Genomic DNA, 57,671 nt, shown 5'->3' on the forward strand with positions numbered 1-57,671 from the left:
AAAATACACAGGAGGTAAGCATAATGGAAGAAGCTAGACAGGAAAAACTCAAGATTAGCAACGACTTGCTCGATGCCATGCTCGTAGGGGTCAAAACTCAAGACGATTTATGGGGCAAAGAGGGCATCATCACTCAGATAAACAAGGCTCTGTTAGAACGAATCCTTAACGCCGAGATGGATTTCCACCTCAATAACACAGACGAAGGACGCGCAGCGGGCAACACAAGGAACGGATACGGCAAGAAAGACACTTTCGGGAAACGGTCTGCGTATCTCTCATAGAAGTGACTTAATGCTTTTGACCAGTTGCTTATCGGCATTGTCCACTTCTGGGATGCTTTTTCTATCGTTACCCATTTTCCGCGCCCTTCCAAACGTGAAATTATCGGCAACATGAAATCCTCCCCGCTCCATCGGCAAAGGACTTCCGGCGTTTTTGCGTTCGTGATCACTATCGTCTGTAAATTCTCACTGTCGCGGTAAATTTATAATTTTATTTTTATCCCATTTGAGTTATCTACCATCCCTTTCCTAAAATCAGTGGCATGTTAGCGTAAGGATTAAGGAAAAGTACCCCATCTTCGCTGGGATATATGTTACAGACAGGAACAGGAGAAAGTGTTTCGGAGAAGCGATTAGTAATCAGGAATCATGACATTGTATATAATTTACAGCAAAGGGCAGGAGTTTGGTATTCGGTTAAGCACATTGAAGGCAGTACAGCCTATCTTCATCAGATAACCCCGCGGCTTAACTATTACAAGGCAAAAAAAATTTCCCCCGCCGTTATGACAGGGGAAAATCTTTCTGCTAGGCTTCTGTGAACTTCCTGCGCTCTTTGATTCTCGCGGCCTTCCCGCTGAGTTTCCGCAGGTAGTACAGCTTAGCGCGTCTGACTTTTCCTTTGCGCTGTACTTCCACTTTGTCGATTGACGGGCAGTGTACCGGGAATATCCTCTCAACGCCGACACCGTTCGATATTTTCCTGACCGTGAATGTCTCATCGAGGCCGCCGTGCTGCTTTGCTATGACGATACCCTCAAAGACCTGTATGCGCTCTCTTGTGCCTTCTTTGATTTTTACATGCACCCTCAGAGTATCACCCGGCCTGAAATCAGGCAGAGGCTCGGCTCTGTAGTATTTCTTCTGCACTAATTCTACTGCGTTCAACTCTGTAATTCCTCCTTCTTTTAACGTTTGCCCAAAAACCTGTCTAACGCTGTTCCGACTCTCACGTTCAGCGGCAAATCTGCTCCCTCAGCGAAAAGATACCCCGAAATCCCGCCGATGTCATCGGGAAATTCATCATCCTGCGCGAATATGAACAGTATATTTCCGTCATGCTCCAAGCATCTGCGCTTCACCTCAAGGCTGTGAAGAGAATTTTTCCTCGCGCCCTCCGAAACTTTCACCGCAAGCGTATCACCGTCAACAATTTTCTTCACACTGCCGATGATTTTCGCGCCCGGGTACATTTCCTTCATGGCCGCCCGTAACTCTCTGCTTTCTGCGGATATGTACGGCCTTCCCGCAACGTATGCCCGGCAGATCTCAGCAAGCCCCGAAAGATTCACGCCCTCATTTTTCACGGTTACTGCTACATTCACGCCCGAAAGATATTCCCTCACCGATGCCCGCGAAACTAAATCCGGCCTTCTCGTCAATGTCCGCCTGACTGCCTCGCGCCGCCTCCGCCGGGATATTTCTCCCGCGTTCCCTCCCGTCAAAACTTCAGGAACAGCAAGCCCCTCCCACATTGCCGGACGGGTGTAATTCGGGTTGTCAAGCATTCCGCGGTAAAATGAGTCCTCGATTACTGCCCTGCTTTTTCCCACAACACCAGGAACAAGCCGCGACATTGCGTCAGCTATAAGCATCGCCGGGATCTCTCCGCCCGTCAAAACACAGTCCCCTATGCTGATTTCTAGGTCAACATACCGTTCAACAAAGCGTTCGTCTATTCCCTCATAATGTCCGCAGATTATCGCTACATTGTCCTGAAGCGCGAGAGTCTCTATTATCTCCTGGCTGATTAACACCCCCTGCGGGGAAGGGTACACAACAAACGGCCTTTTTCCGCCTGATTCAGACGTTACGGAGTCTAATGCGTCCTTCAGCTGAGGAGCCGCCAATACCATCCCGCCCGAACCGAATGCGTAATCATCAATCTGTCTGTAATTTCCCCTGCCAAAATCACGCAGGTTAACCAGCTTAACGCCGACAAGCCCTCCTGAAACAGCACGGCCCGGAATACTTGTATGTAGAAATTCCGCGAATAGCTCCGGGAATGCCGTCAATATGCTTACGTTAATGGCTAGTCCTCGATGATGTCAACATCAACCCTCTCTCCGGCCTTGACTGCTGCCGCTTTGGCCAACAGCCGGATAGCGTTGATCGTTGCACCCCTCTTCCCGATTACGCGCCCCACGTCCTCATGGGCAACCCGGATGAGGATTTTGCTTCCGCCGTCTTCCTCGCCGTTCTCTACTTCAACTGAGTCAGGCTGTGTAACAAGGTGTTTGACGATAAACTCTACAAGCTCTTTGTAATTGACCATTAAAGTGGCACCTCCTGTTTTATTCGCGGTCTACGATGAAATTATTTTTTTGATGCTGTTTCCTGCTGAAAGAAAGCCTGCTGTTTATGCTTCCTTTGTCTTGAACTTCTCCCAGATTCCCTGCTTCTTTAAAAGCCCGCGCGCCGTGTCTGAAGGCAATGCGCCGTTCTTCAGCCAGTATAGAGCACGCTCCTCGTTGATATTCACTGTGGCCGGGTCTGTCATCGGGTTGTATGTTCCGATAAGCTCGATGAATTTTCCGTCCCTCGGTGAACGCTCATCTGCTACAACAAGCCTGTAAAAGGGAGCTTTCTTTCTGCCCTGACGCGACAAACGAATCTTTACCGCCATTCTTGTTTTCGCACCTCCTGTAGTTTTACGCTGTATTATCTTCCGAAACCGAACAACGATTTCAGCCGTCTGCTTCCCCCTGAGCCGGTGAATGACTTGAACATTTTTCTCATCTGCTCATACTGGGCAAGCAGCTGGTTCACGCTTTGGACTGAAGTCCCGGAACCCTGTGCAATTCTCCGCCGTCTTGAGCCTTTTATTATTCTCGGATTGCGTCTCTCTTCGCGGGTCATTGACTGGATTATTGCCTTGCTGCGCCTCAATGCTGATTCGTCAGCGTCCTCAGCCCGTAAACCTTTTATCTTGTCCATCCCCGGAATCATGCCCATGACCTTTTGAAGTGGCCCCATCTTTTCGAGTGCCTCAAACTGTTTCAATAACATTTCTAGGTCAAAAGACTTTGCGATTTTTCCGGGGGACTTGATTTCTGTATCTGCTATTCCTGCCGCCCTGACTTTTTCCGCCAAGCCCTGAATGTCGCCCATTCCCATAATGCGCCCGGCCATTCTCTCAGGGCTGAACACCTCTAGAGCGTCCGTGTTCTCGCCGACACCCGCGAATTTCACCGGGATTCCTGTTACTGCTCTGACAGACAGCGCGCTTCCTCCGCGTGCATCGCCGTCAAGTTTTGTGAGAATGAGTCCCGTCAGCGACAATAATTCGTGGAATGCCTTTGCCGCGTTCACTGCCTCCTGCCCTGTCATAGCGTCGACAACAAGAATCTTCTCATGAGGCGGGAGAATGTCAGCAATGCTCTTCAGCTCCGTCATCAATTCGTCATCAATGTGAAGCCTTCCGGCTGTGTCGAGGATTATAACGTCATTCATGTGGCCTTCCGCGTATTTCACCGCGCCCCGAACAACCGCGAGAACGTCAGGCGAGTTTTCCATACCCCTCTTCCGCTCGCGCTCCTTCCCCCCTAACGTAGGGGGGACAACAGGGGGGTTAGGCCCGAAAAACGCGACTTTAGCCCCTTCAGCGAGGACTCTCAGCTGCTCGACAGCAGCGGGGCGGCGCAAATCACACGCCACAACAAGCGGATTATGCGAACCCTTCAGGAGCCGGGCAAGTTTGACGGTGCTTGTAGTTTTCCCCGAACCCTGAAGGCCGACCATCAATATTACTGTGGGCGGTTTGGGCGAAATTATGAGGGGGGCAGGCTTTCCCATGAGCGATATTAATTCCTCGTAGACAATTGCCGAGATTCGCTCACTGGGTGTGATTGACTGCAGCACTTCCGCGCCGGAAGCCCTTTCACGTATGCGGGCTATGAAGTCTTTTGCCGTCCTGAAATCAACATCAGCCTCAAGCAATGACCGCCTGAGTTCCCTCATGGCCGCGTCAATGTCTTCCGGGGACAGTTTTCCTTTCCCGCCAAGTTTTGAGAATAAGGCCGATAATTTTTCCTTCAGAGCGTCAAACATGATTGATTTTCCTCCTTCGCCCCTGACTTTACGCGCAGTGCTTCATTCTCCGACTCAAGCTCCCGTATTTTTTCCTCAAGATGACGGGTATTAGCCGCAAAATGTAAATCACGCTCAAGGCCGTCAAGTTTTCCCATGACATTCCGCGCAAGTGTATACACTGCCTGCCTGCTGATTCCGAGTACGTCGGCCGCCTCCGATAATGTCAGGTCAGAAAAGCATAATGTCTCGTAAACTTTCCTCTGTCTTTCTGTCAGCAATGGTGAATAGAAATCGTACAGCAAATTGAAATGTACCCTGCGTTTCAGTATGTCATTGTCGTCCTTTGCGCTGTCAGTCATGATGAGGATTATATCAACCTGTTTCAGGCTGTCAAGTGTTTTTGCTTTACAGAAATCAATCATGTGAACTACTCCGCCTATAGAGGCTGGAGCTTCCTAATTCTACGAGGCTGCAACACAAATCTTGCGACTCATGTTGTCTTACGTCCTCTCCAAAGGCGTGGATTCCCTGCGTCCCACAGGTATTTTTCTTCGCAAGCAATATCATATTTCGCGCCGCGTGAATGTCTCGGTCTTCTCTATATCCGCAGGAACATTCATATACCCTGTCTGCTAACGTTATATCTTTCTTGAGTTTCCCACATACTGGGCAATATTTCGTGGTTGGCTCTCTTGAGGACAGCACTGTTACCCGCTCATTATTCATCAGTTTTGCTTTCACTAGTCCTAATACTGAGTGTTGCACTGTCCTTCCGAACATGCCTTTATGCCATCCGGAAAGATTTTTATCCTGCATATATACATGTTCATGCTCTAACAGCTTATGCACGATTTTATTCGCTGTGTCTTTTTTACGGCTCGTTAATTTCTGATATGCTTTCTGTAACAATTTCCTAGCTTTGTCCGACCCTGGAACGGGTGCGCCCGCGCAATTGTTTGAACCCTTCTTACGCCGAGCTATTAAACGCTGGCACTTCTTTATCCGTTCACTTTCTCCAATCAGCACTTTATATTTTTCCCCGTCAGATGTCGTTATTGTCGTTTTTATTCCCATATCTATCCCGATTTCAGACTTGTACTTTCTCTTTTCACCTCCTTTATTCTGGTAGGTCGTTATCACAAGATAATAGCCATCTGGCAAACTAAGTAAATTCGCATTCGCAAACTCTATATCAGGGATATTCCAGAACTGATTTGCTCCTTTTATACGTATGCGTTCCTTGAAGCCTTGAATACCGATATGACATTCATCATAGAACCTGTATGTTATTCTGTGTTGCTTGAGATTAATTGACACATAATCAGACTTGTAGCGCAAAGAACCTATCTTGCGCTTATGCTCACGAAGAGTTGCAAGAGCCTTCAAGCTGTCTTTCAAGCCTTGGATTACAGACTGTCTCATTTGCGATGAAATATATTGCAGTTCGTGTGTTACAGGCTGGCGGTCTTTGTCTAATCCATGCACTGTGAGAGTTTTGCTGTCGTAGTCGTTGATGTCAGGGTCATTCATGAAGGTTAGAGTATCGTTATAGAGCCATTTAGCTTCAACAAAAAGCATTTTGAGGCGAGTTTTCTGCTGTTCATTAAGGTGAGAGATGTCGATTTTCACGCGATAGACTCGGCAAACCTGAGACTTGCGCTTCTGTTTTGTCTGTTTGCTTTGCTCTTTTATTCGTTCATTTTTCGCTAATCTCTCATTTTCTGTCATGTGGATATTATATCCTAATGGCGCAATTCATCTCTCACCTAAAGAGGTTGGAGCCTTCTTGCGCGAAAAGGTAAAATTCATTCACGCAAAAATTTTTTGAGGAGGCATCAGCGAATGAAGCTGGCGAAATATTTTCTTGCGGTTTCTGTTACGGCGGTGATATGCGTTTTCGGAATGCGATGGCACTACACAGGGTCATTTATTCAGAGACAGAGAGCAGAGACCGACATACTCAATGATACGTACTACAAGATTCACATCAGTATCTACGAGAGAATGCCGAGCAGTGAAGGCGGGATTGTGTTTCTTGGAGACAGTATTACGGATTACGCTCCGTTCAGCGAGATATTTTTTTCCTCCGGCCTGCCCGTAATCAACAGGGGAATCGCTGGGGACAATACATCCGGAGCATTGGCGCGGGTCGATGAGGTAATCAGCCTGAAGCCGTCAAAGCTGTTTATACTTCTCGGCACGAATGATATTGTCTACAACATGACAGCGGAGAGGACAGCGGAAAATCTCACCGAGATAATACGCAGGGTGCAGAAAGAATCCCCGTCAACAAAAATTTACGTTCAGACTCTCATGCCGACAAACCCGGATTTGCACACTCAGAGGCCGAACAGCGAAATAAATTCCCGCAACGAGAAAATCATAGCCGTAGCGCGTGAGACAGGCTGCAATCTCATCGACACGAACAAGCACATGGCCGAGAACGGAATACTGCCGCGAAAATATACGGTTGACGGGCTTCACCTGAGCGGGGAAGGCGTTTTGAGGTGGATGGAAATTCTTGCGCCTCATGTGAAGGAGTAAGAGTCAGGGAGTCAGGAAAATCCCGCGCCTGAAATTTTGCGGTTCACTTGAAGAATTTTGACGTGGGATATTTTGCCCGGCCTGCGTTGATGGCCTTTACGAGATTCCTGCGTATGTCGTCCGGCTTTGTCATTCCGTCAATAGTTCCTGCGACAAAATGATTCCCGATGTATAACGCTCCCCGCTCAACGTGAATTTCATACGGGGCAAGCTCAAGCTGAAGATATTTGTCGAGAGACTCCCGGATTGACGGCATAAGGGCGCGGGACTCAGCAGACTTTTTCCCGATTACAGCAGGAAGGCCGTCAACAGTCAGCACAATGTCATTATCCCCCTCGCGTATATTAGTCCGGAGAAGCCCAAGCGAATATTTCCGCTCAATCGGGATTTTACGTTCATGAAGGATTTTGACGGCGGCGGCCAGTCGTTTGGGTGTCTCAGGGTGATTCAGGTATATTCCGTATTCTACAATAGGCTGCCTGTACTCCTCTGCCATGAAGTGTTCAAACAGCGTAATCATTCCCGTAGGCGAGTACCCCGACTGAATGAGCGCGTCAAGTCCGAGACGGTCAGCTTCCGCTTCAAGCTCAAGTGTATACGCGCTTGTTACGGCAATCTGTGCGACCTGTGCGAGAATAACCGGGGCGGCGGCTCCCCCTGAGAGTATCATTACGGCCAATGCTCCCAGCGTAACTTTGTCGGCATCAGCGGCCATCAGTAAAGAGTGCTTGCGGTCTGCGTGAATCATTTCATGAGCCATGACAGCAGCCAGTTCCGAGTCAGTCTTGAGAGCGTCAACAATTCCCGTTGTGAAAAATATAAATCCTCCCGGAATGCAGAAGGCGTTGAGCGCGTCAGTTTTCACAAGCCGTATTTCCCAGTCAAGACGGCGGGACATATGCGGCTCAAGTCTGCGTAATATCACCTCAAGTTTTGAGATTATTGCGGGGTCTGAGGTAAGCGGCCACTGCTCTTCTATCTGCTTCACGGCGCGGCGGCCTATTTCGACTTCTTTGGCTAAATCGGGGTCAGGCTCTGCGGAATATGATATAACTGGGGAAAATATAAGCGCAAATAACAGTATTAACTTCTTCATTCCGGCTAATAGTATCCCCCTCCCATTTTGGCATAGCTTGCGGCGGCGTTTTTTGCGTGGGCGCGTGATAACATCTGAGAGCGGAGACCTGCGGAATGTTTCTCAAGCTCCGAAATCGCGTCATCCTCAGCGCGTATTATGCTCCCGGCAATTTCGCGGCTTTCCTCAATCAGCGCGGGAAGCTCCGTGTCATCGGGGTACAATTCAAGCAGGCGCATTCCGAATCCCTCCGCCCCCTGAATATTTCCGCCAAGCCCGGACTCCTCAAGAATGTCGCGCCATCCGTCAGCAAGCAATTGAAGCTGTGAAATAATTTCGTCCTTCTGCGCGAGAATGTCGGACAATTCGTCCATATCACCATTAAGGACAATGGCTTCAAGTTCCCTCGAAATCATTGCCCTTAACGTTCGGCAGTATTTTATCTCGCGCTGAATGAGATCTTTTGCCTGCTCTAATATTTTATCCTGCGAGGGTGAATTTTCCGGCCTTTGCATTTTTCGCGGGTGCTGGGTTTACGTATGAGACTGCTGTCTTTGTCTCAGGCTTCTTCCCTTCAAGCTCATCCATTGCGCTCTGAAGGTCTTTGTCATCGGGATGTTCTTCCTGATACTTCTGAAGGAGCTGAATCAAAGCACTCTCCCATGTCTGTTTAAGCTCCTCAAGCATTCCGCGCACTGTCCTGATGTTGTCCGGCTCTTTCTTCATGTTCGCGTCAACAAGCCGCTGATACATATACTCGTAAAGCTGCATGAGCTTGTCTGCCATTTCCCCGCCGCGCTCTTTGTTCAGCGTAACCATAAGCTCGCGGATAACTTCCTGCGCCCGGATAATTTCCCTGTTGGCCGTGTCATAGTCGGGTGATTTGGCGGTCATTGCGTTCTCGGCTGTCCTGCACGCCTTTATTCCGATGTCGTAGGTGATGAGGAGCAGCTGTTCTTTCGTGGCGGTTGAAATCCTCGTTGCCTGATAGGTGTACTGTGCGTTATTGGTGGCTGCCATTGAAATTTTCCCCCTGAATTGTTTTATTGGATTCTGGACAAATTATCGGTGAGGAATCATATGACTTTTAGCACAGTCCGGGCTAAACGTCAAGATTCTTCACGTCCGCCGAATTTGCGATGATAAACTGCCGCCGGGGTTCTACCTTTTCGCCCATGAGAATGTCGAAATACTCATCAGCGAGGAAATTATCATCAAGCTGTACCTGCTTCAGGATTCTGTTTGCGGGATTCATTGTGGTATCCCATAATTGTTCGGGATTCATTTCGCCGAGTCCCTTGTATCGCTGTACGCTGACTTTTGACGGGTCAGACGCTCCGGCGGTGTGCCTGCGTAGTTCGCTGTCCGTGTAGCAGTAATGAACCTCTTTGCCGTACTGCACCCGGTAAAGCGGAGGCTGTGCCAGGTACAAATATCCCTGCGCTAAAAGCTCCGGCATATGTCGGTAAAAGAACGTAAGCAGCAATGTTGAAATGTGCGCTCCGTCAACATCGGCATCCGTCATGATGATTATTTTGTGGTAGCGTAGCTTCTCTGCGTCAAACTCATTCCCGATTCCGCAGCCGAGTGCCGTTATTATCGTCTGAATTTCGCGGTTGGCTAACATTCTGTCCATGTGGGCTTTCTCTACGTTGAGGATTTTCCCGCGCAGGGGCAATATCGCCTGAAATTTTCTGTCGCGTCCCTGTTTTGCGGATCCGCCTGCTGAGTCTCCCTCGACAATGTACAGCTCTGTGTTCTCGGCTTTCTTTGAGGAACAGTCAGCCAATTTTCCCGGAAGGCTCATTCCTGACATTGCGCCTTTGCGGACAAGCTCGCGGGCTTTCTTTGCGGCTTCACGTGCACGGCGGGCGCGTATGGCTTTCTCTGCAATCGGCCTGACGATTTCGGGGCGGTCTTCAAATGCTGAGATTAACCCCTCGTAAATGAATGAGTCGACAGCTCCGCGCACCTCGCTGTTTCCGAGCTTTGTTTTCGTCTGGCCCTCGAACTGAGGCTCCGAGAGTCTCACGGACAATACGCAGGTTAATCCCTCTTTGAGGTCATCGCCGGATAAATTCTCCTCCTTGTCGCGCAGAATCTTCCCTGCCCGGGCTAACTCGTTCAGGGCGCGAGTCATGGCCGACCTTAGTCCGGCAAGGTGAGTCCCGCCTTCTATCGTGTGAATCAAATTGGCGTATGTGTACATGTGTTCCTGATAGCCGTCGTTGTACTCAAAGCCGACATCAATCGCAATGTTGTCGCGCACTCCCGACAAAACTACAGGCTCAGGGAAAAGGGGAATCCTGTCGCGGTCAATGTATTTCACGAACGCGCCTATACCGCCCTTGAAGAAATATTCCCGCGTCTCGTTCGTGCGTTCGTCAAGCACAGAGATCTTCAGCCCCGGATTCAGGAAGGCCAGCTCCTTGAAGCGGCTCTTGAGGGTGTCAAGAGAGTGCTTCACTTCCTCGAATATTTCGCTGTCGGGACGGTAATCTATTCTCGTTCCGCGCCAGTTTGCCGGGACTCCCTCGGACAATTCTGTTACAGGGACTCCGCGCTCGAAACGCTGAGTCTTCTCTACGCCGTTGCGGGCAATAGTAACAACAAGCCATTCTGACAGGGCATTGACGACAGAGACTCCGACTCCGTGCAAGCCTCCTGAGACTTTGTACGCTCCCTCGCCGAATTTCCCGCCCGCGTGTAGCACCGTCAAAACGACTTCACTTGTTGGCCGCCCGTTGTAGGGGTGAGGGTCTGTAGGGATTCCGCGCCCGTTGTCCTGGACGGTAATGCTTTCGTCAGGGTGAATCGTTATGTCTATCTTGTCGCAGAACCCGGCCATGGCCTCGTCTACTGCGTTGTCTACAACTTCATACACAAGATGATGAAGGCCGCGCGATGATGTGTCGCCGATGTACATTCCCGGGCGTTTGCGAACCGCTTCGAGTCCTTCAAGTACTTTTATGCTTTCCGCTCCGTATTCCTGTGTCGGTGATGTGTTTGTGATTTCCATGTGTGAAAGTTTTAGCCTCCTGTTGAAGTTTCACGGGTGATTATAGCAGAATGAAACAGGGCGGAAATTCCTGCGGTCTAATCTTTCTTGTACGCTATAAGCTGATGGGATATTCTTTTGCCCGGCGGGGGAGGTGTCATATAGTCCCCGTAAAGACCTCTGAGCCATTCATCATAGCCTGCGGGAACTTTGTACATCTTGCCTTCAAATTCAAGCTCGGTGAGATTCTCAAGGAGTTCCCTTCTGCACACAAGGCAATGCCATCCGACAAAATCACCGACTCTTGCTGTTTTCTTGTCGGCATATCGCTTTGAGTTCTCAGCTATTTTCCTGATGTAATCAAACCTTGCGGACTTTGGCGGGAAAAAGTGTACTATCTTCCACGCAATCCGGCACGCCGCCACGCATATCCGTCTCTTAATGCTCATTATGCTCCACCTTGCCGGGAATATCCCCTCCCTTATGCATCTCACCGCCCTGATATATGCGATCCGCTTCCTGAACATGTCCCGCACTATTCTGTCATCATCGGGGGCATTGTCCATCACAAATATATCAACGTTCAATGCCATGCCCGTTATATTTGTGAGAGGCTCATCAACCACTGTTGTATTGTCAAAGACTTTCCCGAACGCAAACTCGCATTCCGGGTCATTCTCTATGCTGCGGAACTCGTAGCGGGGGTTATATCCGTTGAACTCGGCCATGAACCTGTCATAGTCCGGGCGGAGCATACCCAAGTCAATATCATCGTCCCAAGGAATATAGCCCTTGTGCCTAACCGCACCCAGCAGTGTCCCGCCGTTGAGCCAGCAATTTATTCCCCTTTCCGCGCAAAAATCCATAACAGTGTCAAGAATCTCAAGCTGTATTTTCCTAATCTCGTCAAGCGTAAGCCGCCTCACCGCACAAGCCTCCTCACATATTGATGTCCGCTATTCTATCACAGCCGGAAATAAATAATTATATCTGCCGTGTGATAATATTGACGCGGAATTTTCACGGGAGGGGTCATTCAATGTCAGAAGCAAAATGTATCACGCGAACGCGAGTCCGTTACGGCGAGACAGATAAAATGGGAGTAGCATATCACGCGCACTATCTGAACTGGTTCGAGATGGGAAGAAGCGACTTATGCAGGGAAAACGGGAAGAGCTTTGCGATATGGGAGTCTGAAGGCGTATTGCTGCCTGTAGTAGAGGCTCACTGTCGGTACAAGTCGCCGCTGTTCTACGAGGACGAAATTATGATTGAGACGACAATAACAAAGCTCACGAAAGTAAGCGTAACATTCTCATGCAGGGTTCTTCACGCCGACACGGGGAGAGTCGCCGCGGAAGGGTACACAAAGCACGCATTCACATCCCCGGACGGGAAATTACTGCGGAACGGGAATGCGCTGTATGAATGGCTGAAGGATTTTTCTGCGGACTGACGAAAATCCCCCCGGCTTTTGACCGAGGGGACATTGATATTCCTGCTCACTATCTCACAGGCTCTATGAGGCCGTAGCTGTTTTCCCCGCGCTTGTACACTACATTAATTTCCCCTGTCGCGGCATTCTGGAACACGTAGAACTCATGCCCGACAAGCTCCATCTGCATAACGGCTTCTGCGGCTTCCATCGGGTGAACTTCTACCTTCTTCACCTTGTCGATAGCCGGAGCGTTTGTGTCTTCTTCCTCGTCAACGCTGAACGTGAAATCCTCGCCCGCTCCAAGCTGCGCCCTGTCTTTGAGGTAGGAATTGTACTTCTTTATTCTCCGCTCAAGATTCTTCAATGACTGGTCGAAAGCCTTGCGGGGTTCTAATGCGTCCTCTTCTGCCCTGAGAATTACACCGTTTGCATTGGCTGTAGTCTCAACGTTGAAGCTGCCTTTGTGGTGCGTGATTACTATCTGGCAGTTCATGATACGGCGGAAGAATTTTTCCAGCTTGGATATTTTCTTCTCCATGTAGTCCCTGAGCTTGTCATCAATTTCGCACCCGCGCTGCACAAAACGAATGTCCATTCTTGTGGCACCTCCTGAAAAGTTATTGCTGAATTGTATTTATTATATTACATTTCCTCACTCCATGCCCGATGAAATTACCGCTTCAAGCTCCCCCGCCGGAACATTCACCGCCGCGCACCCGCCAATTTCAGCAGGAACAACTAAATCAAAGCCGCTCCCCGGAATTTTGCGCCCGCTCAATAACGCCTGTGATATTTCGCCCGCCGTGAAACTCCTGCATTCTGACGGAAGATTGTTCCGCGTGAGGGCGTTAATGATTCTTGCTGACGTGTTTTCGCCGCACCAGCCCTGCTTGACGGATGCCCGCGCCGTTATCCCTATGCCCTGAGACAATGCGAGGCCGTGATGAATCCCGTAGCCGCTGAGACTTTCTATCGCGTTCCCAAGAGCATAGCCGAGACATTTCGACTTCATTTCACGCGTAAGGCCAGCCCGGTATTTTATGCAGCCTTCTATGATTTTCTCTATACTGTCCCGGACGTTTCCCCGCTCGAATATCCTGAATAATTCCTCGCCTGACATTATTGCAGTTTTGAGGGCTTCTGCGATTCCTGAGCGGTATTCCTCCTGTGAGAGTGTTGACAAGCAGTCAGTATCACATACAACAAGGGAAGGACGGCACCGCATTCCGGCGAGATTTTTGCCCGCTGTCAGGTTGATGAACGCACTATCCCACGCTGAAGCCTCAATCATGGCCGCCAGTGTCGTGGGAACAAGGACGAGCCTTACCCCGCCCATGTAGCACCCCGCGGCGAATCCGGCTGTCTCGCACAGAACACCGCCCCCGATGGCTACGACTATACATTTTGCGGAGAGTCCAAGCTCGGCCATGTCATCGAGGAGCTTTGAGACCGTCTGAAAGTTTTTCGCGCGCTCATGGGAGTCTATTATGAGTTCGCATATTCTCAGCTTCATTCCGTCAGGCTTCGGGCATTCCTGGAAGTTCATTATCACCTTGTGCAGGTATAGTCCTGAGACTTTCTCATCCGTAACGATTAATATTTCGGTGTATAAATCTTCCGTGAGCCTGAGAATTTCGAGGCCGAGGCGGGATATTATTCCCCGGCGTATTCTTATGCTGTGGCCGTCATTGGCTGTTACGTTTGCGGGCATGTGTATTGATTCATTCCTTCCTGCATAAAAAAACGCCCCCTGAAATCCTTTGACTGATTCAGAAGGCGTTGTGTTCTCCGTGTATGTGATGTGCTGTGAATTTCTCCCTACGTCAGCCAAAGCAAAACAGACTCCCGGCGAAAATACCAGAAGTAAATGTTAAACATGAAATAGCTGGCTGATGTAAGATTAATTCTGTTCACTGTGATAAATTGTCTCCGCGTAAAAATTTGAACCGTCAGAATAATTGCACAATGCCCGGAAAATGTCAAGCCGTCAAAGTCTCATTCATGCTCCCAGTTCTGTAACCCTTCATATCGAGAGCGACATATGAAAATCCGTACCCTTTGAGAGCGTCATAAATCTTTGCGCGTGTATCGGGCTGAATTATGCGGGTGAAGTCGTCCGGCAGAATCTCAATCCTTGCGATGTTCCCATGAACGCGGACTCTTGCCTGACGGAATCCCATTGTCCTCAAAAGCTCCTCAGACTGTTCGACCATGTGCAATTTCTCCGGGGTAATCATTTCGCCGTAAACGAATCTTGACGCGAGGCAGGCGGATGAAGGTTTGTCCCATGAGGGGAGATTCAGACGGCGGGAAATTTCTCGGATGTCGGATTTTGTGAGGCCGCATTCGCGGAGGGGGCTTATGACTCCAAACTCACGCAATGCCCTCATGCCGGGGCGGTAGTCGCCAGAGTCATCGATATTTGAGCCGTCAACGACGTGTGAGAGTCCATTTTCGCGGGCGGCTGTGATGATTCGGGTGAAGATTTCGCGCTTGCAGATGTAGCACCTGTCCGGGGGATTATTGCTGAAGCCGTCGATTTCGGCCATGTCGATATGAATCCTGATGTGCTGAATGTGATTGTCCCGGCAGAAATTTTCGGCCTCTGAGATTTCCCGGCCTGCTGTGAATGACGCTGAGACTGTTACGGCTATTGCCCTGTCGGCTAATGTGTCGTGCGCGACTTTAAGCAGCAATGTAGAGTCGACTCCTCCTGAGAAAGCAACGGCAACGCTTCCGAGTGATGATAAATACTGCTGAAGTGATTTGAGTTTGTCCACGTGAAAATTCCCCCCATCAATATACGAAAAAACCCCGTACAAGTTGTACAGGGTCATAATCTGAGCGGAGAATGGAGGATTCGAACCCCCGGAGGCTTGCACCTCAATTGATTTCAAGTCAACCGCCATCGACCACTCGGCCAATTCTCCTCAAAACGCGCAAGATTATAGCACATAGGGTAGAATTTTGCACAAGACAGAAAATTACAGGGAGGCGGGAAAATGTCAGAGTATGAGGTCTCGAAAGTATATCCGTCCGACAAGCGGGGAAATTTGCAGGTTGAGCGGCTATTACAGGATGAGGGGATAAGGCGCGACAGGAATCTTGATTACACGTGCGCGGTGTATGATGACGACTATAACATTATCGCTACGGGAAGCTGTTTCGGCAACACACTGCGCTGTATGGCCGTGAGTCATCTGCATCAGGGCGAGGGGCTAATGAATCAGGTTGTGAGTCATCTAGTGCAGTACGAATATCAGCGGGGGATTAATCATTTGTTCCTGTACACAAAGTGCGACTCGGCCAAATTTTTCGGGGACTTAGGATTCTATGAGATTGTGAGAATCGCCGGGCAGGTTGTCTTCATGGAGAACAGAAAAAACGGCTTCAGCGATTACTTGTCGGCATTGTCGCAAACAAAGCGGGACGGGAAAAATGTTGCTGCCCTTGTCCTTAACGCCAACCCTTTCACGCTCGGCCATCAGTTTTTGGCTGAGAAGGCAGCGGGCGAGAATGACATTCTTCACGTGTTCATAGTGAGCGAGGATGCGTCCCTAGTTCCGTTTGACGTTAGGAAGCGGCTTGTCATGGCCGGGACATCACATCTGCGGAACATCGTGTATCACGACACAGGGCCGTACATCATCAGTGCCGCGACATTTCCCAGCTATTTCCAGAGAGATGACGAGGCTGTTATAGAGAGCCACGCGAATTTAGACCTCGAAATTTTCGTGAGGATCGCAAAATCTCTTGGGATTACTGCGCGTTATGTCGGTGAGGAGCCGAAAAGCCTTGTTACGGGAATCTACAACCGCATAATGTCGGAGAAACTCCCGGAGCACGGAATAAAGTGCGTGATTGTCCCGCGAAAAACAGAGAGCGGAAGAGTCATAAGTGCCTCAGACGTAAGGCAGGCCATAAAGGAAGGAAGGCTTGACGAGATACGCGGGCTTGTGCCTGAGTCAACGTATGAATATTTTGCGGGGGCTGAAGGCGAAAAGGTAACAGCAAGAATCCGGGGGGCCGACAATGTGATTCACTACTGAGAGGAAAATTGCCGGGCTGAAATATTGTCCGGCGATTGAATTTCTTGTGAGGCACTCTTGACGCTGACATGCTCATATTATGATGAGACTCTGATTGTCATTCACCGTGAGGCACTCGCACCCGTCTTCCGTTATGAGATAGTCATCCTCAATTCGGAGTCCTCCAAAGCCCTCGATATATATTCCAGGCTCAACCGTAACAACATCCCCGGCCATGAGTGTATCTTCTGACGTTCGCGAAAGTCTCGGCGACTCGTGAACCTCAAGCCCTAATCCATGTCCGAGTCCGTGAACGAACTTGTCCCCGTAGCCGGAGTCAGCAATCACTTTCCGGGCCACCGCGTCAACATCAGCACCCTTCACGCCCGGACGCAGAGCCTTCACAGCCTCATGATGTGCGCGGAGTAATATTGCGTTGATTTCCCGCGCCTTGTCGCTTGCATGGCCGAGCGCAAAATTCCGCGTTATGTCGCTCATATATCCCTCATACATCGCGCCATAGTCCACCGTAACAGACTCGCCGTCAGCAAAAATTTTCCCCGTTGCAGGAGCGTGGCACATTGCGGAGCGTTCGCCGGAAGCCACAATAAAATCATCATGCGCCCAGCCTTTTTCCGCGCCCAATCTCTTTATCTCAGCATTAAGCAGAATGTCGAACTCCGTCTCAGTCATTCCCGCATGGACAGACTTCAGCGCGTTCCCGAAAGCCTCACGCCCGATCCGCCCGGCCTCCCGGATTAGCGCGATTTCGTGAGCGTCCTTAGTCCGGCGCAATTTCGGTATCATCTCGGAAGCGTCAATCCATTCACATTTTACCGGGGCAAAATATTTCGTGTACGTTGCGTGTGAAATTTTCCCGGCCTCGAATCCAGCCCGCGAATATCCCCCGTCAGCAATCATTTTCGTGATGTATTCCGGGACTGGCTTTTCTGACTGTATCACTATCTTGAACGGGGTCTGCGCTTTCGACTGGGTAATATATCTTCCGTCTGTGATGAGGGTTGAGTCGTTCATTGTGATGATGAGTCCGGCGGAGCTTCCCCGGAAACCGGAAATGTAATGACAGCTTTCGGAGTTCGCTCTCTCGTCAACAACAAGCGCGAAAACGTCAAGCCCCTTTTCCGACATTAACGCCCGTAATTTTTCGACTCTCTGTGTGATAATCTCTGTGTTCATTCTTTATACTCCTTTACGTATTTTCCGAACACGGCGCGAATATTCAGGACTGATGACATAATCCACTCGAACTGATCCGGCCATGATGATTTGTCGGTGAGGCTTGCGGGTGATTTCCTTGCGCGGATTCTGTATCCCTTTCCGCCGGGAAGCTCAAGCCAGTCGAATATCATTCCCGACTCGGACTCTATGTCGTCTCTTCTTTCTGACAGGTGCGAAAATAATTCCCTGTCGTCTGAAATGTTGAGTCCGGCTTCAATGTCGTCCCTGTTCTTTGCGATGATTATGCTAACACCGGGGCGGCCTGTCCCGAAAACAACGCCGTAATTTGAGGATGTCTGCCAGCGTCTGTAGCTTGCGGCGAATTTCGGGTTGCTTCCCCCGTCAAAGGCGTAATCCTGAAATGCGTTCCAGTAATCGAACCTTAGCGCGTCAATGTCAGCGGCTTCCCCGGAATTTTCGCGGGTATTCTGGGCGGACATGTCCGGGCGCGATATGACCTCGAATTTCACGCCGGGTACTGAGTCGCCTATGCGGAATAATCTCAACTCGCAGAGAAATATACCCGTATTGCCGTCCGTCCGGGAATTGAGCCATTCTGCCGCGGCTTTATGCTCCGGGCTTGCGTGTCTCACAATCCATATGAGTATGTCGGAGCTGTACATGGCCGCAAGAGTGATGAGCCGTCCGAGTCGTGATTCGCCTGTCCGGGAGAAATCGCCGGTGATGATTATCCGTCTGCCTGTGCCTGATTCGGAGGCCGCGACACAGCCGGGTGAATGAGATTCCTCCGCTGACATTTGGAGTCCGATGGCCTGTGCGAGGATGTCAATATTAGCGTCCTGCGCGAGCCATTCGGAGAAATCATCAGAGCCTTCACGCCACACTGTATTGATGTCGTCAATCTCCTGAAGTGTTCCGAGCGTAACCAAAATTTATATCCCCCCTTAAAGTTCGTCCGAGAAAAAATCACTGTCTACCCTCTTGATTTCGTATGTATGCTCAACTGAGACGCCTACATTGTGCTTTATCATCAGGCGAGTCAGAGTCGCTCCGTCAACTGCTCGGCACTAACTCGGATATGTCAGCGTCAGAGAGATTCATTTTCCGCGCTATTACTTCTTTCACTTCTTTTGCTGAATGTATTTCGCCGTCCTTCAGAGCCTCAAGCAATACCACGAAGAACTCAAAGAATTTCGGCACGGCCATGAATTAATCCTCCTCCCCTCTGTCATTTCACCATCACAGCAACCGTTTCAACATGTGCCGTCTGCGGAAACATGTCAAACGCTCTCACGCTCTCAAGCTCATAGCCATGACCCGCCAGAATCTTGCAGTCCCTCGCCAGCGTCGCAGGATTGCACGAGACGTAAACGACTCTCTTCACGCCGAAATCATTTACAGCCTCAATCACCGCCCTGTCGCACCCATCGCGGGGAGGGTCAAGAACGACAGCATCATATGAGTCTCTCATGTCAGCGATAACATCCTCAGACCGCCCGCAAAATGTACGGACATTCCTGAAATTGTTGGCCTCAAGATTTTTCACGGCCATTTTCACCGCAGGTTTGTATTCCTCAACACTTGCGACATTCTCCGCGTTCCCCGCAAGAAAGCACGTCAAAGCACCCGCACCGCTGTATAGCTCAAGAATATTCCGCGAGCCTTCCGCCATATTCGCCGCGTACGTGAACAATTTTTCCGCCTGCCCAGTGTTGACCTGAAAGAATGAGCCTGTACCGAACGTAAGCAGAAATTTTCCGAGACGCTCAGAGATTACGCCGCTTCCCGTCAATGTCTCCGTGTAATTTCCGAGAATGACATTACCCGGCTTTGAGTTGTGGTTGACGGTGAGCGTGTCGGGCCGGGCAAGATTTCCCAATGACGCGAGAGCCTTCACGCTTTTTGCTGACATTTTCCCGTTTATTACGAACGACAAGAGAGACTCGCCCGTGTTGATTCCAGTCCGTGCGATAATGTGGCGCAATTTTCCCGTGTGATTAGATTCGTTATAGCCGTCAAAGGGATAATGATTCTGTGTGAGGCCGTCAAGAATCCGGCTGTAAATTTCGCTGATCCTCTTTGCGTTGACGGGGCAATTTCTGATGAGTTCGAGACGGTGAGTCCCGGCGCGGTAAAATCCCGTGATGATTCTGCCGTTCGAGTCGTTCGAGTCTTGGACGGGGAAAGCGGCCTTGTTCCTGTAGTGCCAAATTTCCGGGGACGGCTCGCACTTGAGTCCGGCGAAAATCTCCGGGCTGAATCCGCCTATGCGTGTCATTGCGTCCCGGACTATTCCGGCTTTAAGCTGTAACTGTAATCCGTAATCCGCGTGCTGTAACTGACATCCCCCGCAGCGCCCGTAATATTTGCACCGGGGAATCACGCGCCCGGCTGAAGCCTCAATCACCGACACTGTATCAGCGACCGCAAAATCTTTCTTACGCGCAACAATTTTCCCCCTGACTTTCTCACCCGGCAAAGCTTCGTGAACAAAAACGACTCCCGACTCTGTCCGTGATATTCCGTCCCCGCTGCTGTTTATGCCTGAGACTGTGAGAGTCAGAATTTCGCCGTTATCCCTGCTGTGATTGTTCGTGATGATGGTGCGCTCCTTCCCACTCGAAATTCTCGCCGAGATAGAATTTCCGGGCAAGCTCGTTGTCTGCTACGTCTTCAGGAGACCCGGAGAGGAATATTTTTCCGTCATGTATAAGATATGTGCGGTCAGTGATTGAGAGAGTCTCGCGCACATTGTGATCTGTAATCAATATCCCGTAGCCCTGCGCTTTAAGCTCGTGAATCATCGACTGAATATCGGCAACCGCAATAGGGTCAATTCCGCTGAAAGGCTCATCAAGAAGAATGAATTTCGGCTTGAGGGTCAATGCCCTTGCAATTTCGACACGCCTACGTTCACCGCCTGAGAGCGCGTAGCCTTTTGTGTCAGCAATGTGCGTAATCTTGAACTGTTCGAGAAGGGAGTCGGTTAATTCTTTGGCCTTTTTCCGCTTCCCGGTCTCCTCCCAAACGAGATTGATATTTTCCCTGACAGTGAGATTCCGAAACACTGACGCTTCCTGCGGGAGATAGCCAATTCCGCGCCTCGCCCGCTCGTAGACAGGAAGCCCGGTAATATCCTCGCCGTCAATCATCACGAACCCCGAATCAGGCCGGATGAGTCCCACAATCATGTAGAATGATGTAGTTTTTCCCGCGCCGTTCGGGCCGAGGAGTCCGACAACCTCGCCCGCGTCAACATTAATGCTTACTCCTCCGACAACAAGCCGCCCGCTGTAGCCCTTGCGGAGATCTTTTGCTGTGAGTCCGTTAATCCCGCTCATTTCCCGCGTGTCTTCCTCGTTCTTGATGATGATGATTTTTTCTTGGGCTGTGATTTTTCCGGCTGTGATTTCTTGGGTGCTGTGTCAATTTTGACTTCCTTGGAGGCATCCTGCTTTTTCCTTTCGCGGGTGATGTCTATTGTGATTTCGGCTCTGTCTGAGGCAGGCTTTCCGCCTTCAGTTTTCCGTGTCAGTCCTCCGAGAGCCTCGACTCTGTTCTGATCCGGGAAATAGACTACCGAGTCAGACTTCAGCGTCCTTCCTCCCTGAACGGCTACAACATGGCCGCTGACTACAACGCTTCCCCTTGCGAGTGAGTACAGCGCATTGTCCCCTTTGAGGCTGACGGGTTCCTCTTGGGATGTTGGACGACCTTTGAGCCAGACGCTTTTTTTTGCGGTGAGTTCGTGAAGATCCCCGGCCCGCAGTAATCCTTCAACAGAGTCAGCCCCGAACCTGAGTCCCCGTGAGCCGTCCTCGATGTTTCGGGCGTTAGTGAGCCAAAATTTTGTCTGAGTGTCATTGCCCGACGGCCTGTCAAGTCCTCCCGCGCCTGTTATCCTGAGCCTGTCTGCGTCAAGTTTCATTGTTCCCATGCTGCCTTTGACACCGCCGAGAAAGTTACAGCTTGGTATGTCGGCGAATGATAGCGAGACTTTTCCGGCTCTGAGGTCAACTTTGTCGCCGTACCATTTTCCCGAAGCCACTATGCCTTTGTCGAAATTGACGATTCTTTTGTCGACGTTGCCGGAGCCTTCCGGGGCTGTTAGTCTGAGGTCGCCCGCAGTGATTATGACGTTGCCGTCCGCGAGAAAGTCGCCCGTCTCAGCGTCAAATCGCATTCTGTTTGCTGACAATGTAGCCTGATCGGGCATTGATGAGCCGTCAATCGCATAACATTCAGCCGCGAGAATCAGGCATGATATTACGGCGATGAGGGCAAAAATTTTCCGTGTCATTAATTAATGCTCCTTCCATGAAAATTGGGTGAGGAAAATATATCACAAAGGTATTCAGCTATACCATATCCCGCGGATTAATGTAGCTGTCGTATTCTTCCGCCGTGAGAATCCCAAGAGAGACCGCCGACTCTTTGAGCGTGATATTTTTCTCGTGGGCATTCTTTGCGATTAGCGCGGCTTTGTCGTACCCCGTGTGAGGATTCAGAGCCGTAACAAGCATCAATGACTTCTCTACATTCTCCTGCATTCTGTCTATGTTCGGGCGGATTCCGGCTAGGCATTTGCGCGTGAAGAACGTGAACACTTCCGCAAGAATATTTACCGACTGCAAAAAGTTATACGCTATCACCGGCATGAAGACATTGAGCTGAAAATTTCCCTGCGAGGCCGCGAATCCTATTGCCGAATCATTTCCCATGACCTGAACCGCCGCCATTGTGAGCGACTCGCACTGTGTCGGGTTGACTTTGCCCGGCATTATGGAGCTTCCCGGCTCATTCTCAGGGATAAATATTTCTCCCAGTCCGCAGCGGGGGCCGGACGAAAGCCAGCGTATATCGTTAGCGATCTTCATCATGTCAGACGCGAGAGCCTTCAATGCTCCGTGGACGTAAGCGAATGCCGCCTTTGACGTTAGCGCGTGAAACTTGTTATGACTCGTAACAAACGGAAGCCCGGTTAGCTGTGATATTTCGTGCGCTGACTCCTCCGCGAATCCTTTCGGAGCGTTCAGCCCTGTGCCGACCGCCGTCCCTCCGAGCGCAAGCGGATATAGTGTAGTCATGGCCTGCGTGATAGATTCTTTTCCCTGCGAAATCATTTCGAGCCACGCGGAAATCTCCTGCCCGAACGTTATCGGAACAGCGTCCTGAAGGTGAGTTCGCCCCGTCTTGATGACGTTCATATTTTCGTCTGTTAATCGCTGAAGGACTCTTATTCCCTCGTCAAGAGCGGGGAACAAATGCCCGGTGATTTCTGTTACGGCTGATATATTCATGGCCGCGGGGAAAGTGTCATTTGAGCTTTGCGACATGTTGACGTGATCATTCGGGTGCAATAATTTTTCCCCGGCTAATTCGTTGCCCCGGTTGGCGATTACCTCGTTGACGTTCATATTAGTCTGAGTGCCTGAGCCTGTCTGCCACACCGTGAGGGGGAAATGTGAGTCCAGTTTTCCCGATAAAATCTCATCGCATACGGCTGTGATTAAGTCCCTGCGTTTTGTGTCGAGGCGTGAAGATTTTGCGTTTGCGATTGCTGAGGCTTTCTTGATTATTGCGAGGGCGTGTATTATCGGCATGGGCATTTTTTCGGCTGACTGTGTGAAATTTTCGAGGCTTCTTTGAGTCTGCGCGGCCCAGTAGGCTTTTGACGGCACTAAAATTTCTCCCATTGAGTCGCGCTCTTTCCTGTAGTCCATGTGAATATCTCCTTGTTGTGTGAATGCTCAGGATTATACAGCAATAAAAAAATCCCCCCGGCAAATTCCGTCAAGGGGACTCGAACGTCATACAGGCGTGAAAAATTTTGTCAGTTCCCTAACATTTCAATGAACGCTCCGACTCTTGTCCGTAACTGCTCTGTATCCTGGTCGGTGTAATCGGTCTCAATTCCGAGAACGGGAATCCCCTCTTTCTTGAGTTCGCGCTCGACAAAGAAGCCCTCAATGTCATAGATGTTGCAGAATTTGAGATTGAGATCTATAACGCCGTCAGCTTTGTATTCCTTCACGAGGCGTTTAATGTCGTCGATTCTTTCGCTGTTCGGGGTGAAGCACGCGCAGTGAATCCCGCCCATGTATCTTTGTGCGAGGTTGTGAATCATCTCATCGATTGTTGAGCCGGACTCGTCCGTGCATTTCTCGTAGTACCGTATTCCCGTGCACATTTCCTCACAGACGACAGCACCGCCGGAAGTCTCGATTATGTGATGAAGTTTCCAGTTCGGAATCGACAGCGGAGTCCCCGTAAGCAGGATTCTCTTTGTGCCTTTCGGGAACGCTGAGACATTATTCTTTGCACGGTCTTCCATCTCATCGCACAATTTGTTGATTTGCTCCGTGATTCGTGCCGGGTCATCATAAAATGCAATCTGCGTAACAAGAAGTACATCTTTCCCGGTAATCGGAATGTTGTCGAGCTTTCGGAAATTTGCGAGCCTCTGAAGGGCTTTGCGTTTTTTGTTGACGAGGATAATTGCCTCACGCAGTTTTGCGGGTGTAACCTTGTTCCCGGTAAGCTCCTCGCATTTCTTGAGGTAGCCCTTCAATTCGTTCTCCCAGTGCGCGTAATCCTCCGGGCGTTTCATCTGCGGAATGTCCATGACGTGAACGGGCGCATCCTCCGCGAGAATCTCCCAGGCTTTCTTTTTGCCGTCGCAAGTATTCTCACCCACGAACATATCAGCGAGCCTGAAGAATGGACATGTACGGTCAAATCTTGCGCCTAAGCTGGCCTTTATGAGCGGGCATGTTGCGACAGGGAGCTTCTTTTCGCCGCCGGGAACCCAGAACTGAGAGCCGGAGCAAAGTCCCGTAGCGATTGCCCCCGCCGCTATCGGAATTTCGTCAGGGACGTGAATGCAGAATATCCCTACAACTTTTCCGCCGTTCTTTTTGTGTTCGACTAACTCAGCCGGGCGGAGTCCGTGAATCGCTGCCACAACGGAATAAAAGTAGTCCATTCCCTCCGGCCTGTTTTTCTGCGAAAGATAGACGCTCCCGAACATTCCCGGCAGAGCCTCGCACAGTAAATCGTGAGTCTTTACGTCCATCCCAAGAGACTCCCACATAGCGCGGTAATCCATGATAAATTTTTCCCCCTCCGATAAATTATTTTCCCAGCAATGCCGCCCCTATCGCGCCTGCAAATCTCGCGTCAGGGCATGTTCTCACTTCAGCATTGAGAGTTTGCGACAATTTCCCGACAAGGAACGGAGACTCACAGAATCCCCCCGTCAGGAAATATATTCCCGATGTACTTTTGCGGCTTACGAGTGTGGAGACTTTCGCGGCGACAGATCCGACAGCACCGCAGGCAATATCATCGCGAGGAGTCCCAAGTCCCATAAGGCTGACGATTTCGGACTCGGCGAAAACGGTACACATGCTCGAAATTTTGACCTCCTGGCCATGTTCAGCGAGCGCGAAAAATTCCGGCAGTGTCAAACCCATACGGTTGGCCATGACCTCAAGAAATTTCCCGGTGCCTGCCGAGCATTTGTCATTCATCACAAAATCGATGACCCGCCCGCCCTGAAGCACTATAACTTTTGTGTCCTGCCCGCCGATGTCTATCACCGTCAAATCATTTCCGCCCAAGAACGCCGCGCCTTTCCCGTGGCATGTTATCTCCGTGAGAGTTGAGTCAGCGTAGGGGACTGAGACTCGCCCGTAGCCCGTTGCAGTAATCCGCAAATCTTCCCGCGAATATCCCTGCGACAAGAGCCACGCTAGAATCTCGTCTGCTGTCTGTCTGCTGTTCCATCCTGACGGCATTAATTTTCGGGCGATTACGGCGTATTTGTCCCCGCTGAGAATTACGGCCTTTGCCGCGGTTGACCCTATATCGATTCCCGCATATATCATCAGAATATGAGCGTATTGTCCGCGCCCGTAATCATCTCCATAATCTCGAACATGTTGGAGATTGTCCCGGCTTTAACTTTGTCGGTTATGCCGAAATGAGTCGTGCATGTTCCGCAGACAAGTATCTTTGTGCCGAGCTTCTCCAATTCCTGAATGTATCCCAATGCTGACGACTCCGGCAGTACGAGCTTCACTCCCTCATTCATGAACGCCATTACAGCGGGGCGGCGGGACAATTTCGAGATACAGCCGAGAAACGCCTTCATGAGGACTTCGCCAAGCTCCTTGTCGTTTCCTCCGAGAACGTCATGAGCCACAAGAATCGCGAGAAGCTCATCGCGGGGGGCTTCCGGGGCGACCTCGCATGAATCTGCGCGTGTAGCTGTGAGCCTGCGTTCCTGCGAGTCCGGGATTCTGTCGAGGGTTACCGTGTAGCCTTTGCTGTTAAGGAGGCGCGTTACGTTTGAGACGGCTATATCGTTGTCGACTGATACGGTGATGTCCCGTGTGCCTTTCTCGATTTCGGCCTTTGTCATTATGACGGGTTCGGGGCATAACTTGCCCATTGCGTTTATGTGTGTCATGTGAAATATGACTCCTTTTGTGTGAAATGGAATGTCATGGATTGTAGCATTGCCGCGGGGAATGGGATATAGCGAAAAAAATTACCCCCTCCATTTTGGGAAGGGGCATTGTGATTTACCGTCTTGATTTTCTGAAGGGTATTATTGCCGCGAGGATTAATGCGAATGCGGGAAGTGAGTCACAGCCTCCTCCGCCGCCGCTCCCTGTGCCTGAAGAGCTGCCGTACACTGTAACCGTAAACTGTTTTGACGCTCCTGCGTATGAGTTATGCGCGTAAACCGTGAATGTATACTCGCCTGCCTCCGTCAATGTCCCCGAAAGCAAGCCGCTTGACGCATTGAGCGTGAGTCCCGGAGGAAGATTGCCGCCGCTGACAGTCCATGAAAGCCCCGTGCCGTTTGAGCTAAGAGTCTGGCTGTATGATTCTGAGACTGTGCCGCCGGGAAGCGCGGAGGTTGTTATTTCTAGCGGGCTGATTTTTACTGACAGGGTTCGGGATGCTCTTGCTGATCCATATACAGCTGTTGCAGTAAAGCTGAAATTTCCCGAATTTGTCGGAGTACCTGAAATTCTGCCGGATGAATCCATAGCAAGCCCTGCCGGAAGATTCCCTGAAAGTGTCCAAGACGCACCCGAAGGATTTGACAATAACACCGCGCTGTAGGACATTCCCGCAATGCCTTCAGGAAGAGCGGTTGTTGTGATTGTGATTGTTGACGTTCCTGCGTTCACGGTAATGCTGAGTGCTTTTTCCGCACTGTTTGAGCCTGATACAGCCCTGATCGTGAATGATGATGTCCCTGCCGCTGTCGGTGTTCCTGTGATTGCTCCCGTTGAAGAGTTCAGCGACAGTCCCTGCGGAAGACTCCCTGCTGAAACTGACCATGTAACATTTGAGGCACTCGCGGAAAGTACAGCATTGTATGAGGTGTTCACAGTGCCGGAAGGAAGGCTAGTTGTTGTGATTGTGATTGAGGATGTCCCCTGCGCCTGAATCCTGAGCGTGAACCCTTTTGTGGCTGGCGCGCCTGTTTCGGGGCTGGCCTTCACCGTGAAAGTGTAATCCCCTGCTGTTGAAGGAGTCCCTGAGATTGTGCCTGCTGTCCTGTCGAGAGTGAGTCCTTCAGGGAGGCTTGTGCTGTTCGTGAGAGTCCATACGACTGCGGAGGCTGAGTCAGTCGCAAGCACTGCGGTATATGCGCTTCCTGCGACTCCGTCCGGCAATGAAGCTGTAGTGATTGCTATGCTCGGCCCGAACTTAATGCAGCCTTCCTCGCTTGGCACTCCCTGTGCGTTATTGCCTATTCCGTGTTCGGCTGTGCTGTAAAGGTTGCTGCTGATGGTGTAGCTTGCCGCGTCAAGTTTTCCGACAACGCCGCCCATGTTCACGATGTCGCCTGAGATTGTCGCGTATGACTGGTTATTGCGGACTGTCGAGGCGTTCATTAGGCCGACGATTCCGCCGATGCCCTCGGCTGTATTCTCTCCTGCAACTGTTACCAGGGATGAGACATCGCAACTTTCGAGGAGTGTTGACACGCCGATTCTCCCTGCTATTCCACCTGAGGCGTAACGGCCTGTTATGATACTTATTGCGTTTGAGTTAGCCGTTATATTGTTGCTTTGAAGGTTGCCCCCTTCAATATAGCCGACAATGCCGCCCGCATATTGAGTACCTGTTACTGTTCCCGAAAATGTGCAACCCTTTATTGCCTCGAAATTTGCAATATTGGCATAAGCAACTATTCCTCCCGCGTAAGCTGGCTGTATGCCTGAGGCGTAATTACGGGAATAGGCGTATATGCCATCTGAAGCCGCTGTAACAGTGCAGTTTTCTACAGTTCCGCCAGTCATATCAGCGACAATGCCGCCTGCATACCCGGCTTGGTCTGAATTGCCTGATATACCGCTTTTAATTGCACCGTTAAAATTGCAGTTACTGATCAGGCCGTTAGACATATTTCTGACTATACCGCCAGCATATGTGCGAATATCGCTATACCAAAGATAATACCTGCTTTCAATCGTTCCCGTGAAAGTACAATCTTTGACAGAGGCTAAAGAATTAAGGGTATCAGCAACTCCGGCCGCATACTTTCCGTTAAGAGAGCCGCTTACCGTAAGACCTTGCACAGCATAGCCGCCTGGCGTGGCAATTGTCCCGAACAGTGCCGCAATGTTGCTTCCTTCCCTGTCTATATTGACATGGATTGATTTCCCGTTGCCGTCAAAGTGTCCCGTGAACGGATTATCATCAGTACCAATCGACTCCCAGTCAGTTATAGACGAGATATTGAGATTCTGAGTCAGCCTGTAATACATATCCCCCGACTCTGTTCCCGCGTTCACCCTGTCCCGCATAGCAGACAAATCCGCGTTCGTGTCAATCACATACGGATCTGCCTCCGTCCCTGAATGTCCCTCGTTCCAGTAGTCCGCCCACGCGCAAGGGCAGAAAGACACAAGGCACACGACCATGAACAGCGCAATGTATTTCTTCATGAAAAACCCTCCTGCAATGAGTTGACCCGCGAATCAATACCACACATGACCGCGCCCCCCTGCATTACGCAACACAAAACAAGGGAAGCCGTATTTCCCGCCTCATGTAATATTGTATTCTGGATAAAAAAATTATAACACACGTTTTTTTTTCAAGAACAAGTGCAGAATCACCGCGCACAAAAAAACCTCCCCGCTATTTCACAGGGAGGCCGCAAAGTTTCATCTGTTACTCTTCGTTCATCACATGGGCGCAGCGATGGCAGAGTCCGTTAGCGTTCGGATGCTCTTCATACTTCCAGCACCGCGGGCATTTCTCACCGGGCGCAAATCCTCCCGCAATCTTGAACCCCGTATCAGCGTCATCAAAGACATTCGGCAGGGTAAGCTCATCAGCCCACTCAAATTTTGACACTATCACGATGTCGGCAAGCTCTTCCGCCGTGAACGCCCCCTCAAGTTTTGCGAGTCCCTCAGCGCGTTTCACCTGCACAGACGCTTCTAGCGATGTCCCAATTGTCTTGGCCGCCCTCATCGTCTCAAGCATTCGGCTCACAGCTCCCTTCAGCGTTACAGCCTCAGCCCATAACGAATTGAGCGAGTCATTCAGCCGTGAAGAGTCCTGCTCCGGGAAGTCCGCAAGAAACACACTCTCAGGAAGTGAGGCATCAGTCTTCCTCATTTCCTGCCAGATTTCCTCAGCCGTGAAGCTCAGTATAGGCGCAATCATCCGCGTTAAGCACGACAAAATTTCGTACATGGCCGTCTGCGCGCTCCGTCTCGTCAGAGAGTCTTTTGCCTCAACGTATAATCTATCTTTGCTTATGTCGAGGTAGAACGCTGACAGCTCATTGACGCAGAAAGAGTGAATCAGCGACACAGGCACGTGAAATTCATACTCATCAAGCGCATTGCGTACGCGGGCTATTATCCTGTGGAGGCGGTCGAGAATCCATTTGTCCATCGACAGAAGGGACTCATACGGCAGTGATTTACCCGGCGTGAAGTCGTGAAGGTTGCCGAGAAGGAAGCGGGCTGTATTTCGGATTCTCCTGTAAGTCTCGGATAATGTCTTGAGGATGTCATTCGAGATTTTGACATCGTTCCTGTAATCCGTTGACGCTACCCACAAACGCAGAATATCCGCGCCGAACTGATTGCAGACATCGCCGGGTGCTACGGTGTTTCCGAGTGATTTCGACATCTTCCGGCCTTTTCCGTCAAGCGTGAAGCCGTGAGTCAGCACTTCAGAATACGGAGCGCGCCCCTTTATCGCGACTGAGGTCAATAATGACGACTGGAACCACCCGCGGTGCTGGTCGCTGCCCTCAAGATACATATCACACGGCCATGATAACCCGAATTTCTCATTAAGCACCGAAATGTGAGATACTCCCGAATCAAACCAGACATCAAGAATGTTGCTGTCCTTCTCGACGTTGTGAGAGCCGCATTTGTCGCAGCAGGCTTTTTCTCCGAACAATGACTCTAAATCCTCGCGCCACCATATAGATGTCCCGTCCGGGGAAGTTTTCACTTTCTCCGCAAGCATTCTGATACGGTCGGGAGTAAGCGTGAAAGATCCGCAGTCCCTGCACCTTATCGCCGGAACAGGGATTCCCCATACCCTTTGGCGGGAAATGCACCAGTCCGAGCGCGAGCTTACCATGTTATATATCCTGTCGCGCCCCCAGTCGGGAATCCATTTCACTCCCTCGTCGATTACCTTCAATGCCTCGTCCCTGAACTGAGTCACGTTGATGAACCATTGATCTGTGGCGCGGAATATTACCGGGCGTTTGCACCTCCAGCAGTGCGGGTAGCTGTGCGAGATTTTCCCGAACCCTAAGAGTCTTCCTTTGTCGCGTATGAGGTCAATTGCTTTCTTTCCGCCCTCGTCTAATGTCATTCCGCCTACAATAGGTAATTCCTTCTCGAATCTTCCGGCGTGGTCAACTGAGCTGTACACTTTGAGGCCGTATTTGACTCCCGTCTCGTAGTCTTCAACGCCGTGCCCCGGTGAAGTGTGAACGCAGCCTGTTCCCGTCTCAAGCTCTACATAGTCGGCAAGCACTACAAGTATTTCATGCTCGTAGAACGGGTGAAGGGGCTTCATTCTCTCAAGCTCCGCGCCTTTTACTGTCAATATTGCCTCGCCGAAAGTCATTCCCGTGTTGGCCTCGATGGATTTCTTCAGCTCACAGGCGAATGCGTAGACTTTCCCGCCCGACTCGTAGAATCCGTAATCATATTTCGGATGGACTGCAACGCCCGCGCTTGATGGCAGAGTCCACGGAGTCGTCGTCCATATCACTATGTATACATCACGCCCGGAAAGCTCCGGGAATTTCTCGCCCGCTCCGGGTAACGGATACGCGACATAAACGGACGGCGAGTCCTCGTCCCAGTACTCAATTTCCCCGGCGGCTAGGGCTGTCTGGCAGTCAGTGCACCAAAATACCGGCTTCAATCCGCGGTATATGAGTCCTTTCTCTACCATGTCGGCGAATGCGTGAAGCTCTAAGTGTTCATATTCGGGGTCAAGCGTGATATAGGGATGTTCCCATTCACCGAGAACGCCAAGACGCTTGAACTCTTCCCGCTGAACATCGAGATAGTGTAACGCGGTCTGCTTGCACTTTGCGCGGAGTTCTACGGGGTCGACTCCTGTGCCGAGCTTAGAGAGTCCGCCGTCTTTGAGGGATCGCAATTCTATCGGGAGTCCGTGAGTGTCCCAGCCGGGTACGTATGGCGTGTAATGGCCGGTCATAGTCTTTGCTTTGACGATAAAGTCCTTCAATATTTTGTTGAACGCGGTGCCGATGTGAATATCTCCGTTTGCATAGGGCGGGCCGTCGTGGAGCTGGAATTTGTTGGGTGAATGCTCATGTGCGTGAAGTGCTTTGTGATAGATGTCATGAGAGTCCCAGAATTGCAGGAATGACGGCTCACGCTTGGCGAGGTTTGCCCGCATTGGGAAATCTGTTACGGGTAAATTCAGGGTGTCCTTATAGTCTTTTGCCTCCATAAAATTTTGTGCCTCCTTAGTTTTTGGGTGAACAATTCGCAAATATTATCACAAAAATTTTTACCGCAAAAAAAATCCCCCCGGCACAAAACCGAGGGGATAAATTTCTGCCTTTTACTCCCTGTTTTCCACCACGAAAATCACCCCCCTGTTTCCCCCCTTGGCAGGGGGGACGAGGTTCGCCGTGACTCATGCCTCCCCTGCGTAAGGGGAGGGCAGGGTGGGGTCGCAAACCCTGCACAAGGGGAGGTGGTACTTGTGCAGGAGGGGTCATAGGGGGTTGCCTGCTACTTCAGCGCACCCAGTGCCGCATGAGCCGCCGCGACTCTCGCAACAGGCACACGGAACGGCGAGCATGATACGTAGCTCAGTCCTACGCTGTGGCAGAACGCTATACTCTCCGGGTTTCCGCCGTGTTCACCGCAGATTCCTACGGACATTCCCGGGTTGACGGAGCGGCCTTTTTCGACAGCCATTTTCACGAGCTGGCCGGGACCGTCCCTGTCGAGAACAGCAAACGGATTTTCCTTGAACACTCCCTTGTCCACGTACTGGAACAGGAACTTGTTTTCCGCGTCATCGCGTGAGTAGCCTAATGTCGTCTGCGTCAAGTCGTTAGTCCCGCATGAGAAAAACTGCGCGTACTCGGCTAACTGATCCGCAACAAGTGCCGCCCTCGGAAGCTCTATCATTGTTCCGACAAGGTAGCCGAAATCAACGCCGGTTGACTTTTTCACGTCCGCCGCGATTCTGTCAGCCATCTCACGGAAGAATTTCATCTCCGCTTTCGTGCCTACGATGGGTATCATGACTTCAGGCTTTACGGTTACGCCCTGTTTCGTAAGCTCAACGACAGCCTCAAATATCGCGTTCATCTGCATCTCGTAAATTTCCGGGTAAATCATTCCGAGACGGCAGCCCCTGAATCCTAACATCGGGTTGTTCTCGTGGAGCTGGTGAATCTTTTCGAGAACGTTATTCAGCTTCTTGGCTTCTTCCGGCGTGGCTGTCTTGAGGGCTTCGAGTACGTTGGGTTCTTTCGGGAGGAACTCGTGTAACGGCGGGTCTAACAGCCTGATGATAACAGGAAGTCCGTCCATAGCCCTGAATATCCCGATAAAGTCCTCTTTCTGCATGACCTTCAATTTCGCGAGAGCGTCAGCGCGTGCTTTCTTTCCGTCTTCGCCGGCCTCACCAAGCGCGACAATAAGACTCTGCATTACGGGAAGGCGGTCTACTCCCATGAACATATGTTCCGTCCTGCAAAGCCCGACTCCCTTTGCGCCAAAATCACGGGCGCGTTTTGCGTCTTCAGGTGTGTCAGCGTTAGTCCAGACCTGCAATTTTGCGTTCTCGTCAGCCCACGCAAGAATCTTCTTGAAGTCGTCCGTGAATGTCGCTTCGACCATTTTCGCCTCGCCTGCAATGAAATTCCCCGTTGTGCCGTCAACCGTAACCCAGTCGCCTTTCTTGAAGACTCTATCTCCGACAGTGAGAGTCTCTTTCTCAACGTCAATAACCGCCGACTCACATCCGCAGACAGCAGGCTTGCCCATTCCGCGAGCAACAACAGCGGCGTGTGAGGTCATTCCGCCTCTTGACGTTACGACACCCTGAGACGCGAAAAGTCCGTGAATGTCATCGGGGCTAGTCTCAGGACGCGCCAAGATTGTGGGCTTGCCCTGCCTTGACCACTCTTCAGCCTCGTCCGCCGAGAACACGAGCATTCCTGCGCCTGCTCCAGGGGAAGCGGGGAGTCCTTTTGCGATTACGTCAAGTTTTGCTGACTTGTCGACCTGACGATGCAATAACATTTCAACCTGATCCGGGCTTACTCGTGTTACGGCTGTCTTTGTGTCGATGAGTCCCTCGTTCACCATGTCAACGGCGGCTTTCACTGCGGCGGCGGCTGTGCGTTTCCCTGCGCGTGTCTGAAGGATAAAGAGTTTCCCGCGCTCTATCGTGAACTCTACATCCTGCATATCGTGATATGTTTTCTCAAGATTGCTGGTGATTTCGCAGAGCTGCTTGTAGATTTCGGGCATTTCGTTTTCGAGCTGTGCTATCGGCATGGGCGTTCTGATTCCTGCAACGACATCCTCGCCCTGAGCATTGATGAGAAATTCGCCGTATAATTTGTTCTCGCCTGTTGACGGGTTTCGGGTGAAGCAAACGCCTGTACCGCAGTCATTTCCGAGATTGCCGAAAGCCATTGTGATGACGTTTACGGCAGTACCGAGTGAGTCATCAATCTTGTTGATTTTGCGGTAAGTTACGGCGCGGGGGATATTCCAGCTCTTGAAGACTGCCTCAATTGCCCGGCGCAGCTGAATCCACGGGTCTGACGGGAAATCATTGCCCGTTGCGTTTTTGTAGATAGCTTTGTACTCAACGAGTAATTTCTCTAACGCGTCCGCCGGAATCTGATAGTCCTGCTCGACTCCCGCGGCCTTGCGTGTCTTGGCTAATGCTTCCTCGAAAAGGTCAAAATTCACCTCATCAACAACGCTCCCGAACATCTGTATGAATCTCCTGTAGCTGTCGAGGGCAAAGCGTTTATTCCCGGAAGACTCCGCGAGTCCCTTCACGGTTTCGTCATTGAGTCCGAGATTGAGAATCGTCTCCATCATTCCGGGCATTGAGATTGGCGCACCTGACCTTACCGAAACGAGAAGGGGATTCTTTGCGTCATTGAAGCCCTTTCCGGTTTCCTGCTCAAGACGTTTCACCGAGGCTTTTACGTCGTCCCATATCGTGTCCATGATTGAAGGATCCTGCATGTACTTGCGGCAAACTTCCGTAGTGATTACGAATCCTGCGGGAATGGGCAGACCTAACTGAGCCATAGCGCAGAGGTTCGCGCCTTTTCCTCCGAGAAGTAAGCGGTTAGAGCCGTCTCCTTCTTTGAGGCTGTATACAAACTTTTCTGAGGGCATGATATATCACTCTCCGAATAAAATTTTTGCGATGAGTGAATTATAGGGAATTGCGCGGGAAAAATCATCATGTCATTTGCCGGATTTGCTTGCATAAAAATTTTTCTCGTGGTAATATTCCGTTCGTTGCAAAAATAATTGGCCTCATCGACTAGTGGTCTAGGTCGTAGCCCTCTCAAGGCTAAAACACGAGTTCGAACCTCGTTGAGGCTATCAGTACAGGAGCTTCCGTAAATAACACGGAGGCTTTTTTTATGGCCATCATGATTTATAATTAGGCGCAAAGCGGTATCAAGGACAAGGACGGGCGGAATAATCATGACAGAGAAAACAGCGGAAGAAAAGTTAAGGCAGGCTCTTGAAGGAAACATCACAGAAAACAGCACTCACGGACAATCCCAAGAGAAGAGAAAACCTAAGCCCCGCGCAAGAACAAAATCACAGCCCCGCGCAGACATGCCCGAAAATTTAGGCCAGCGCGTTGACTCATTCATGGAAGATTTTGAGCGCAGGATAGAGCAGAGCCTTAACGCTGTTAATTTGCCCTCAGAGCCTCGCGAAATGTCCCGGACTTTTCCCCGCAGGACTCCCAAGCATGAGACTCCCCGAAAGCCTGAGCCACTCCCCGAAATCGCACAGCCTGCACCAATTCGAGAGCCAGCACACGCCGAGACCGTCAATGATTCTCAGCCCATACAGGAAATCATATCGCCCAAACCTGAGACAGTCCCCGAAATCGCACAGCCTGCACCAATTCGCGAGCCTGCACACGCCGAGATCGTCAACGATTCTCAGCCAGCGCACGAAATCATATCTCCCGAATCTGAGACAGTCCCCGAAATCGCACAGCCTGAGCCGATACACGAACCCGCACACGCCGAGACCGTCAATGATTCTCAGTCCGCGCAGAAAATCATATCGCCCAAACCTGAGACAGTCCCCGAAATCGTACAGCCTGCAACAATGCGTGAGTCAGCACACGCCGAGGCCGTCAACGATTCTCAGGCCATACAGGAAATCATATCTCCCGAAATCCCTGAAGCTGTGCCGGAAGAATCTGTAATTATCCCGGACATTGTTCCCGCTGATGATTCACTCACTGAGCACGAGCTGCCCGAAATCCCGGTTATCGAGGCAGATTTTGACCAGCCGCAAAATGACAGCAACATTCAGGAGCTTGAAGGGGATTTGCCCGACATACCGGTGATTACGCCTGATGATAACGGTGAAGCCGATGATTTCCCCGGTGATTTCATTGATGAGACTCCCGCTGATGATTTCACGCAGGAGGAAGACAATCCCGCGCAGGAAAATATTATTGATGAGACGGAAAATGAATCTCAGACAGGATTTCAGGAAGCAGAATTGTTCGAGGCCGTGCAGAATGATGATGACTTTGCCGATGTTGACGATTTCAGCGATGAGCCTATAGACGAGGAACCTGCCCCCGCTGAAGCTGACACTAGCACTGAGACAGATAACTCACAGGAAGATTTTTCCCCGACCGCTGATTTGTCGGTCAAAGTTGATGACGATCTCCCGCAGATTTCAGCGCGTGAGAGGAAGGAGAATGACACCGAAACCGAGTCAGCACCCGTAACAGTAACAATGCCCGAAACTATAGACACCGCCGAGGATAAGCTCATGGCCGACCTTGCAGAAGCCATGACAGGAAGCCCGCTCAATCTCGGAGCGCAGGAACAGCCCGGACTTTACCCCCTCCCTGAAGATTTCCTGGCCAATGTCCCAGACGCGCCGGACTCCCAGCAGTCAGCAGAAGACAAGCTAAAGGCCAACATCGCGCAGGCTCTCTCAGAGTCTCCCATAACAGCCGCGCAGGACAACGCAAGCCAGAGTCTTGAAGATGACATTAACCCGTTCGATGACATTCCCATTCCCGACACACTCATTCAGCGCAGTGATGACATCGAGCCGGAACAGTCCCAAGAAGAAGAGACCCCGCTGAAAATCCCCGCTGATGATGAGACTGACGGACAGCCCGCGGATGATGAGTTTCTCCCGGACTTTAACGCCGATACGGAGAATGACTCACAGAATGATGATGACTCTGACGCGCCTAATGACCCGTTCACGATTCCTGATTTTGGGGATGATGAGACAGAGACCGAGTCCACGTCAGATTTTGAGCCTGATACAGTGCCGGAGAAAGAGCCGGAGCCGGAGACAACAGCGGAAATTTTGCCTGAGACTGAGACAGAGTCGGAGACAGCATCAGATTTTGACCTTCTGCCGGAAGCCGGGACAGTGCCGGATTCAGACAGAATGCTGGAAGCTGAGACTGAGACAGAGCCGGAGACGGTGCCGGATTTTGATACACTGCCGGAAGTCGAGACTGAGCCGGAAAATACTGCTGATGATGATTTACCGTTCCCCGCTGGGGATGAGACAACGCCGGAAGATACGTTGATTCCCTCTGAGCCTTTAACGGAGCAGGAAAGCCTTGAACGCGAAATAGCCGCGATAACTCAGGAGCTTGAGCCGCAGGAAAATATTACGGACACTGAGCCGCAAACTGACATCACAAAAGAGGAGGCACAGCCAGAAAACAAAATGCCGGAAGACAGCCTGATTAATGACAATGCACACGATGACAGCAATAATGATGACTGGGATATTTCAGCACTCGGCGAACTCGGAGCAGCCGCGACAATTCCGGGGGATGATCCCGATGATTTTCACGCCGACAAGGAAACTGTTACAGAGATGATAACTCAGCCTGAAAATATTTCAGAAAACGCAGGAATTTCACAAAGCCCCGAAAATGACCACAAGGAGAAAACTATGGATATTCGCGAAAAATTAGCCAAGCGCAAAAAAGGAAACTCGGACAGCTCATCATCTTCTTCATCATCAGGAAAATTAGCGGGGATTCTTACGCCTTTATTGCTCGGAGCTGTAGCCGTAATAGGCGGGCTTATGCTGTGGCAGATTATGACGTTATCCGACAAAGTTACTTCCCTTGCCATGAACAGCCCCGACTTTGAGCCGTCAGCAAGAGTTGAGGCTAATCCCTCCTATGATTACGCGATAGACTTCATACTTGACCCGAATTTGACCGACAGAATGGCGCAGAGAGGCCGCGAGGGATGGCAAGTTGTCGGCTCACGCAGGACTCAGGACAGCACTACAGGGCAATACGGCTACGAGTTCATATTCATGCGCCGGACTCCGGGGAGGTAACGTTATGGCATTGTTCGCAAAACTCCGGGAAAGCCTCAAGACTGTCCGGGAAAAATGGAGCGGCGGAATCGCAAAATTGTTCACTGCCGGAAAATTTGACTCCGATTTCTGGGACAACCTAGAAGAACAGCTCATAGCGGGCGACACTGGGCTTGACTTCACAGAAGAAATGATTGACTTCCTCAAAGCCGAGTCAAAGCGCAGAGGCATAAAATCTCCCGCAGACCTCAAAGACTCATTCACCGCAAAAATTGTTGACGAATTAAATTCCGTCAGCGGCATGGGACAGCCTTTCAGCCTCGAACATAGGCCGCTAGTCCTTCTCATGGCCGGGGTGAACGGAAGCGGCAAAACTACATCATCCGGCAAACTTGCGGCACTTTACGCCAAGCAGGGCAAGAAAGTCATAATGGCGGCGGCTGATACATTCCGTGCGGCGGCTGTCGAACAGCTCAAAGTATGGGCAGAAAGAGCCGGAGTCCGCGTAATAGCGCAGGGGCAGGGCAGTGATCCTGCGGCGGTTGCTTTTGACGCATGGAAGTCGGCTGAGTCCTCAAATACTGACGTGCTTATAGTCGACACGGCAGGGAGGCTTCACGACAAACATAACCTGATGGAGGAACTACGGAAGATTCACCGCATATTACTGCGCGAGGCAGGGAGCGAAAGACTCGAAACAGTATTAGTGCTTGACGCTGTATTAGGGCAAAATTCTGCGGCGCAGGCTGAGACGTTCAACAGCATAATACCCGTAACATCTATCATCCTCACAAAGTACGACAACACAGCAAAAGGCGGAGTCGTCATCTCAATAGCAAGAAAACTTCATATCCCCGTGCGTTATATAGGACTCGGCGAGGGAGCTGACGACCTTAACACGTTCAGCCCGGAAGATTTCGCCAATGCCCTTATGGAAATTAATCCGTGAACGAAAGAGATTACAGCCTCAAATACCTAACTCCTGAGTCAACGCTTCTGTATTTCCTGCGGACATTGTTCGCCTCGGCCGCTGAGTATGCAGTGTATATCCCTGACTCCGGCGACGTTATCATTCTCACGAAAGGCCAGCTCGTTTTTCTTGTTGAAAGGGGCTGTGCTGACGCAATGATTAAGACTCTCCCGCAGTTAGCCGCAAGAAATATCGTCAAGCCCATTAACCCGGAGGAAATAGAATACCCCGCCGAGTCCAGCGCGCTTTACGTTGAGACGGCCGGGACATTCATAGGGACTCTTAAGACCGCACTAAATCCCGATGAGCCTCAATATCCGCAGTGGTGGGACGCTCCTGTTCCTTTCGCCATATCATCGCGGGGAGTACTCCGGCTGAATGACACGGCGGTGAACATGTTCGGCAGCGGCCTGGAAAAGCTGAATGCCGCGGACCTTCCTGACCGGGACGAGTTTATAGTGAGGCTTGAAGGGACAAACGGCGCGAGGTTCATGGCGTTCCGAAAAGTTAGGCCGGGAATTTTCACGGTTGACGACTGCACAGAAGATCTCACTGACGCGCAGGACATAACATGGTGGGCGGCTGTCGGGCAGGCGTGGGTTAAAGAAATTGAGTCAAAGGGCGGAAAATGGCAGAGGCTCTCAGCAGTCCCGGAAGGAAAGAAGAAATCCTGCCGTGTGTGTGAATGGCAGGGGCAGGTTCAGGGGTATATTGACATTCAGATGCCGACAAGGAAGAAGCCCGCGCCGAAAACAGAGCCGGAAGAGCCTCCCGAACAGAAGCCGGAAATCCCGCCGGAAAATGAAGAGCCTATACAGCCTGAGCCGTTAAGCATGAGACAGCCCGATGACGTTATCGGGAGAATAGGCCCTCAGGCAATGGCACTTCTTGCCGCGGGGCAGTCAAGAGAAAACGGAGGGGAATACTTTCTATGAGAGAGCCGGAAGTCAAGAGAATCACCGGGATTTTGTACCCTGATGAAAATTTGCTTGCGTGGACTGTCGAACGCCTGACAGAAATCTGGGGTAATCCTGAAATTATGAGTCATCCTGTACCATTCAACAAGACAAATTATTATGACGAAATTTCGCCGAACCTGAAGCGTGTTTTTCTTTGCTTTCCGGGACTCGTGAACGCTTCCGGGCTTGCTGACTGGAAACATCAGGCAATCGATATTGAGGCCATGAGCCGAAAACCTGTCAGGGCGGTGAACATTGACCCAGGATATATTGACGGTGCGAGGCTGATTCTTGCGTCAACAAAAGACCACGCCCACAGAATATATTTGAGGGACGGAATTTTTGCTGAGGTAACAATGCGCTACAGGTTCAGGAAATGGGCGAGCTTTGATTACACTTTTCCCGATTTCGCAAGCGGAGTGTATGATGAATTTCTGTCGGCTGTGCGAAAATTATGGCTGAAGGAAAGCAGGCAGCCTCATTCCGTGTGCGTTTGACGGCGCAATACCAAGAAAGAAGGTTATATTATGGACGTTATAGCGAGTTTTGAGGATGAGTACGAATTTCTGAGCAACTTTTACGAGTGTGCTGTTACGTTTGAGGGATTGATTTACGGAAGCTCGGAGGCGGCGTTTCAGGCGCAGAAAACCTCAGGGCGAAATTCACGCAGAACCCGGACTTGTCGGACAAACTTCTTGCGACAAAGCAGGCACTCCTTGTCGAGGGAAATGACTGGGAGGATACATTCTGGGGCTTTGATGTCAATTTAGGTTACGGGCGGAATATGCTGGGTCAATTGCTCATGAAAATCCGGGCAGAGCTTCAGGGCAGGGCATAACATGTATAATATCCGCATGAAGGGAGATGATGAATTATGACCAGCGGAGATAATGCAGGAGGTATGCAGAGGCTTGAATTGTTGCTGAGGGAGCATTTTTCGCGGACGGAAAAGCAAATTTCAGATATGAGGGCGGAAAATGCAGAGTTTCACGCAACAATGATTAAGGAAATGGGCGCGTTCAAATCAGAAGTGAGGCAGGACATTGACACGTTCAAAACCGAAGTTAGACAGGACATCAAAGACTTCAAAGCAGAAGTAAAACAGGACATTGACACGTTCAAATCAGAGGTCAGACAGGACATTAAAGATTTCAAAGCAGAAGTAAAACAGGACATTGACACATTCAAATCAGAAGTCAAGCATGATATTGAAACGTTCAAAACCGAAGTCAGACAGGACATAACAGCAGTAAGGCAGGACGTTGGCGCGTTCAAGTCAGAAGTCAGACAGGGATTCAGAGAAGTGAAAGCGGAAATTTCAGAGCTTCAGAGAGATGTTACAGGATTACAGCATGATGTAGTAGGGTTGTATCACTGGGATTACTGGCTACTGTCAATAATTCTTGTTGTGTTCGCAATGCCTCAGATTGTCGCGGGAATAAAATCTCTTTTCGGTGCTATAGCTGACGGAATATCGCTGATTGCAAGAGCCTTCCGCGGAGAAGACAAACCGCAAAAATAATCCCCCCGCCTTTTGACGAGGGGACAAAATTTTTCTCAGCCTCCCAGATATGCCGCCCTCACTTTCGGATTGTTCAGCAGTTCCGAGCCGGTACCCGACAGACTCACCGCACCAACCTCAAGAACATACGCCCGGTGCGCGGCCTTCAATGCGGCAAAAGCATTCTGCTCCACAAGCAATATCGTTCTCCCCTGCGCGTTAATCTCCCGGATAATCTCGAACACCTCATCAACAAGAACCGGCGCAAGTCCCAAACTCGGCTCATCAAGCATAAGCAGGTCAGGACGGCTCATCAATGCCCGCCCAACCGCTAACATCTGCTGCTCACCGCCGGACAATGTTCCGCCCTTCTGCCTGTGTCGTTCCTTCAGGCGGGGGAAAAGCGTATACACATAATCCATATCAGCGGCTATCCCGTCAGAGTCATCACGTATATATGCCCCTAACGCTAAATTCTCCTCAACCGTAAGCTGAGGGAGTATTCTGCGGCCTTCGGGACTCAATGATATTCCGAGCTTCACATGATCTTCTGCGGGACGGCCTGCGATATTCACGGACTTATTGTCGCGGGGTGATGTGTAGGTCATTTCGCGGGCGGTTGATTTCGTCAGTCCCATTATTGAGCGGATTACGCTTGACTTCCCTGCACCGTTCGCGCCTATGAGGGTTACAATTTCCCCCTTGTTGATTTCGAGTGAGACATCTCGCACTGCATGTATTGCCCCGTAATTCACATTGAGGCCGTCAACTTTCAGCATTGGTGAACTCATTATGCTATGCCCCCTTTCGGCATTTCGTCTCCCCTGACAAGGGGAGGTGTCAGCTTGCTGACGGAGGGGTCGCTCTCCTGCGTAAGGGGAGGTGTCAGCTTGCTCACAGAGGGGTCGCTGGCGGAGGGGTCAGCTCCTAAATACGCCTCTATGACTCGCGGATTGGCTTTGATTTCCTCCGGCGTTCCCTCGGCTATGTGGACTCCCTGATCAAGCACGTGAATATAGTCGCACACATTCATCACAACCTTCATATCATGCTCAATCAGTAATATTGTCAGGTCAAATTCATCTCGCAGTCTCCGTATGAACTGCAAAAGCTCTTCTGACTCCTGCGGATTCATTCCGGCGGCGGGTTCGTCAAGAAGCAAAAATTTCGGACGTGTCGCCAATGCCCGCGCAATTTCTAGCCGTCTCTGCGCTCCGTATGGCAGTGAGGACGCTTTCTCGTAAGCAAAACCATCAAGCCCAAGCTGTGAAAGCAAGTCCATCGCCCTGGCTTTAGCGGCTGAGTCCTCGCGTATTACGTCCGTGAATATGAACGGGGCTAACGTCATCCACCACGAATATTTTTGACGTATCCGCGAGCCTGTCATAACGTTCTGCAATACTGTTTCATGGCCGAACAAGCGTATATTCTGAAATGTCCGGCTCATTCCCGCACGACAGACTTTATCCGGGCTTAATCCTCCGATCGACTCTCCCATGAATTTTATCGTTCCTGATGTCGGCTTGTAGAACCCGCTTATGACGTTGAAGGCAGATGTTTTCCCCGCTCCGTTAGGGCCGATGAGTCCCATTATCTGACCGCGCTTAATGTCAAAACTTAGGTCATCAATCGCCGACAGACCGCCGAATCTCAATGTTACGTTGCGGACTTCAAGCACCGAGTCAGACGAGGGAGTCTCAGTTTTGGGATGTGCTTTGCGTCTTGGGAAAAATATATCCCACGTGAACTCGCGCATTCCCATAATGCCCTCGCGCCGGAAGATGATAACGACAATCAGCAGTAACGAGAATATTACCATCCTCATGCCGGGTATGCCGGGGATATTTATGCTGCCTATTGTGATTGGGTTCTCGACGAATCTCAGCCACTCAAGCATTGTCGTAACTAGAGCAGAGCCGATAATAGAGCCTGTTACGCTTCCGAGTCCGCCCACAACGATTATCATCAAAATATTGTACGTCTGCGTAATCATGAACATTCGCGGGTCAATCGTCGTAATCAGATTTCCCATTAATGCCCCTCCGAGTCCCCCGCCGAAACAGCCCAGCGTGAACGCCAGCACCTTAACCCGGAACGTATTTATACCCATCATTCTCGCGGCTACCTCATCATCCCTCACTGCCCGCAGGACTCCGCCGAAATTGCTGCGCAACATGCAGACCATGCACAGCAGTACAACTCCGAGACAGCCCCAGCTCATGAACAGAGTCGTGTAGGCCGGTATACCTTTGAGGCCGAGTGAGCCGTTTGTGAGTCTCGCAGTGTTTGTGATTAGGATTCGTATTATCTCCGCAAAACCTAACGTAGCTATACCGAGATAATCACCGCCGAGTCTCAGCACAGGAAGCGCGACAATCAGCCCGAAAAACGCCGCAACGAGTCCCGCGATTATTATTGACGCTATGAAAGGCGTGTTGACTTCAAGCAGCCAGGGATAAATGTCCTCAAGAATCCACATGGCATTTTTCTGCGACGGCGTGAGAACAAGCAATGCGGAGACATACGCCCCTATTGCCATGAATCCCGCGTGGCCTAATGAGAACATTCCCGTAATGCCGTAAATGAGATTGAGACTCAGGGCTAGTATTGCGTTGATTGCGATTAGGTTAAGGATTCTCTGCCAGTAGCCATTAAGGAGAAGGGGAGCTTTTTCGAGGAAGTACGCGAAAAGTATAACGCTAATTACAGTGAGGATTAAATTTCGTGTGCGTCTCATTATATTTTGTCCTCCAATTTCTCGCCAAGTAACCCCGTAGGACGGAATAGCAGTATCATTATCAGCAGGAGGAACGCGAAAGCATCCTTATACCCCGAAAGAGTCGGGAAGAACGCAACCGACATAATTTCAACAAAGCCGAGAATTAATCCCCCTATCATCGCGCCCGGCACCGAGCCAATTCCCCCGAAAACAGCCGCGATAAATGCCTTTATTCCCGGAGTCATTCCCATGAACGGCTCAACACGAGGGTAACGCAATGCCCACATTATTCCCGCCACAGCCGCAAGCGCAGACCCAAGCCCGAACGCAAGAGCTATAATTTTGTTGACTGATACGCCCATCATCCTTGTTGCTTCAATGTCGAACGATATAGCCCGCATAGCCAGTCCCGGCTTTGTGCAGTACAAGAGCCACAAGAGTCCACCGACTAGCAGGAACGACACTACCGGCACGAGAATCCCAAGAGGAATCAGCCTGACACCGCCGGAAAACTCGATAGGCTTCATGAGAATCGGAGGCTGTACGACAGGCCGCGGCATTCCAGTGAACACAACAACCGCGAAATTTTCGATGAAGAATGATACTCCTATCGCGCTGATTAGGGCAGAGATTCTCGGAGCTTCCCGCAATGGCTTGTAGGCGATTCGGTCAACGAGGAGTCCGCAAATTGTCGTGAGGATTACAGCAATGATTACGCCGACAGCCCAAGGGAGATGGTAGACGATTGTCGCAAAGTAGACGAAATACGCGCCCAGCATGAATATATCGCCGTGAGCGAAATTTATGAGCCTCAAAATTCCGTAGACCATTGTATAGCCCACAGCAACAAGCCCGTAAAGTGAGCCGAGACTCAATGCGTTAATGAAATGCTGAATGAATATATTTAAGTTCAAATATTTTCAGCCCTTTCTGTGAATTTAGGATTATGAGATTGTATCATTGTCCGCAAAAAAATTTTGTCCGCAGAATTTTTACATTCCGCAAAAAAAAAACAGAGCCGGGATTTTCTCCCAGCCCTGCCGGAATTTTCGCGCCCGTTTTACACTTCAGGCTTCACGATTCCGATAAATGTCTTTTTCCCGTTCTTTATCTCAACGATTCCCATGTCTTTCTCTGCGTCATGGGTGGCGTTGATTGTCGTCATTCCTGTAACTGTCGGAAGGTCTTTCACGGTTTCGAGAGTGTCGCGGATTCTTGCGGGGTCGGTGCTTCCGGCTCTCTCGATTGCGTCCTTCAGCATTATGTAGCAGTCGTAACCCAGAGCGCAGTTTACGTTAGGGGCTTTGTCGGGGTGGACTTTGTTCCATGCCTCTGTGAATGCCTTTGCGGTGTCGTTCATTTCGGGCATTGAGGGGTCATAGGCAAATGTCGTATGCATGAAGCCTTCTACAGCGTCCCCGCCGAGCGTAACGATTTCGGGGTTGTCCATTGCGTCAGCACCGATAAATTTGAACGTTGCGCCGAGTTCTTTGGCCTGCTTGAGGACAATTGCGCCCTCCGCGAAATATGCAGGGAGGAACACTATATCCGGCTTTGCCTCCATAAGGCTTGTGAGCTGGGCTGTAAAATCCGTGTCGCCGGTCTGATACATGAGGCTTGCGACAATTTCCCCGCCCATTTTCTTGAAGGAGTCGCGGAAGAATTTTCCGAGTCCAACGCTGTAATCATTCGACATGTCAACGAGGGTAGCGGCCTTCTTGAGTCCCAAATGCCTGAATGCGTATGTCGCCGCCCCCGCGCCCTGAAACGGGTCAATGAAGCAGACGCGGAAATAGAACTTTTTGCCCTGAGTCACAAGAGGATTCGTGCATGATGTTCCGATTACGGGGACTCCGGCTTTCTCTGCGACTTCTCCCCCGGCCATAGCCAGCGATGAGCCGTATGTGCCGATTATCGCGTTCACTTTGTCATTCTCGATGAGGCGTGTTACGGCGTTGGCGGCCTCTACCTTGTCTGACTTGTTGTCGACTATGACAAGCTCGACTTTCTTCCCGGCGATTTCGGGGAATAACGAGTGTGCTAACTGCGTTCCCTCAAGCTCAAGCTGTCCGCCGAAAGCATTTTGCCCCGTCAGGCAGTTGAAGACTCCGACCCTTATCACATCGTCAGCCGCAAAAGCGCAGGAAGTGAGCATTAACACGAGCATTAACGCCGCTGAAATTTTACGCATTGTGAAAATACATCTCCTTTGTGTTTTTTGTGGATTGCGGAAATTATATCACGCACGGAATTTTACTCGGCGGCATGAAGGGACATATAAGCCGCGACTCGTTTTGCGACGTTGGCTTTGATGTTGCTGTAGTAGAACGTGTAATCGTTATCGTGTCTTACGTCCGGCCCGAAATATTCCAGTGTGATTCTTGCGGCTTCTTCCGGCATTGGGTCGGCTTTTGCGTTCGTTACCAAAACACCGCGTGCAAGATTTATTTGCGCGTCTGCACCTATGTCAGCGATTACGTGTTCTCCCTTTTCGTTCACAATGAGCGAGCCTAAATTTTCGCTTGCGGGTGCGTAAGTCTCATCGAGCTTCCAGTTCAGAGGGTTAATGCTGATTGCTCCCGAAAGTACTACAATATTCGAGGCGTTTTGCTTTACATTCATTGAGCCTTCTGTGTTCCAGCTGATGACAACTCCCGTGTCAGTCTCACCTGTCGCAAACTTCAAATGCGGGCAATTTTTCAGGTCATCTTTTGTTACTGAGTAGCCTATGACGTAAGCGGCGATCATTCGTTTGTAGTAATCGGGATGTTCAGCAAAATATTTTTTGAGTACGAGTCTTACGAGTGCTGACCCTTGGCTGTGTCCTGCGATGATGAACGGCCTTCCGTTGTTGCAGTTCGTGAAGTAGTAATCAAGCGCGGCTGTTATGTCGCTGTAGGGTATTCCTGAAATTGCCGCGTCAATATCGCCAGTCTCAAGCCAGGATTTTTTCATGACTATCATTCCCGCCTGACGGTAATACGGCATGAATATATTTGTGCATTCCTCGAACACAGTTGCGTGAGCTGAATATTCTTCCGGAAACCGCGCTAACATTTCTTCATTGTCGAGCGGAGCATATTCGGGTGAATCTTCTTTCAGGCTGTCGAATACATACGATGTTGAGTTGATATAGAACGTATCAGCGTCCTTTGTGATTTCCGGGAACTTGTACCAGCTCGCCCTTTGTGAATAATCGGGAGCATTCCCCGCAAAAGCGCAGGCACCGAACATTAACACGAGAATTAACGCCGCTGAAATTTTACGCATTGTGAAAATACATCTCCTTTGTGTTTTCTGTGGATTGCGGAAATTATATCACGCATGGAATTTTACTCGGCGGCATGAAGGGACATATAAGCCGCGACTCGTTTTGCTGCGTTGGCTTTGATGTTGCTGTAGTAGAACGTGTAATCGCTTTCGTGCCTGCCGTCAGGGCCAAAGAAATCTCCGGCAACCTTGGCTAATTCCTCCGGCATTGGCTCGATTTCGGCGTTCGTTACGACTGTTCCGCGTGAAAGAACAATCTGCGCGTCTGCTCCAACATCGCCAATTTCAAGTTTGCCTGTCTTTTCGTTCAGAACGAGAGAGCCGAGATTCTCGCTTGCAGGGGCGTAAGTCTCATCGCGCTTCCAGTTCAGCGGGTTGATACTGACTGCGCCCGGCAATAATACAGCGGTCTTTACATTCCCTTCAACATTCTTTTTGCCCTCAGTGTTCCAGCTGATGATGACTCCCGTGTCGGTCTCACCTTCCGCGAATTTCAGGTGCGGAAATGATTTGAGGTCGTCTTCTGTTACGGAGTAGCCTATGACGTAAGCGGCTATCATTCGGCTGTAGTATTCGGGATGCTCCCTGAAGTATTTTTTGAGGACGAGTCTTGTTATGGCTGATCCCTGACTGTGTCCTGCGATGATGAACGGCCTACCCCCGTTGCAGTTCGTGAAGTAGTAATCAAGCGCGGCTGTTATGTCGCTGTAGGGTATTCCTGAAAATACTGCGTCGCTTTCCCCGGTCTTTTTCCAGACTTCCCCTGCGTGCTTTAAGCTGACCTGCCTATAGTACGGCATGAATACATTTGTTGAGTCCTCGTATGCACTTGCCTGCAAAATGTAGCACGCTTCCGCACCCTGCCTCATTTCGTCATTGTCGAGCGGCGCGTAATCGGGATCGCCTTCTTTGAAGCCCATATATTCTGTTGGGTAGATGAAAAACGTATCAGCGTTCTTTGTGATTTCCGGGAATCTGCACCAGTTTTCCTTCTGCGAATAATCGGGAGCATTCCCCGCAAAAGCGCAAGCACCGAACATTAACACGAGAATTAACGCCGCTGAAATTTTACGCATGGTAAGAATACAACTCCTTTGTTTGTTTTGTGGAGATTGCGGAAATTATATCATGCATGGAATTTTATCCGCCTGAGAATGAATCCCACCGCAAGAATCACAAGCACCGTCCCCGCTCCCATACTGCACCCGGATGATGACCCGCTCCCGCGTGAACGCTTTTCGAGAAGGTCATACGCCGCTTTCACGTCAAGAAGCCCCGTCCGGCTGACTCTCCCGGCTCCGTCAAGTTGCTTGTAACGCCCGTAAATGAACTCATACCTCACTTTAAGGGAGTTTATCTCATCAGCGCGCTTGTCAGGGGAAATTTTCCCCCTTGCTATCATTTTGTCAACTTCCGCGACTAACTCCTCATCTGTCGGTACGGCGTAAGTATAGGGATACACAACCGGATTAATGTCCCTGTTCGCCCCGTCAAGAAGGGCTGATTTTATCTGTCTAGGCTCTGCGTTCGGGAATGCCGACATCAGCAAGGCCGCCGCTCCCGTAACATGAGGTGTTGCCATTGATGTCCCGTTCAAATATTTGTACATGGCCGGGTTTTTGCCTTCTATTGCAATCGGGGAGTAAGTGCTAAGGATTCTGACTCCCGGCGCGGCTATGTCTACTTTTTCGCCCCAGTTCGTGAAAGACGCTGCCTTGTCCGCCGAATCTATAGCTCCCACTACAATAAGGTTGTTCAGCCCGGTGAATGACGAGGGATAATCGTACATTCCTTCCTTAAAGACGTTACTGTCGCTGGGATCGTCAAACGGTGCAGGCGCGCCAACCTGAAGCCCTGAGTTTCCGGCGGCAACTACAATCAACGTCCTGTTGAGGGAGTCGAGTGCCTGATATGCCATGTAGTAGACATCATTCCGCATTTCGTCAGGCGTGAAGGGAAGAGCAGCACCCAGCGAGAAATTCAGCGCGGCCAGCCTCATATCAGAGTCCCTGCGGAGAAGGCTCACGATGTAATTCAGGGCGCGTATTTCGTAGTTGATTGTCTCGTAAGCGTTCTCTGTGTCGAAAACTCTCACGGGGATAATTTTCACGTTCCAATTTACCCCGGCGACACCGAGATTATTATTTCCGACCGCGCCGATTGTCCCCGCAACGTGAGTCCCATGACCCTGAAAATCAGCGTCCCAGCTCACATTACGCAGGTCATATTCTCCGCTTACTGTATGTGTGTTGAAGCCGTACTCTGTCGCAATATTGGCCGTCAAGTCCGGGTGCCGGTATATTCCTGAGTCAACAACGCAGGCGTAAATGTAGTGAGTCCCCTTTGTGCTGTCCCACACCGCCGGGGCGTTTATGGCCTTCAGTCCCCAGCATAAATCCGCGCTAGGGTCATCGGGAAATGCTGAAGCCTCGAACGACTGACTCCGGGTGTAATAGTTCGGCGATGCTGTGATTACGTCCGGGCGGGCTTTGAGGGCAGAAATTAATTCCTCCGCTGACTTTTCCTGCGAACGCACAAGAACGAATATTCCGCCGTCAATTTCGGACAATGCCTCGTAAGTTTCAGCCACTGACGCGCCAATCTCCTCCGCCGCCTGAATGACTCTGTCGCTTGCCGACGATACGCTTACCCCTTCAGGCACACGGAAAACCGCTAGAGCCTCGCCCTTTGCGTAAGTCTCAGAAAACGCAGGGCAGGAAAGAATCATCACAGCAAAAACTGACAGCGCAAAAATTTTTCTCTTCATGAAAATATTACCTCCTCTGAATTATCGTAACGCTGCTATTTTTTTGTCCCAGCCGGCCCGCTTTATGTGAAGAGTCATTAACACGGTGCATACAAACCAGCCGAGAGGATAGCCGATAGCTATAAAGTATACCGACTCAGTCAAACGCGATATGATAAATAAATATATCTGCCGGAACACTACGAACGACATTAGCATTATCATCATGGGACTCTTAGAGTCGCCGACTCCCCTTAACGCCCCGGCCTGTATCTGATTCGTTGCGTTCACGGGGTCAAATATGCTGTTGAGTCTCAGGAACAACACCGCGAATCCGATGACGGCGGAATCCTGGTTGAACAGCCCTGCGATATTCGGCGCGAAAATGTACAGGCACATAATGATACATGCGGAAATGCTCCACGATATGCACAGCCCCTGAAGGAGTCCTTTGCGGATTCTGTCGGGGTTCCTTGCTCCGGCGTTCTGTCCGACAAAAGTTGTTACAGCCATTGCCATGCTCTGAGTCGGGAGAATCACGAAAGCGTCAACGCGGGCATAGATTCCCCATCCTGCTGTCGAGGCCGCCCCGTATGAGTTGATATATGCCTGTACAAAGACGTTTGAGAATGATGTTACGGCCATCTGAAATCCTGCGGGGAATCCAATGGCAATAATCCTGCGTAATATTTTCGTGTCTATTCTCATCTCGTGCCATGTCAGACTATGGACTTCATGACTCCTGAACAGTATCGCGAATATAATCAAGCCTGAGACTAACTGAGATATTATTGTGGCATAAGCGACTCCCGCAACGCCCGACTTAAATTTTATGACGAACAGCAAATCAAGAAATATATTCAGCACTGACGCTAATATGAGGAAATACAGAGGCCGTTTTGAGTCACCGACCGCCCGGAGAATCGCGCTTCCCATGTTGTATAGCATAGTCCCGCCCAGTCCAAGCGAGAATATTTGCAGGTACACTACAGCTTCACGGAAGACTGACTCAGGAGTATTCATCATGCGGAGCAGGTGAGGAGTCGAAAAATAGCCCAAGGCGGAAATCACAAGAGCCATGATTATTGTTGAGACTACTGCGGTGTGAGTGGCCTTGCGGAGGCTGGGAATGTCTTTCGCGCCGAAATACTGCGAGATTACCACGCTTGCGCCCATTGCCAGCCCGATAAACAGTCCGATTAACGTAATCACGATTGGGATTGTTGATGTTACCGCGCCGAGAGCGTCAGCCCCTACGAAATTTCCGACTACTATGCTGTCTACTGTATTGTATAGCTGCTGAAAGATATTGCCGACAAACAGAGGAAACGCGAAACTGATTAAATGTTTCCATATTGTTCCGTCTGTCATGTCTTTTACGTGTGAAATTTTTGGCAAGATATTACCCCCCTTTGACGGGAAAAATTTTAGGGCATGAGTGAAACAGGGTCAAACAAAAACCGCCGTCCCCGAAAAAAGGACAGCGGCAATATTTCCGTGTGTGATAAATTATTTCGACTTCACGAGGATTGCGCTAACGGGAGTTTTCTCCGGGAATGAGCTTGCCGGATACGCTGAGGGATTCTCGACTGCCGCGACAAGTCCCTTGAGTCCAACGATGCCGATGTTGGCGGAGTCCTGCGCTACCGTTCCCGTAAGATTTCCTTCCTTCACCGACTGAATAGCGTCCGAGTCTCCGTCAGTCCCGCATACGTAAATTTCTCCGAGCTTGCCCGCGACTATTACGGCCTGAATCGCGCCCATCGCCATGCCGTCATTGCAGCAGTAAATAGCCTTCAGGTCCGGGAATTGCTGTATCCACGTCATAGCGGTGTCCATTGCTATTTGCCTGTCCCAGTCGCACGACTTAGCCGCAACGATATTCATGCCTGCCTCAGTGAAAGCGGCCTTAGCACCCTTTGCGCGGTCTTCTGATGACTGATTGCCCGCGAGTCCCTCAATGACTCCGACCTGTGCGCCTTTCGCGAGGAGTGAAGCGAGATATTCCCCGCCCATGTGCCCGATCTGAATGTTGTCCGATGAGTCGAACCCTACGCAGACGGCTCCCTGACGCTTCATTTCGCCCTCGTCGAATCTTTCGTCAATGTTCCAGATTGTTATACCGGCCTCGTTTGCTTTCTTGACTCCGGCGATGAGGTTGACTCCGTTGCAGGGTGCTATGGCGATTCCCGCGTAGCTCCCGGAGTTAATGCAGTTCTCAAGAATCGCGAGCTGTCCCTCGTAGTCAATATCGCTCTGAGCTGCGAACATGTCGACATCAAGCCCGTTGTCTTTGGCGTACTTTGCTGTGCCGTCGTGCATTGTGCGCCAGAAATCGGAGTTTGTTGTCTTGAGGATTACGGCGTACTTTTTCGCGGCAATCGCGCCAGAAGCCATCGTAACGACAAGGCAGAGGGTTAATATTGCGGTGAGAAACTTTTTCATTGTAACAAGTCCTTTCACGTTTTATTTTTCCTGAATCACTTTTGTGACTCGGATTCACTATTTTCTTGATGATGTTGATACAAGGTGATCCAATGTTACGGCGACAATAATCAATGCTCCCATCACAACTTTCTGCATTGAAGCGTCAATCATTAATACCGTCATTCCGTAGTTGATGATTCCGATGATGAGTCCTCCTGCGACAACGCCCGGAATTTTCCCGACTCCGCCGAAAAAGCTCGTGCCTCCGATAATCGTTGCGGCAATCGCGAAAGTCTCATAGCCTGTTCCCGCTGTAGGTGCCGCCGCGTTAAGCCGTCCCGTCAAGACAATTCCCGCAAGCCCCGCGCATGTCCCCGAAATCATGTAGACGATCATTTGATGGCGGTGAACGTTAATTCCTGAGTACCACGCCGCCTCACGGTTACCGCCCAATGCGTAAAGATTCCTGCCGACCTTTGTCCGCGCCGTAACGAACCAGAGAATCGCCGCCGCAATCAGCGCGATTATTGCCCCGACAGGAAGGACGTTCCACAGTGTAGCGTTCATGAATTTCGAGAAGCCCGCCGGGAATCCGTAGACGCTTGACGAGTTTGACACAACGAGCATTAACCCAAAGTAAACCGTCTGCATACCAAGCGTAATGATGAAGGGGTGAAGCCCGGTCTTGTTGATCATGAATCCGTTGAGCGCACCGATTAGAGTCCCGCAGAGAACGCCCGCGATACATGCGATGACCCACGGAGTCCCGGCACGCATGAGAAGAGCGGAGCACATGCCAGTAAGACCGCAGGCCGCCGAGATTGAGAGGTCAATATATCCCAAGAGTATGGCGAAAAATTCACCGAGCGCGAGAAGGATATTCACGGCTGACTGTCTGAGAATCTGCGGGATTGATGTTGACGAGAACACCGCCGCAGGACGCGCCACAGCAAGAATGACGAGCAGTAGCAGAAGTATGCTTATTGTTCCGAATCTCTGCCAGAACGCCGCGAAATTAAACGCTTTTTTCTCACTCATTGTAATTTTTCCTCCCTGTTATTCGCTCGTTGATATTCGCACAATTTCTTCTTCTGTTGCCGTGCGTCCGTCAAGAATCGCTTTAAGCTCCCCGCCGTGAAAGACTGCAATGCGGTCGCAAACGGATAATAACTCTGTCTGCTCTGACGAAATCATGAGGACTCCCCGGCCATGTTCGGCAAGCCTCCGCATGAGTATGTATATTTCGCTCTTGCTGCCGATGTCGATTCCCTTTGTGGGTTCGTCAAAGATGAGAATCTCACTGTCAGCCGCGAGCCATTTTCCGAGAATGACTTTCTGCTGATTTCCGCCGGAAAGGTCTACGGTCATTTGCTCCGGGCCTGTGCATTTCACGTTGAGGGCTGTAATCTGCTCGGAGGCCCATTTGTTTTCTTTTGACTCATTGAGGAGTCCGCCGAGTCCGCCTGCTGTTGACTCTTTGATGTACGGCTCAATAGAAATATTTTCCCTGCACGTGAAATTTTTTGCGAAGCCTAATTTACGCCTGTCCTCCGTGAGCATTCCGATTCCCTGCTTGATTGCCGCGTAGGGTTCGTGAATGTCAAGCTCCTTGCCCCGCAAGAAGACCTGCCCCGCGCTTTTCGGCACAGCTCCGAAAACGGCCTCCATTGTCTCAGTGCGTCCTGCACCAACAAGCCCTGCGAATCCGAGAATTTCCCCCTCGTGAAGCTGGAACGATACATTTCTGCAAGTCCCATCGGAGCGCGTTATGTTCCTTGCCTCGAATATCACGGGATTTTTCACAAGCTCGTCCGCTGTCTTGTCCGCGAAATATGTACCCTTTATTTCACGCCCTACCATCAATTTTATGATGTCATCAAGCGAGAGAGAGTCCGCCGGGTAAGTGCCGACATATGTCCCGTCTTTGAGGACTGTTATTCGGTCGCCGATGGCTTTAAGCTCCTTCATTTTGTGGGAGATGTAGACGATCCCGCAGCCCTTTGCTTTAAGCTCGCGGATTAATCCGTGGAGGCGGTCAACTTCTGAGGTTGTGAGAGATGTTGTAGGCTCATCGAGAACGATTACCCTTGCGCCGGAGACGAGAGCCTTTGCGATTTCGCAGAGCTGTTTTTCCGGGACTGCGAGATCCCCGACAAGGGTTGCGGGGTCATGGCGTATTCCGACTTGTTCGAGGACGGATTTTGCGCGGTCTTCCATTGCTTTGAAATCAACAACGGGAATGCCGAGAAATTTTTTCTCCGGGAGTTTTCCGACAAAGAGATTCTCAAGAATTGACAGCTCATTTATCACGCTCAACTCCTGATACACAATCGCTATTCCTTCTTCAACTGAAGTTTTTGTTGACAGCTGTGTGTATTCATGGCCGTTGCAGATAATTTTTCCTGAAGTCGGCTGATAGACTCCCGAAAGAATCTTCATGAGGGTAGATTTTCCCGCGCCATTTTCGCCGACAAGCACATGAACTTCACCGGGCATAATGTCGAAGCTGATACCGTCAAGAGCTTTTACGCCGGGAAAAGTTTTCGTGATGCCGATCATACGAATTAAAGGCTCCACAATATTGACTCCTCCTTCTGATTTTGATGACGTGGAAATGAGGAAATATTTTTATTATTTGGGTTTCTGTAATATAATTTAGCGGAAAAATTTTGTCAATATTATTCATTTCCCAATAACAAAAATTTCATAAGGGGGTAAGTTGTTCCATGAAGTATGGAATCTATGCGCCGTATTGGACTCATGAATGGACATCCGACTACGAATACTACATCCCGAAAGTTAAGCGTCTCGGCTTTGACATCCTCGAAATTTCCTGCGCCGCGTTCATGGAGAAGTACACGACAGAAGCGAAAATGTTAGACCTGCGGAAATGCGCCGAGGACAACGGAGTCATTCTTACGTCAGGTTACGGCCCGACACAGCAGCAGAATATCTGCTCAACCGATCCCGAAATCGTCAAACGCGCAATGGCTTTCTTCCGGGAGCTTCTGCCGAAACTCAAGGTCATGAACATTCACATTCTCGGAGGCGGACTCTATTCCTATTGGCCGCTTGATATGAGTCTCCCGATGGACAAGGAACGAGATTTAGAGGTCTCAATCCGTAACATGAAGGAGCTTGCGAAAGTCGCGGAAGACTGCGAGGTTACATTAGGGATGGAAGTCCTTAACCGCTTTGAAGGCTACATGATTAACACGTGCGAGGAGTGCAAGAAATATATTGACGCAGTAGGAAGCCCCCGCGTGAAAATCATGCTTGACACTTTCCACATGAATATCGAGGAAGACAACATGGCCGCGGCGGTTCGTTCTGCGGGAAAAGATTTATGTCATCTCCATTTGGGTGAACAGAATCGCAGAGTCCCCGGAAAAGGTACGATAGACTGGGCGGCACTCGGTCAGGCATTACGCGACATCAATTATCAGGGCGCGGCAGTGATGGAGCCTTTTGTGCTTTCGGGCGGGACAATCGGAAAAGAGATTCGCGTGTGGCGTGATTTAGTACCTAACGCAACGGAAGAAATGTTAGACCGAGACGCAGAAGGCGCAGTAAGATTCGTGCGTCATGTATTCGGGCTGTAAAGGGATAAATTTCCCGTGAAGCAAAATTCTATCATCGGAGGAATCATCAGCATGAAGAAAGTATTATCGGCGTTGCTTGTTGTTGCGGTGTTGTGTTCCGTGTCATTCGCGGCGGAACTTCCGAAAGGCTATCAGGTCAAGAACGGCTATAATCCGGCGGATTTCGTCTCAAAGAAAAATCCCTCAGAGTTTCGCATGGCCGTCATCGTGAAGGGAGTCGCGGACTGGTTCTCACGTCTTGAAGTCGGCGTAACGAAATTCGCAAAAGATTTCGGCGTTGACGCAAAAGTCCAGTTCCCGGCGACAACTGACGCGGCTTCACAGCTTGAGATTATCGACTCACTTCTCACACAGAATTATGACGCGATAATAGTCGTCCCGAATGACTCCAGCGCGTTAGAGGAATCACTCGGCAACGCATTAGCTCACAAAATCGTCGTCATCGGTCATGAAGCGTCGAACCTCGTCAACTGTCTGTATGATACTGAGGCTTTCAACACGTCCCAATACGGCGAGGCAATGGCGGACGCTCTCGCGACAGCCACCGGCGCAAAAGGTACATATGCTCTCATGGTGGGCTACACGACATCAATAACTCACATGGAGTATGCGAAATTTGAGGCTGACTACATCAAGAAGAAATACCCCGAATTGAAGCTCCTCAATGACGAAGTGCCGACATGCGAGTCTCAGGAGTCAACAACAACAGCATACGAGCAGGCAAAGCAGATACTCAAGAGCAATCCTAATCTCGCTGGATTCATCTGCCACTGCTCAACAGACGGAGGCGGAATCGCTCAGGCCGCTGAAGAAATGGGACTCAAAGGAAAGGTGAAGATTGTTGCCGCCGGTGTGCCGTCATCATATGCGCGTGAGCTGAAAGACGGAGCAATCTACAGCGTTACAACGTGGGATCCTGCGCTTTCGGGATATGTCGCCTGCCTCACAGCGTACAACATTCTTACGGGCGTTCCTGTCGGCCAGGGGTCAGACCTGTCAGCAAAAGGAGCAGCACCGGGATATGAGTCAGTCAACCTCATTGTCGGCGATAATAACTGCTTAATCGGTAACGCTCCCTGCATAGGCACAGCGGAGAATGTAGACAGCTTATTCTAGGGAAAATTCGAGACAGTGAAAATCTGAATGAATGTCCGTCCGTGCAAGCTATGAATTGTCCGGGCGGCATTTCTTTTTGTGAAAGGAGGAAAATTTTGTGCCTGACTATATTTTGAACTGCAGGGGAATCTGCAAATCTTTCGGCGGAGTCCATGCCCTGAGAAATGTTGATTTGCGGGTACAGCGCGGTGAAGTACATTGCCTCGCGGGTGAGAACGGCTGCGGGAAATCGACAATCATCAAAGCTATCTCAGGATTCCAGCCGCAGGACTCCGGCACAATTGAGTTCAACGGCAAGACGTACAAATCATTATCGCCCGTTCTTTCTATCGATTTAGGGATTCAGGTCATCTATCAGGATTTATCGGTCTTCCCAAATTTAACGGTGCAGGAAAATTTAGCCATTAACACCGTGCTTTCACACAAGACAAAAATCTACAATCACCGTCAGCAAAGAGAAATCGCAAAAAAGGTGATGGAGACTCTGAATCTGAATTTAGACCTCGATGTGAGAGTCGAGCAATTGCCGGTAGCGTCGAAACAGTTAATCGCAATCGCAAGAGCGTTATACGCAAAGGCCAATTTCCTGATACTTGACGAGCCTACTACAGCATTAACACGCAAGGAAGTAGATCGACTCTT

At 50.4% G+C, this 57,671-nt stretch carries 52 protein-coding genes, 2 tRNA genes and 1 pseudogene (1 of these 55 running past the window's edge); 14 read left to right on the forward strand and 41 right to left on the reverse strand.

Annotation, left to right across the window (positions count from 1 at the left end; genetic code table 11):
* The first annotated feature begins 23 nt into the window (after positions 1 to 23).
* Complete coding sequence (locus tag IKQ95_06230) at positions 24 to 284, forward strand: hypothetical protein (protein MBR4196292.1); 261 nt, start codon at positions 24 to 26, stop codon at positions 282 to 284.
* Between the two features lie 528 nt (positions 285 to 812).
* Here IKQ95_06230 and rplS read toward each other — a convergent pair.
* From rplS to IKQ95_06265, 7 genes are all read right to left on the reverse strand, one after another.
* A complete protein-coding gene (rplS, locus tag IKQ95_06235; protein ID MBR4196293.1) occupies positions 813 to 1,172 on the reverse strand; it encodes a 50S ribosomal protein L19 in 360 nt (119 codons plus the stop codon).
* 20 nt (positions 1,173 to 1,192) lie between these two features.
* Positions 1,193 to 2,314: a tRNA (guanosine(37)-N1)-methyltransferase TrmD gene (trmD, locus tag IKQ95_06240; GenBank protein MBR4196294.1), complete on the reverse strand. Its 1,122-nt coding sequence runs from the start codon at positions 2,312 to 2,314 to the stop codon at positions 1,193 to 1,195.
* 2 nt (positions 2,315 to 2,316) lie between these two features.
* Positions 2,317 to 2,559, reverse strand: a complete 243-nt coding sequence (locus IKQ95_06245; protein MBR4196295.1) for a KH domain-containing protein — start codon at positions 2,557 to 2,559, stop codon at positions 2,317 to 2,319.
* 84 nt (positions 2,560 to 2,643) lie between these two features.
* Complete coding sequence (gene rpsP, locus IKQ95_06250; protein ID MBR4196296.1) at positions 2,644 to 2,910, reverse strand: 30S ribosomal protein S16; 267 nt, start codon at positions 2,908 to 2,910, stop codon at positions 2,644 to 2,646.
* Positions 2,911 to 2,945: 35 nt separating this feature from the next.
* On the reverse strand, positions 2,946 to 4,334 hold the full coding sequence (ffh, locus tag IKQ95_06255; GenBank protein MBR4196297.1) for a signal recognition particle protein: 1,389 nt from the start codon (positions 4,332 to 4,334) through the stop codon (positions 2,946 to 2,948).
* Positions 4,319 to 4,738 (reverse strand): hypothetical protein, encoded by a 420-nt coding sequence (locus tag IKQ95_06260; GenBank protein MBR4196298.1) that lies wholly within the window; start codon positions 4,736 to 4,738, stop codon positions 4,319 to 4,321. The genes ffh and IKQ95_06260 overlap by 16 nt, the downstream gene beginning before the upstream one ends.
* On the reverse strand, positions 4,731 to 6,044 hold the full coding sequence (locus tag IKQ95_06265; GenBank protein ID MBR4196299.1) for a transposase: 1,314 nt from the start codon (positions 6,042 to 6,044) through the stop codon (positions 4,731 to 4,733). The genes IKQ95_06260 and IKQ95_06265 overlap by 8 nt, the downstream gene beginning before the upstream one ends.
* A 114-nt stretch (positions 6,045 to 6,158) precedes the next feature.
* Between IKQ95_06265 and IKQ95_06270 the strand changes: the two genes are divergently transcribed.
* On the forward strand, positions 6,159 to 6,860 hold the full coding sequence (locus IKQ95_06270) for a hypothetical protein (protein ID MBR4196300.1): 702 nt from the start codon (positions 6,159 to 6,161) through the stop codon (positions 6,858 to 6,860).
* Positions 6,861 to 6,903: 43 nt separating this feature from the next.
* Here IKQ95_06270 and IKQ95_06275 read toward each other — a convergent pair whose 3' ends face one another.
* From IKQ95_06275 to IKQ95_06295, 5 genes are all read right to left on the reverse strand, one after another.
* Entirely contained in the window at positions 6,904 to 7,956 is a 1,053-nt protein-coding gene (locus IKQ95_06275; protein MBR4196301.1) for a M48 family metalloprotease, read from the reverse strand.
* A gap of 5 nt (positions 7,957 to 7,961) precedes the next feature.
* Positions 7,962 to 8,450 carry a flagellar export chaperone FlgN gene (gene flgN / locus IKQ95_06280; protein MBR4196302.1) on the reverse strand — a complete coding sequence of 163 codons (489 nt, stop codon included), beginning with the start codon at positions 8,448 to 8,450 and terminating at the stop codon, positions 7,962 to 7,964.
* Positions 8,416 to 8,955 (reverse strand): flagellar export chaperone FliS, encoded by a 540-nt coding sequence (gene fliS, locus IKQ95_06285; protein ID MBR4196303.1) that lies wholly within the window; start codon positions 8,953 to 8,955, stop codon positions 8,416 to 8,418. The genes flgN and fliS overlap by 35 nt, the downstream gene beginning before the upstream one ends.
* An 82-nt stretch (positions 8,956 to 9,037) precedes the next feature.
* A complete protein-coding gene (gene gyrB / locus IKQ95_06290) occupies positions 9,038 to 10,954 on the reverse strand; it encodes a DNA topoisomerase (ATP-hydrolyzing) subunit B (protein ID MBR4196304.1) in 1,917 nt (638 codons plus the stop codon).
* Positions 10,955 to 11,031: 77 nt separating this feature from the next.
* Positions 11,032 to 11,859 (reverse strand): LicD family protein, encoded by an 828-nt coding sequence (locus tag IKQ95_06295; GenBank protein MBR4196305.1) that lies wholly within the window; start codon positions 11,857 to 11,859, stop codon positions 11,032 to 11,034.
* Between the two features lie 113 nt (positions 11,860 to 11,972).
* On the opposite strand from IKQ95_06295, the gene IKQ95_06300 reads away from it, so the two are divergent.
* Complete coding sequence (locus tag IKQ95_06300) at positions 11,973 to 12,389, forward strand: acyl-CoA thioesterase (protein ID MBR4196306.1); 417 nt, start codon at positions 11,973 to 11,975, stop codon at positions 12,387 to 12,389.
* A gap of 49 nt (positions 12,390 to 12,438) precedes the next feature.
* Here IKQ95_06300 and raiA read toward each other — a convergent pair whose 3' ends face one another.
* The 4 genes from raiA to IKQ95_06320 all read right to left on the reverse strand — a co-directional run bounded on the left by raiA (position 12,439) and on the right by IKQ95_06320 (position 15,301).
* Positions 12,439 to 12,966 (reverse strand): ribosome-associated translation inhibitor RaiA, encoded by a 528-nt coding sequence (gene raiA / locus IKQ95_06305; protein MBR4196307.1) that lies wholly within the window; start codon positions 12,964 to 12,966, stop codon positions 12,439 to 12,441.
* A gap of 57 nt (positions 12,967 to 13,023) precedes the next feature.
* Positions 13,024 to 14,202, reverse strand: coding sequence for a 3-dehydroquinate synthase (locus IKQ95_06310; GenBank protein ID MBR4196308.1), 1,179 nt, complete (start codon positions 14,200 to 14,202; stop codon positions 13,024 to 13,026).
* Between the two features lie 148 nt (positions 14,203 to 14,350).
* Positions 14,351 to 15,208, reverse strand: a complete 858-nt coding sequence (gene larE / locus IKQ95_06315) for an ATP-dependent sacrificial sulfur transferase LarE (GenBank protein ID MBR4196309.1) — start codon at positions 15,206 to 15,208, stop codon at positions 14,351 to 14,353.
* Positions 15,209 to 15,216: 8 nt separating this feature from the next.
* Positions 15,217 to 15,301, reverse strand: a tRNA-Ser gene (locus tag IKQ95_06320).
* 72 nt (positions 15,302 to 15,373) lie between these two features.
* On the opposite strand from IKQ95_06320, the gene citC reads away from it, so the two are divergent.
* A complete protein-coding gene (gene citC / locus IKQ95_06325; protein MBR4196310.1) occupies positions 15,374 to 16,420 on the forward strand; it encodes a [citrate (pro-3S)-lyase] ligase in 1,047 nt (348 codons plus the stop codon).
* Between the two features lie 72 nt (positions 16,421 to 16,492).
* Here citC and IKQ95_06330 read toward each other — a convergent pair whose 3' ends face one another.
* From IKQ95_06330 to IKQ95_06390, 13 genes are all read right to left on the reverse strand, one after another.
* Positions 16,493 to 17,596: an aminopeptidase P family protein gene (locus IKQ95_06330; GenBank protein ID MBR4196311.1), complete on the reverse strand. Its 1,104-nt coding sequence runs from the start codon at positions 17,594 to 17,596 to the stop codon at positions 16,493 to 16,495.
* A complete protein-coding gene (locus IKQ95_06335; protein MBR4196312.1) occupies positions 17,593 to 18,528 on the reverse strand; it encodes a DUF4268 domain-containing protein in 936 nt (311 codons plus the stop codon). The genes IKQ95_06330 and IKQ95_06335 overlap by 4 nt, the downstream gene beginning before the upstream one ends.
* A gap of 124 nt (positions 18,529 to 18,652) precedes the next feature.
* Positions 18,653 to 18,805, reverse strand: a complete 153-nt coding sequence (locus tag IKQ95_06340; protein ID MBR4196313.1) for a winged helix-turn-helix domain-containing protein — start codon at positions 18,803 to 18,805, stop codon at positions 18,653 to 18,655.
* Between the two features lie 22 nt (positions 18,806 to 18,827).
* Positions 18,828 to 20,252 carry a 23S rRNA (uracil(1939)-C(5))-methyltransferase RlmD gene (gene rlmD / locus IKQ95_06345; protein ID MBR4196314.1) on the reverse strand — a complete coding sequence of 475 codons (1,425 nt, stop codon included), beginning with the start codon at positions 20,250 to 20,252 and terminating at the stop codon, positions 18,828 to 18,830.
* On the reverse strand, positions 20,173 to 20,940 hold the full coding sequence (lptB, locus tag IKQ95_06350; GenBank protein MBR4196315.1) for an LPS export ABC transporter ATP-binding protein: 768 nt from the start codon (positions 20,938 to 20,940) through the stop codon (positions 20,173 to 20,175). The genes rlmD and lptB overlap by 80 nt, the downstream gene beginning before the upstream one ends.
* On the reverse strand, positions 20,937 to 21,899 hold the full coding sequence (locus tag IKQ95_06355) for a hypothetical protein (GenBank protein MBR4196316.1): 963 nt from the start codon (positions 21,897 to 21,899) through the stop codon (positions 20,937 to 20,939). Before IKQ95_06355 ends, lptB begins: the two co-directional genes overlap by 4 nt.
* A gap of 58 nt (positions 21,900 to 21,957) precedes the next feature.
* Complete coding sequence (gene fumC / locus IKQ95_06360) at positions 21,958 to 23,322, reverse strand: class II fumarate hydratase (protein MBR4196317.1); 1,365 nt, start codon at positions 23,320 to 23,322, stop codon at positions 21,958 to 21,960.
* A 110-nt stretch (positions 23,323 to 23,432) separates the two neighbouring features.
* Complete coding sequence (locus IKQ95_06365) at positions 23,433 to 24,710, reverse strand: 2-hydroxyacyl-CoA dehydratase (protein MBR4196318.1); 1,278 nt, start codon at positions 24,708 to 24,710, stop codon at positions 23,433 to 23,435.
* A 22-nt stretch (positions 24,711 to 24,732) separates the two neighbouring features.
* A complete protein-coding gene (locus IKQ95_06370; GenBank protein ID MBR4196319.1) occupies positions 24,733 to 25,488 on the reverse strand; it encodes a CoA activase in 756 nt (251 codons plus the stop codon).
* Entirely contained in the window at positions 25,488 to 26,072 is a 585-nt protein-coding gene (yedF, locus tag IKQ95_06375; GenBank protein MBR4196320.1) for a sulfurtransferase-like selenium metabolism protein YedF, read from the reverse strand. Before yedF ends, IKQ95_06370 begins: the two co-directional genes overlap by 1 nt.
* A gap of 115 nt (positions 26,073 to 26,187) precedes the next feature.
* Positions 26,188 to 28,575, reverse strand: coding sequence for a putative Ig domain-containing protein (locus tag IKQ95_06380; GenBank protein MBR4196321.1), 2,388 nt, complete (start codon positions 28,573 to 28,575; stop codon positions 26,188 to 26,190).
* A gap of 229 nt (positions 28,576 to 28,804) precedes the next feature.
* Entirely contained in the window at positions 28,805 to 31,603 is a 2,799-nt protein-coding gene (ileS, locus tag IKQ95_06385) for an isoleucine--tRNA ligase (protein ID MBR4196322.1), read from the reverse strand.
* Between the two features lie 287 nt (positions 31,604 to 31,890).
* A complete protein-coding gene (locus IKQ95_06390; protein MBR4196323.1) occupies positions 31,891 to 34,539 on the reverse strand; it encodes a pyruvate, phosphate dikinase in 2,649 nt (882 codons plus the stop codon).
* Between the two features lie 140 nt (positions 34,540 to 34,679).
* Between IKQ95_06390 and IKQ95_06395 the strand changes: the two genes are divergently transcribed.
* From IKQ95_06395 to IKQ95_06425, 7 genes are all read left to right on the forward strand, one after another.
* Positions 34,680 to 34,752 (forward strand) — tRNA-Glu (locus IKQ95_06395).
* 105 nt (positions 34,753 to 34,857) lie between these two features.
* A complete protein-coding gene (locus IKQ95_06400) occupies positions 34,858 to 37,740 on the forward strand; it encodes a hypothetical protein (protein ID MBR4196324.1) in 2,883 nt (960 codons plus the stop codon).
* A 4-nt stretch (positions 37,741 to 37,744) separates the two neighbouring features.
* Positions 37,745 to 38,668, forward strand: a complete 924-nt coding sequence (gene ftsY, locus IKQ95_06405) for a signal recognition particle-docking protein FtsY (protein ID MBR4196325.1) — start codon at positions 37,745 to 37,747, stop codon at positions 38,666 to 38,668.
* A complete protein-coding gene (locus tag IKQ95_06410) occupies positions 38,665 to 39,624 on the forward strand; it encodes a hypothetical protein (protein MBR4196326.1) in 960 nt (319 codons plus the stop codon). The genes ftsY and IKQ95_06410 overlap by 4 nt, the downstream gene beginning before the upstream one ends.
* Positions 39,621 to 40,145: a DUF4416 family protein gene (locus tag IKQ95_06415; protein MBR4196327.1), complete on the forward strand. Its 525-nt coding sequence runs from the start codon at positions 39,621 to 39,623 to the stop codon at positions 40,143 to 40,145. The genes IKQ95_06410 and IKQ95_06415 overlap by 4 nt, the downstream gene beginning before the upstream one ends.
* A 182-nt stretch (positions 40,146 to 40,327) precedes the next feature.
* On the forward strand, positions 40,328 to 40,486 hold the full coding sequence (locus IKQ95_06420; protein MBR4196328.1) for a hypothetical protein: 159 nt from the start codon (positions 40,328 to 40,330) through the stop codon (positions 40,484 to 40,486).
* 36 nt (positions 40,487 to 40,522) lie between these two features.
* Positions 40,523 to 41,170 carry a hypothetical protein gene (locus IKQ95_06425; protein MBR4196329.1) on the forward strand — a complete coding sequence of 216 codons (648 nt, stop codon included), beginning with the start codon at positions 40,523 to 40,525 and terminating at the stop codon, positions 41,168 to 41,170.
* 35 nt (positions 41,171 to 41,205) lie between these two features.
* Here the strand turns inward: IKQ95_06425 and IKQ95_06430 are convergent, their stop codons facing one another.
* The 12 genes and pseudogenes from IKQ95_06430 to IKQ95_06485 form a co-directional block, all read right to left on the reverse strand.
* Positions 41,206 to 41,928, reverse strand: coding sequence for an ABC transporter ATP-binding protein (locus IKQ95_06430; protein MBR4196330.1), 723 nt, complete (start codon positions 41,926 to 41,928; stop codon positions 41,206 to 41,208).
* An 11-nt stretch (positions 41,929 to 41,939) separates the two neighbouring features.
* Positions 41,940 to 42,905, reverse strand: a complete 966-nt coding sequence (locus IKQ95_06435) for an ABC transporter ATP-binding protein (protein ID MBR4196331.1) — start codon at positions 42,903 to 42,905, stop codon at positions 41,940 to 41,942.
* Positions 42,885 to 43,886, reverse strand: a pseudogene (locus IKQ95_06440) (branched-chain amino acid ABC transporter permease). The gene IKQ95_06435 and the pseudogene IKQ95_06440 overlap by 21 nt, the downstream one beginning before the upstream one ends.
* A complete protein-coding gene (locus IKQ95_06445; GenBank protein ID MBR4196332.1) occupies positions 43,886 to 44,782 on the reverse strand; it encodes a branched-chain amino acid ABC transporter permease in 897 nt (298 codons plus the stop codon). Before IKQ95_06445 ends, IKQ95_06440 begins: the two are co-directional and overlap by 1 nt.
* A 146-nt stretch (positions 44,783 to 44,928) precedes the next feature.
* On the reverse strand, positions 44,929 to 46,059 hold the full coding sequence (locus IKQ95_06450; GenBank protein ID MBR4196333.1) for an ABC transporter substrate-binding protein: 1,131 nt from the start codon (positions 46,057 to 46,059) through the stop codon (positions 44,929 to 44,931).
* Between the two features lie 62 nt (positions 46,060 to 46,121).
* Entirely contained in the window at positions 46,122 to 47,138 is a 1,017-nt protein-coding gene (locus tag IKQ95_06455; protein ID MBR4196334.1) for a DUF3089 domain-containing protein, read from the reverse strand.
* A gap of 62 nt (positions 47,139 to 47,200) precedes the next feature.
* Positions 47,201 to 48,214 carry a DUF3089 domain-containing protein gene (locus IKQ95_06460; GenBank protein ID MBR4196335.1) on the reverse strand — a complete coding sequence of 338 codons (1,014 nt, stop codon included), beginning with the start codon at positions 48,212 to 48,214 and terminating at the stop codon, positions 47,201 to 47,203.
* Positions 48,215 to 48,264: 50 nt separating this feature from the next.
* Positions 48,265 to 49,905 carry a S8 family serine peptidase gene (locus IKQ95_06465; GenBank protein MBR4196336.1) on the reverse strand — a complete coding sequence of 547 codons (1,641 nt, stop codon included), beginning with the start codon at positions 49,903 to 49,905 and terminating at the stop codon, positions 48,265 to 48,267.
* Positions 49,906 to 49,926: 21 nt separating this feature from the next.
* Positions 49,927 to 51,282 (reverse strand): MATE family efflux transporter, encoded by a 1,356-nt coding sequence (locus IKQ95_06470; protein MBR4196337.1) that lies wholly within the window; start codon positions 51,280 to 51,282, stop codon positions 49,927 to 49,929.
* 111 nt (positions 51,283 to 51,393) lie between these two features.
* The gene (locus IKQ95_06475; protein MBR4196338.1) at positions 51,394 to 52,329 is read right to left on the reverse strand and encodes a substrate-binding domain-containing protein; all 936 of its coding nucleotides are present in this window, start codon (positions 52,327 to 52,329) and stop codon (positions 51,394 to 51,396) included.
* Between the two features lie 57 nt (positions 52,330 to 52,386).
* The gene (locus IKQ95_06480; protein MBR4196339.1) at positions 52,387 to 53,349 is read right to left on the reverse strand and encodes an ABC transporter permease; all 963 of its coding nucleotides are present in this window, start codon (positions 53,347 to 53,349) and stop codon (positions 52,387 to 52,389) included.
* An 18-nt stretch (positions 53,350 to 53,367) separates the two neighbouring features.
* Positions 53,368 to 54,888, reverse strand: coding sequence for an ATP-binding cassette domain-containing protein (locus IKQ95_06485; GenBank protein ID MBR4196340.1), 1,521 nt, complete (start codon positions 54,886 to 54,888; stop codon positions 53,368 to 53,370).
* Positions 54,889 to 55,037: 149 nt separating this feature from the next.
* Here IKQ95_06485 and IKQ95_06490 point away from each other — a divergent pair, with 149 nt between their 5' ends.
* The 3 genes from IKQ95_06490 to IKQ95_06500 form a co-directional block, all read left to right on the forward strand.
* Positions 55,038 to 55,913, forward strand: a complete 876-nt coding sequence (locus IKQ95_06490; GenBank protein MBR4196341.1) for a sugar phosphate isomerase/epimerase — start codon at positions 55,038 to 55,040, stop codon at positions 55,911 to 55,913.
* Positions 55,914 to 55,964: 51 nt separating this feature from the next.
* Positions 55,965 to 57,029: a substrate-binding domain-containing protein gene (locus IKQ95_06495; GenBank protein ID MBR4196342.1), complete on the forward strand. Its 1,065-nt coding sequence runs from the start codon at positions 55,965 to 55,967 to the stop codon at positions 57,027 to 57,029.
* Positions 57,030 to 57,126: 97 nt separating this feature from the next.
* A protein-coding gene (locus IKQ95_06500) for a sugar ABC transporter ATP-binding protein (protein MBR4196343.1) crosses the window boundary here: on the forward strand, positions 57,127 to 57,671 show its 5' end (the start). 946 nt of this gene lie beyond the right edge of the window; the window shows 545 of its 1,491 coding nt (coding positions 1-545); the start codon lies at positions 57,127 to 57,129; the stop codon falls past the right edge of the window.

This window comes from Synergistaceae bacterium (assembly GCA_017540085.1).
Lineage (GTDB): Bacteria > Synergistota > Synergistia > Synergistales > Aminobacteriaceae > JAFUXM01.

Bases quoted from the DNA above. Each gene is read 5' to 3' on its own strand.
- IKQ95_06230 (MBR4196292.1), top strand. From the start codon at position 24: ATGGAAGAAGCTAGACAGGAAAAACTCAAGATTAGCAACGACTTGCTC.
- IKQ95_06245 (MBR4196295.1), bottom strand. From the start codon at position 2,559: ATGGTCAATTACAAAGAGCTTGTAGAGTTTATCGTCAAACACCTTGTT.
- rpsP (MBR4196296.1), bottom strand. From the start codon at position 2,910: ATGGCGGTAAAGATTCGTTTGTCGCGTCAGGGCAGAAAGAAAGCTCCC.
- ffh (MBR4196297.1), bottom strand. From the start codon at position 4,334: ATGTTTGACGCTCTGAAGGAAAAATTATCGGCCTTATTCTCAAAACTT.
- IKQ95_06260 (MBR4196298.1), bottom strand. From the start codon at position 4,738: ATGATTGATTTCTGTAAAGCAAAAACACTTGACAGCCTGAAACAGGTT.
- IKQ95_06265 (MBR4196299.1), bottom strand. From the start codon at position 6,044: ATGACAGAAAATGAGAGATTAGCGAAAAATGAACGAATAAAAGAGCAA.
- IKQ95_06270 (MBR4196300.1), top strand. From the start codon at position 6,159: ATGAAGCTGGCGAAATATTTTCTTGCGGTTTCTGTTACGGCGGTGATA.
- IKQ95_06275 (MBR4196301.1), bottom strand. From the start codon at position 7,956: ATGAAGAAGTTAATACTGTTATTTGCGCTTATATTTTCCCCAGTTATA.
- flgN (MBR4196302.1), bottom strand. From the start codon at position 8,450: ATGCAAAGGCCGGAAAATTCACCCTCGCAGGATAAAATATTAGAGCAG.
- fliS (MBR4196303.1), bottom strand. From the start codon at position 8,955: ATGGCAGCCACCAATAACGCACAGTACACCTATCAGGCAACGAGGATT.
- gyrB (MBR4196304.1), bottom strand. From the start codon at position 10,954: ATGGAAATCACAAACACATCACCGACACAGGAATACGGAGCGGAAAGC.
- IKQ95_06300 (MBR4196306.1), top strand. From the start codon at position 11,973: ATGTCAGAAGCAAAATGTATCACGCGAACGCGAGTCCGTTACGGCGAG.
- raiA (MBR4196307.1), bottom strand. From the start codon at position 12,966: ATGGACATTCGTTTTGTGCAGCGCGGGTGCGAAATTGATGACAAGCTC.
- larE (MBR4196309.1), bottom strand. From the start codon at position 15,208: ATGACCCTGTACAACTTGTACGGGGTTTTTTCGTATATTGATGGGGGG.
- citC (MBR4196310.1), top strand. From the start codon at position 15,374: ATGTCAGAGTATGAGGTCTCGAAAGTATATCCGTCCGACAAGCGGGGA.
- IKQ95_06330 (MBR4196311.1), bottom strand. From the start codon at position 17,596: ATGAACACAGAGATTATCACACAGAGAGTCGAAAAATTACGGGCGTTA.
- IKQ95_06340 (MBR4196313.1), bottom strand. From the start codon at position 18,805: ATGGCCGTGCCGAAATTCTTTGAGTTCTTCGTGGTATTGCTTGAGGCT.
- lptB (MBR4196315.1), bottom strand. From the start codon at position 20,940: ATGAGCGGGATTAACGGACTCACAGCAAAAGATCTCCGCAAGGGCTAC.
- IKQ95_06355 (MBR4196316.1), bottom strand. From the start codon at position 21,899: ATGACACGGAAAATTTTTGCCCTCATCGCCGTAATATCATGCCTGATT.
- fumC (MBR4196317.1), bottom strand. From the start codon at position 23,322: ATGGACTACAGGAAAGAGCGCGACTCAATGGGAGAAATTTTAGTGCCG.
- IKQ95_06370 (MBR4196319.1), bottom strand. From the start codon at position 25,488: ATGATATATGCGGGAATCGATATAGGGTCAACCGCGGCAAAGGCCGTA.
- yedF (MBR4196320.1), bottom strand. From the start codon at position 26,072: ATGACACACATAAACGCAATGGGCAAGTTATGCCCCGAACCCGTCATA.
- IKQ95_06380 (MBR4196321.1), bottom strand. From the start codon at position 28,575: ATGAAGAAATACATTGCGCTGTTCATGGTCGTGTGCCTTGTGTCTTTC.
- ileS (MBR4196322.1), bottom strand. From the start codon at position 31,603: ATGGAGGCAAAAGACTATAAGGACACCCTGAATTTACCCGTAACAGAT.
- IKQ95_06390 (MBR4196323.1), bottom strand. From the start codon at position 34,539: ATGCCCTCAGAAAAGTTTGTATACAGCCTCAAAGAAGGAGACGGCTCT.
- IKQ95_06400 (MBR4196324.1), top strand. From the start codon at position 34,858: ATGACAGAGAAAACAGCGGAAGAAAAGTTAAGGCAGGCTCTTGAAGGA.
- ftsY (MBR4196325.1), top strand. From the start codon at position 37,745: ATGGCATTGTTCGCAAAACTCCGGGAAAGCCTCAAGACTGTCCGGGAA.
- IKQ95_06415 (MBR4196327.1), top strand. From the start codon at position 39,621: ATGAGAGAGCCGGAAGTCAAGAGAATCACCGGGATTTTGTACCCTGAT.
- IKQ95_06425 (MBR4196329.1), top strand. From the start codon at position 40,523: ATGACCAGCGGAGATAATGCAGGAGGTATGCAGAGGCTTGAATTGTTG.
- IKQ95_06430 (MBR4196330.1), bottom strand. From the start codon at position 41,928: ATGCTGAAAGTTGACGGCCTCAATGTGAATTACGGGGCAATACATGCA.
- IKQ95_06435 (MBR4196331.1), bottom strand. From the start codon at position 42,905: ATGCGCGAGTTCACGTGGGATATATTTTTCCCAAGACGCAAAGCACAT.
- IKQ95_06450 (MBR4196333.1), bottom strand. From the start codon at position 46,059: ATGCGTAAAATTTCAGCGGCGTTAATGCTCGTGTTAATGCTCACTTCC.
- IKQ95_06455 (MBR4196334.1), bottom strand. From the start codon at position 47,138: ATGCGTAAAATTTCAGCGGCGTTAATTCTCGTGTTAATGTTCGGTGCC.
- IKQ95_06460 (MBR4196335.1), bottom strand. From the start codon at position 48,214: ATGCGTAAAATTTCAGCGGCGTTAATTCTCGTGTTAATGTTCGGTGCT.
- IKQ95_06465 (MBR4196336.1), bottom strand. From the start codon at position 49,905: ATGAAGAGAAAAATTTTTGCGCTGTCAGTTTTTGCTGTGATGATTCTT.
- IKQ95_06475 (MBR4196338.1), bottom strand. From the start codon at position 52,329: ATGAAAAAGTTTCTCACCGCAATATTAACCCTCTGCCTTGTCGTTACG.
- IKQ95_06480 (MBR4196339.1), bottom strand. From the start codon at position 53,349: ATGAGTGAGAAAAAAGCGTTTAATTTCGCGGCGTTCTGGCAGAGATTC.
- IKQ95_06490 (MBR4196341.1), top strand. From the start codon at position 55,038: ATGAAGTATGGAATCTATGCGCCGTATTGGACTCATGAATGGACATCC.
- IKQ95_06495 (MBR4196342.1), top strand. From the start codon at position 55,965: ATGAAGAAAGTATTATCGGCGTTGCTTGTTGTTGCGGTGTTGTGTTCC.